Genomic DNA, 57,671 nt, shown 5'->3' with positions numbered 1-57,671 from the left:
TTAACAACTTATAAGGGATCTCCAGAACGAGGTAACCTATGGTCCGTAGCACCAGACTCTAAGTTGATTACGGTTACACAACATCATTCTTTTGTCGAATTACCAGATGATAATTATAAAAAAAGAGTGTTTGACCCCAGAAGCGGAGCATTGTCAATTTCGTACTTAGATTATGCAACTCCAGTACAAGAGCCAATTGTAAAGCGATTTATCAAAAGACATCGATTAGAAAAGAAAAATCCATCATTACCCGTGAGTGAGGCAAAAGAGCCTATTGTATATTATTTAGATCCCGGTGCTCCAGAGCCTGTAAGATCAGCACTGTTGGATGGAGCTAGGTGGTGGAACCAGGCTTATGAAGCTATTGGATTTAAAAATGCTTTTCAGGTAAAAATGCTTCCTGAAGATGCGGATCCCATGGATTTGCGATACAATGTCATACAATGGGTACACCGTTCCACAAGAGGATGGAGTTACGGTGCGAGCGTTGTAGATCCGAGAACCGGAGAAATTTTAAAAGGTCATGTTAGCTTGGGTAGTTTAAGAATCCGTCAGGATTTTCTTATTGCACAAGCATTATCCAACAAACCTTTTGCTAATAGTGACACTAATTATCAACCTATGTTGGAAATGGCATTAGCTAGAATCCGTCAGTTGTCTGCCCACGAAGTGGGACATACGATAGGATTTGCACATAATTTTGCAGCTAGTACCAATAATAGAGCGTCGGTTATGGATTATCCGCATCCATCGATAGGCTTAGAGGATGGAGAGATAAGCTTTATGAATGCTTATGACACCAAAATTGGTGTCTGGGATAAAGTTACAGTAGCATATAGTTATTCAGAATTTGGAGAAGAAGTTGATGAAAATAAGCAGTTGGATACTATTTTAAATAATGCATATGCCTCAGGATTACGTTTTATATCCGATAGTGATGCGCGAGCTCGGGGAGGAGCTCATGGTTTGGCTCACTTATGGGATAATGGAAAAAGTGCTTCTGAAGAATTAAAAAATGTACTCGCAATCCGCGAAACAGCAATTCATAATTTCTCTAAAGATAATATTCGAAAAGGTGAACCATTTTCAGTCTTAGAAGATGTATTTGTTCCGTTATACTTTTTTCACAGATATCAGACTGAAGCAGCAGTAAAATTGATAGCAGGACTCAATTATAACTATGCAACCAAAGGTGATGGACAGACTGTTGTAGAAGCTATTTCAGAGAAAGAGCAAAGAGAAGCGCTGAATGAAGTATTACGAACGTTATCCCCAGAAATTCTAGCAATTCCCGAGGATAAGCTAAAAATGTTTCCTCCAAGAGCTTTTGGGTATGGACGTACGAGAGAATCTTTTAAAAGTAAAACAGGCGTAACATTTGATGCAATCAGTGTTGCTTCAACCGCTAGTGATATGAGTTTATCTCTTTTGCTTCATCCAGAAAGGTTTTCACGTTTGATTCAACAAAAAAGTTTGAATTCTTCACAATTGGGAGCTGCTGAGGTTTTGGAAGCGTTAATCAACATTGTTTTTGAAACGAAAACAAAGAACAACTACCATAATGAAATTCAGCAAACGGTAAAGAGTAATGCGCTAAAGCACCTGATGAATTTGGCTAATAATAGGAATACTTATACACAGGTGCAAGCTCTGGCATATAATTCTTTAAACCAAATAAAATTACTGCTAAATTCTGAGAAACAAAAAGGTATATATAAGGCGTACAATGATTACTACATAAAACAAATTCAGGATTTTATGAAAAAGCCAGAAGATTTTAAGCTGATACCTTCACCAAAAATCCCGGATGGCTCTCCCATTGGAAGTTTTAGATGCGGATTCTAAAAACTTATTTCGGAGCTGGTACTATCAAATAACAACTATTTTAACTACATAATAAATGATTATAGATCTTAGGAGTGATACGGTCACTAAACCTACTTCAGAAATGCTCGATGCTATGATGAACGCTACAGTAGGGGATGATGTATATAAAGAAGATCCAACTGTTAATGCTTTAGAAGAAAAAATCGCAAGTATGTTTGGGAAAGACAGCGCTTTGTTTTTTCCATCTGGGAGTATGGCGAATCAAGCAGCTATTAAATTACATACCCAACCAGGAGAGCAATTAATTGCTGACAAATATGCTCATGTATACAATTATGAAGGAGGAGGTGTTTCTTTTAATAGCGGAGTTTCGTGTAAGTTGACAGAAGGGGATAGAGGTATGATAACTGCAGATCAGGTATTGGCTGCTATCAATCCGCCTGATTTTTATCATAGTCCATTGACGAGTTTGGTATGCATAGAGAATACTACAAATAAAGGTGGAGGAGCGTGCTATGATTTTGAAGAGATTGTAAAAATCAAGCAGATTTGTAAAGACCATGATTTAGGATATCATTTAGATGGCGCCCGCTTATGGAATGCTTTAATTGCAAAAAAAGAAAAACCTGCACAATACGGAAAGGTGTTTGATACCATTTCTGTATGTTTGAGTAAAGGATTAGGATCTCCTATGGGTTCAGTATTAGTTGGTGATCATAACATCATGCAAAATGCCATTAGAGTTCGTAAAGTATTGGGTGGTGGAATGCGACAAATAGGGTATATGGCTGCTGCTGGGTTATATGCCGTAGAGAATAACATTGATCGCTTAGTGGATGACCATAAAAAAGCAAAAGAAATAGGAATGGTTTTACAAAAATTATCCTTTGTATCTAATGTGGAACCGATAGATACAAATATTGTGATTTTTACTATTGATAGAGATGAAGAAGAATTTATTTCTGGAATGGCAAATAAAAACATTCATTTTTATAGTATGGGGCAAGGAAAGCTAAGGTTTGTAACACATTTGGATTACACACAAGAAATGCACGAGTATTTTTTAACACTATTGCAAGGGCTCTAAAAAAAATAAAGCTGCTTAGGTAAGATGAACAGCTTTATTGAAAATTATAAATTTAATACTTAGTAAACTTAAGCTTCTTTTGTATCTGCTTCTGGAGCATTTTCCTTAACAGAATTAATTCCGTTTTCCATTCCAGATTCAGAAGAGTACATCTGACTACTACCTATTACCTGACCGTTAGTTGCTTTCAGATTAAAAAAGAATTTTCCGTCCTTAGCAGTTTTTCTTTCATACCTTCCATCTTCAACAGCATTTTTTTGGACAGATGCAATTCCATTGATAGCTGCAGCTTTACTATTATATACTTCACTGCTTAGAATCACCTGTCCATTTTTTGCTTTTAATGTGAAATGATAATTATCGGATCCCTCCTTATTTTTGAGTTCAAACATATTGTCGATTTTAAATAATTTTAGAATGATTTCGATAAAAATATAGAATAATAAGGAGAAAGAAAAATATTAAAAAAGGCAAAGCTGGATTTTTAAGTCATGTATCAAATAAAAATAAAATACACCAAAATATGCCACTTTTTTGAAATGTTGCTCTTAGTTATTCTTTTTTATCTACATAACTATTTATTCTGATTGTAACTTAAAACCAGTATTTTAATATTATCCTGTATAAAAACAAGGGAACGCCACCTTTTTCAAAAATAAGATGATTACTGATTTTATTTGAATAAGTCTAATCCCGGGATGTTAGGCATTCCTTCCTTAGCCACCGCAGCAAGTTCAGCTTCATTGACAGCTGTTGCTTTTTTAATGGCCTTGTTAAGTGTAAGAACAAGATAATCTTCTAACTGCTCTTTATCATTGAGTAATTCATCAGCAACAGATATACTTTTAATGTCACGATTGGCCGTAATTGTTACAGAAAGAAGATTATCAGAACTACTTTCATCTACCAAAACAGTATCTAATCTTTTTTTAGTTTCTTCTACTTTTTTCTGGGTTTCTTTTAGTTTACCCATCATTCCCATCATATCTCCAAACATTGATCTTTTTTTTAAAATTATTTATTAAGAACAAAATTAGTATTTTACGTGTTAATAAACTAAGAGAATAATGTGAAAAGTCATTGAGTAATGTAATTGCGAACTCTTACTTTTGCAATTGGCTTTAATCATAATAAAGAAAGAATATTGGAGACAAAAGTTCAAAACCCATTTGCCGCAAAAAAAGCAACACCTTTAGAAAAACACGGAGATATTCGTATTGACAATTATTTTTGGCTCAATGATAAAGATAACCCCGCGGTGATCGACTACTTAAAACTAGAGAATGATTATAATGACAGAATGATGGGGCATACTAAAGATTTTCAGAAAAGTCTTTTTGAAGAAATGAAAAGCCGGATCAAAGAAGATGACGCATCTGTACCTTATAAACTCAATGGATATTGGTACATAACTAGATATGAAACTGGCAGGGACTATCCCATATACTCTAGAAAAAAAGAGCATCTTGATGCCCCAGAAGAAATATTATTTGATTGTAATAAAGAAGCAGAAGGGCACGCTTATTTTAAAATGGTTGGATTAAATATAAGTCCTGATAATACGTTAATTGCATATGGAATTGACACTTTAAGTAGAAGAAAATATACGATACGAATCAAAAACCTGATAACAGGTGAAATATATCCTGAAATAATTGAAACTACAACCGGTGGAAGTACTTGGGCTGCTGATAGTAAGACATTATTTTATACAAAGAAAGATGATGATACATTGAGGTCCTTCAAGGTTTTTAGACATCATCTCGGTTCAGATTCTTTAGAAGATATAGAGGTTTATCACGAAAAAGATGATACTTATAATGCATTTGTTTACAAAACAAAGTCAAAAAAATATATCGTAATTGGTGCTAGCAGTACGCTGACTTCTGAATATCATATTCTGCCAGCCGATAACCCAACAGGAGTATTTACTGTTTTTCAACCCAGGATCCGAGGTTTGGAATACGGAATAGCTCATTATGAGGACAGCTTCTATGTGCTTACTAATGCAGATGGAGCAACGAATTTTAAATTAATGAAGGTTTCAGAAAAAAATACACTGAAGGAAAACTGGAAGGATTTAATCCCTCATCGAAAAGATGTATTATTAGAAGACGTTGATATTTTTAAGGAGTATTTGGTAATAAGTGAACGCAGTAACGGATTGAATAAAATAAATATAAAGAAATGGGACGGTACTGTAGACTACTATCTTCCTTTTGACAATGAGACATACACCTCATATGTAAGCACCAATGTTGATTTTGATACCAAAACCTTACGGTATGCATACAATTCTTTGACTACTCCGAACTCTATTGTCGATTTTAATATGGATACGAAAGAAAAAGAAGTAAAGAAAGAACAAGAAGTGTTAGGAGGTAATTTTGACAAAAATAATTACATTTCCGAAAGAGTATGGGCTACTGCAAATGATGGAACAAAAGTTCCTATATCATTAGTCTATAAAAAAGGGATTGTTAAAGATAATTCTAATCCACTTTTGCAATATGCTTATGGATCTTATGGTTCAACTATAGATCCCTATTTTTCTACAGTAAGGTTAAGTTTGCTGGACAGAGGATTTATCTATGCAATAGCGCATATTCGAGGCGGGGAGTACTTAGGTCGTTCTTGGTATGAAGAAGGAAAGCTTTTTAAAAAGAAAAATACATTTACCGACTTTATTGATTGCTCTAAGTTTTTAATCGAAGATGGATATACAAGTACAGATCACCTATATGCAATGGGAGGTTCTGCCGGTGGACTATTGATGGGAGTTATTGTAAATATGGAACCAGCACTATATAACGGAGTGGTGGCCGCAGTGCCATTTGTAGATGTAGTTAGCACCATGTTAGATGATAGCATACCATTAACCACTGGAGAGTATGATGAATGGGGTAACCCCAATGAAAAAGAATATTATGATTATATGAAAACATATTCACCTTATGATAATGTAGTTGCTCAAGAGTATCCTAATATGTTAGTTACGACAGGATTACATGATTCTCAGGTACAATATTGGGAACCAGCTAAATGGGTAGCTAAATTAAGAGAATTAAAAACCGATACAAATCTATTATTACTACACACAAACATGGAGGCTGGTCACGGAGGAGCTTCAGGAAGATTTGAGGCACTAAAAGAGGTAGCAGAAGAGTATGCTTTTTTGTTAGATTTGGAAGGGATCAAGAATTAATTAAAAAAATTAACGTAACTTCGTGGCGTCTTTGTAACAGTTTGCAGACTCCCCTTTTTTTAGTTCTTCAAACTTGTTTAAACACAACCCTTATGAGAGAAGATATTCAGGCTTATAATAATGTATTAGAGCTTATAGGTGATACACCACTTATAAAATTAAACAAAATTATGAAAGGCTTCCCAGGTAATTTCTATGCAAAAATAGAATCTTTTAATCCTGGACACTCTACTAAAGATAGAATAGCACTTTATATTATTGAGGAAGCTGAGAAAAAAGGTTTTTTAAAACCTGGTAGCACCATCATTGAGACCACTAGTGGAAACACAGGATTCAGTTTGGCAATGGTAAGTGTAATTAAAGGATATGATTGTATACTAGCAGTAAGTTCCAAGTCCTCTAAGGATAAGATAGCAATGCTAAAAAATATGGGTGCAAAAGTATATGTGTGTCCAGCACATGTAAGTGCTGATGACCCAAGATCTTACTATCAAGTAGCAAAAAGGCTTCATGAAGAAATAAAAGGATCCGTTTATATAAATCAATATTTTAACGAGTTAAATGTTGACGCACATTACAAATCTACAGGACCCGAAGTTTGGAACCAAACAAATGGTAAAATTACTCATTTTGTAGCCTGTTGTGGTACAGGAGGTACAATCTCAGGAACAGCCAAATATTTAAAAGAAAAAAATAGCGATATTCGGGTATTAGGAATTGATGCATATGGATCAGTGTTGAAAAAATATCACGAAACCAGAGAATTTGATGAGGAAGAAATCTATCCGTATCGAATAGAAGGTTTAGGTAAAAATTTGATCCCTACTGCTACCAACTTTGATCTGATCGATAAATTTGAAAAAGTTAGTGATGAAGAAAGTGCTCATACTGCAAGAGAACTGGTAAAGAGTGAAGGTATGTTTCTTGGGTATACTAGTGGTGCTGCTATTCAGGGAGTTAAACAATTGGCTAAACAGGGTGAATTTGACAAAAACAGTAATGTAGTGGTTATTTTACCCGATCACGGATCTCGTTATATGAGTAAGGTATTTAGTGATGAGTGGATGATGGAACAAGGATTTTTTGATAGTGTACACGAAGAGGATGCTACAAAAGTTCAGTTTATTAAGTAAATTCATAATATAAAAAATATAAGCATCTGGTATTTTACAGGTGCTTTTTTTGTGAAAAATTAGTTTATGGTAGTGATTTAGGATAATATTATGCTATCACATCAATTTTCTGTATTTTCGCACACTTAAAGAAATCAAATTTGCGGTAGATGAGAGATTTATTTGATAAAATATATAAAGACAAGGGACCTCTAGGAAAATGGGCAGACCAAGCAGAAGGATATTTTGTTTTTCCAAAATTAGAAGGGCCAATATCAAATAGAATGAAGTTTCAGGGTAGAGAAGTAGTCACCTGGAGTATTAATGATTATTTGGGGCTAGCTAATATGAACGAGGTGCGCAAGGTAGATGCAGAAGCTGCAGCTGCTTACGGATCTGCATATCCTATGGGAGCCAGAATGATGAGTGGACATACGGATTTGCATGAACAATTACAAAATGAGCTTGCAGAATTTGTACATAAAGAAGCTTCTTATTTATTAAATTTTGGATATCAGGGAATGGTATCTACTATTGATGCTTTGGTAAGTAAAGATGATATTATTGTATATGATGTGGATGCACACGCATGCATTATCGATGGAGTTAGATTGCACCAAGGACAACGATATACGTATCGTCATAACAATATTGAAAGTATTGAGAAAAACCTGATGAGAGCCACAAAAATGGCTCAAAAAACCGGAGGAGGAATTTTGTTAATTTCTGAAGGTGTTTTTGGAATGCGTGGTGAACAAGGGAAATTGAAGGAAATAGTTGCCCTGAAAGAGAAGTATAATTTTAGGCTATTTGTTGACGATGCACATGGTTTTGGAACATTAGGAACTACTGGAGCTGGAACCGGAGAAGAGCAAGGAGTACAGGATCAAATTGATGTGTATTTTGCTACTTTTGCTAAATCAATGGCAAGTACAGGAGCGTTTATAGCAGCTGATAAAGAAATTATAGACTTTCTTAAATATAATTTGCGATCTCAGATGTTTGCTAAATCATTACAAATGCAGTTAGTAGTTGGAGCTCTCAAACGTTTGGATATGTTGCGTACCATGCCAGAATTGAAAGCAAAGCTATGGGAAAATGTGAATGCATTACAAAATGGTTTACGAGCTAGAGGTTTTGATTTGGGAACTACCCAAAGTTGTGTAACACCTGTTTATTTAAAAGGAAGTATACCTGAAGCAATGGCTTTGGTAAAGGATTTAAGAGAAAATCATGGGATATTTTGCTCCATTGTTGTATATCCTGTAATTCCAAAAGGAATGATTTTGCTAAGATTAATCCCTACAGCATCTCATACGATGCAGGACATCGAAGATACATTAAATGCTTTCTCTGCAATTAGGGAAACATTAGAAAATGGAACCTACAAAAGAGTGTCTGCTGCATTGGCAGAGGCAATGGGTGAATAGAGTAGAGCATCAAATTCAAATATAAAACATAAAAATCCGCTGCTAGCGGATTTTTTTTAAATGTTTTTTCTGTAGGTTCTACGTTTTTTGTGTTGTTCGTGCTCATAATCATTCCATAATGCCTGAATAGCTTTATTCTCCTCTAATTCTGGATTCGTTTCTACCGTTTCTATACCATTACGAATAAAGGTTTCATTCATTTCCTTGAAAATAAGTGCAGTAACTCCTTTGTTTTGGTATTCTGGATCTATGCCGATAAGATAAAACGCAGCAGTGTCATTTCTTCTTTGTGCTTTAAGAATGTGTAGGAATTTTAGTGGGTATATTTTACCGTTCATTTTTTTCAAAGCTTTAGAGAATGAAGGCATAACAATCGAAAAAGCAATTAACTTTCCTTTGTTATCAGCAACGCAGGTAATATATTCTGGATTTAAATACGGCAAGTATTTTTTCTTATACATTTCAATTTGATACTGCTGTATGGGTACAAATGTCTGTAGGCTGCTGTAAGTTTTGTTAAGTAAGTCAAACATGTCATCTACATATTTCAAAAGTTCTTTACTTTTTTTAAACTTAAGCAATTGAAGTTGATACCGCTCTTGTATTATTCTGGCAAATTTTATAACCTTCTTTCTGGTTTCTTTCGGAACTTTTATTTTATATTCTACCCAGGTAGCTGCATTTTCAAAACCTAACTGTTCCATATGCTTTCGATAATATGGATAATTATACCAGGTAATCATCGTATTGAGCTCTTCAAATCCCTTTATCAAAATCCCTGCTTTGTCCATATTAGAAAAGCCTACAGGTCCTTCCATATATTCTAAAGAATGTTGTTTTCCAAAGTCCGCGACTGTTTTTAATAAAGCTTTGGTAACATCGATATCATCAATGACATCAAACCATCCAAAACGAACTTTTAGCTTTTTTTGTTCATTGACTTCAATCCAATTAATAATTGCAGCTATTCGCCCTACTATCTTTTCATTCTTAAAAGCCAGGAAATATTTGGCGACCGCATTATTAAAAACAGGATTTTTTTTAGGATTCATTACATCTAACTCTTCTTTAATAATAGAAGGAACGTAATAGGGAGAGTCTTTATATAATTCAAAAGGAAACTTAACAAATGTAGTCAAATCTGCTTTAGAGGTAATTTCTTTAATCGTAATCATACAGCTTCACTAGTTCGTGACAAATATATGACCCTTTTGGCAAATATGTGAACTGAAATGTTTCAATTTACGTATCAATCGATAACTTATGGGTTTTTTGCTGTTAAATAAATTTTGAATAAAAAATACTCCATTGGACAAGCTAATGATCAATGGAGTAAAGGATACATAACTAATAACAATTCTAGTTGTCATTTTACACACACACAACTTTAGTATCCAGGAATTTTATAATAACATTATTTTAATAAAGGCTCGATATATAATAACAGATCAAACTAATGTGTTAAAGCGAAATAAGTCTTGTTTGTATTTTTTACTTAATATTAGCATTGGTTCGGATCCAGTTTTTAGGTCGCATTACAATAACTATATAAGTCTTTAAAATGTATTTTTAAATTTTTTGTTGCTTGATCAGGATCATTATTTTTTATAGCATTCATGATATTTTGGTGTTCCTGAATCAAAGTGGAAAAGTTTGTTTGGTCGCAAACCTCATACGTTACAAAATTTGTGATGATTTCGGGTGTGATCGTCAACATTAGTGAGTTGATAACACTGTTACAACTTGCTTCTACCACTTTAAGATGAAATAATAAATCTTCATCAACAGCATTTTCTCCATTTATTGATTTTTCAATATATGCTTCGTGAGCCTCTTCTATTTGGTGTAATTGTTTCTTGGTTCTTCGAATCGCTGCTAATCGTACCGCTTTGGCCTCTAGGATTAATCTTGTCTCCACTAACGATTTGAAATCAGGTATTTGTAATTGCAAAATATTAGCCATCATAGAATTTAATGCGCCCACACCAATTTTGGAAACGAAAGTTCCACTCTTAGGATATCTTTTAACTAAGCCATAAAATTCCAATTTTTGAATTGCTAGCTTTAGTTGACTTCTACTAGCACCGAATTTTTCGGACAATGTTCTTTCAGAAGGTAATTTATCTCCAGGTTCGAGTTGTCTATTGATTATTAGATCTCTTATTTTAGAAATCACCTTTTCTACTTCATCTTTTGGTGATAATGGGTCGGTTTCTGGGTTAATTCTCATAATTATATATTGGTCAACCAAATTGGTTGACCAAATATAAGAGAATTATTTTAACCTACACATTCTTAATGTTAAAAAATGATAGAAATATTAAAAAATCACTTTTTTTATTAGATATTATCATTATTGACTATAGAATACTATTGTTTAATAGGCTAAAAAAGGATATTAAAAAAGGGTTAAACATTTTGTGTTTAACCCTTTAATCTTATTTTATTATTTTAAAGAAATTACGAAGAACTACCCTTCATTATTGTTATCACCTTCATTGTCTTCTCCTTTTTTCTTTTTCTCTTCTTCTTTTTTACGCTTTTCTTCCTCTTTTTTTCTTTTCTTTTCTTCTTTCAAGCGTTTTTTCTCTTCTTTTTTAAGACGTTTTTCTTCTTCTTTTTTGGCTTTAGCCTGTTCTTTTTGAAGTTTTTCATAAGCAGCATCTATATCCTCATCTTCTTGTTCTTTCTTTTCTTCCTTAACATCTTTCTTCTCTTTGACTTTTTCAGGCTCTAGCGCTTTCTCCATTTCTTCTAATTTCTTGAGCTCCTCATCAATCTGTTTTAACTCGTCATCCACACCTTCATCTTGTTCCATCTTATCTAATTCTGCATCTATGTCCTCAATCATTTTTTGCTTTTCTTTTTCAGCTTTGATTCGAGCTTTTTCTGCTTGCTTAGCTTCTTTGGCTTCTCGTTTTAAACGTCTTCTCTCTTCTTTTCTGAACTTTTTATCGTCCTTTTTATCCTGCTTCTCTTTTTCGATTCGCTCGCGTTCCAGGCGTTGTTCAGTTCTTCGTTTATCTAGATCCTCTTCCATGGCATCTCTGTGACTTCCGTCTTCGAATTCATTAATAAAAGGAGTTTTTTCTAACTTTAAGCTATCATTTTCTATTTCTTCAAACTCTTGGTTGATACGTAAGCTATCACTTTCTTTTTCGTTTAATTCTTCTTCTTTCTTTATACCGCTTTCAAATCCTGGTTTTTCAATAATTTCATCTTTATAATGCCAGTCAAATCTGTAAGAAGCACCAACACTTACTCTGAAAATAGATGGGGTGTCCTTAAAGTTTGTTGCAATATTGGCATCGATTTGGAGATCATTGTTAAATAAATATGCTCCTCCTAGTCTTAAAATATTATCACTGTAAAAGTCACTTTTTTGTCCTTGATATTCTCCAAAGACAGCCCATTTATTATTTAAGGTATGTGTACTGGTAATAATCCACCCATACGCAGGATTCTCTGTTGTTATTTTATCAACAATTAAATTGGTTACAAGTACCCAACTACCTGCATTACTGGTCCACCAATTGTTCTGTGTCATAACCACAATCTTGGGACTAATGGTTTGATCCCCCAAAAATGTAAAAGCATTGTCTGTATTTACATAGTTCATGCCGACGTAAGCCGATACTGCAGGAATAAGGCTTTTCCATTTAAATCGGTACCGCTCTTTCCAGCTTTTTAATTCGTCATAGTTTATAGAATCTTGTTCTTTTGGTTTTTTATACGGATCGTAAATAAGGTATTTAACTCCTATTGTATTGTATTCAAAATCTGTTTTTCTTATTTTTTCTTCATTAGCTCCAACGGTTTGTTTAATTCCTTCACTTCTAAAACTACCGTTAAGGTTAATTTCTAGTTGTTCTATAAGCAGCCCGTATCTAACCGTATAATCAAAATTAAAAGTGTTTGTCTTGGTATCAAACAATTTATGTTTCTCTTTTCCAAAGCCAAAACCTCCTTCTACTTGTAATACGTTATTACCAACAGAGAAAGCACCCTGAGAAGTACCTGGTCTATTGGTGTTAATTTTCTCAGTATATTGTGCAGATGTGGTCATACCAAGTAGGAATAGGCTTACCAGCACTAGCATAAATTTAGGGCTCATATTCAATAGATTTGGTTCAAATATAGCAGATTTTATCATTTTTTTAGGATTGACTTCATGTAATTGTATAGAGAGTTCCCTATTTTTGAAAAAAAATAATATGCAAGAAGCTTCTTTATCAGGGGTATTAAAGGTTATTCTCATTCTGTTATTGGTATATTACGGATTAAAGATACTAACGCGTTTATTTGGTCCTCTATTGCTTAAATATGTAACAAAGAAAGCAGGAGAAAAGTTTCAACAGCAATTTCAACAATACCAACAACCTCAATCTTCGCAAAAAGATGAGGAAACAATAGATAAAAAACCCAAGCAAAAATCTGGCAATAAAGATGTAGGTGAGTACATCGATTTTGAGGAAATTGATTAATTTGCCCCTTCATTCATAAATCGTCTTACACATGATGCTTCATCTAAAAAGATTTTTACCTCATTTACTGGTTATTTTAGGCTTTATACTTGCTTCGCTTACTTTTTTTAATCCTGTCCTTAGCGGAAAGATGATATATCAGAATGATATCAAGCAGTACGAAGGTATGGCTAAGCAACAAAATGATTATCGTAAAGAAACAGGAAATGAGACTTTTTGGAATAATTCGGCATACGGGGGTATGCCCACCTATGCTATAGGAGCCAGGTTCCCTCATGACTATATGGATAAGCTGGATCGTTTGATTCGATTTTTACCAAGACCTGCCGATTATTTGTTTTTATATCTAACGAGCTTTTATATTTTATTATTGGTTATGAGAATTCCTTGGAAAATGGCTATTCTCGGAGCATTAGCCTTTGGTTTTTCAGCCTATCTAATTATTATCATAGGAGTGGGACATAATGCAAAAGCGCATGCAATAGCCTATTTCCCATTGGTGTTATCAGGAATTTTGTTGGTATTTCAGAAACGATATATTTGGGGTTTTATAATGACAACCTTGGCAATGGGGTTAGAGATTCAGGCTAATCATTATCAAATGACTTATTATCTAGGGTTATTGGTGTTCGTGATTGGGATTTCGTATGCTATTGATGCTTTTAAAAGAAAAGAACTACGACACTTTTTTAAGTCTTCAGCTATTTTAATAGTGGCTGCTTTGTTAGGTTTGGCAACCAATGCAACAACTTTGTTAGCTACATCAGAATATGCAGAAACCAGTATACGTGGTAAAAACTTGTTAGCAGAGTCTACAGCAACATCTTCAGAAAAAAACGGGTTAGATTATGAATATATCACTGAATATAGTTACGGTATATTTGAGTCATTGAACCTTTTTGTTCCAAAACTTATGGGACTTGGAAGAGCTTCTGATTTAGGGAAGGATTCTGCTTTTTATCAAAAGTTGATTGAATTAGGTCAACCACCTGAACAAGCTGATTATTATGCCAATGTTACTGGTCTGTATTGGGGAGCGCAACCTTTTGTAGAAGCACCTCCTTATTTAGGTATTACCGTCGTATTTCTTGCATTGTTGGGATTATTATTAGTAAGGGGTAGGGTACGCTGGTGGCTTTTAGGTGGAATTATTTTGTCGCTTACATTAAGTTGGGGTAAGAATTTGGATTTTCTAACTAGATTCTTTGTTGAATATGTTCCTTTATATAATAAGTTCAGAGCAGTATCTAGTATTCAGGTAATTTTAGAATTTGTAGTGCCAATTGCCGCAGTATTTGGATTGTATCAGTTATTCAATGAAAAGACATCATTCCAAGAGCGACAAAAGAAATTTTTGATATCCTTAGGTGTTTTTGGTGGACTATGCCTTGTTTTTTGGTTATTTGGAGGAAGTTTATTTAGCTTCAAATCTCCAAATGACATTCAGGTAGCTATAGAGCAACCAGCAATTTTTGATGCTATAAAAGAAGACAGGATTACTATTATGAAAAGTGATAGTTTACGCTCACTCATTTTTCTCATTCTCATAGGCGGTTTACTTTGGTTTACTTTGCAAAAGAAACTTTCTGAAAACATGATGCTAATAGGTGTTGGTATTCTTATAGTGGTAGATTTAGTTGGTGTGGATCGACGTAGTGTAGATAGTGAATCGTTCATCTCGAAACGTACTTACAAATCATATTTTCGACCTACAGCTGTGGATCAGGAAATTTTGAAGGATGAATCGTATTACAGAGTACTGGATCAAGCCAGAGGTTTTAACAACTCACACACTAATTATTTCTTTAATTCTGTTAACGGTTATTCTGCGGTTCGCCCCAGAAAGATGGAAGACATTTTTTATGGTCATATTGCAAAAGGAAACCTTCAGGTAATGAATATGCTCAATATCAAGTATGTAATCCAGCAGAACGAAAAAAGACAATTAGATGTACAAAAAAATCAATTGGCAAATGGACCTGCTTGGTTTGTTGAAGACCTGAAATTTGTGGATAGTCATAAAGAAGTATTTGATGCCTTAAACACTATAAACACCAAAAAAACTGCCGTTATCAGAGATGATTTTAGAGCAGCATTTGGAAATTATAATCCCGTTAAAGATAATGTATCTACGGTTTCTATATCTAAAACAGATCCGGATCACTTGGCTTATAATGTGTATACAGAAAGTCCAGGGTTTCTTGTTTTTTCTGAAACCTATTATGAAAATGGATGGAATGCTTATATAGATGGAAATCCCGAAACTATCTATCCTGTAAATTATATGTTACGAGGTTTAAAAGTTCCTGCAGGAAAACATACGATTGAGTTTAAGTTCGAACCACAAGTGGTAGAAACTGGAAGTACGATTACGTTGGCAAGCTCTATTATTTTTGTACTATTATTTATGGGAGCCTTATTTTTTGAATATAAAAAACGAAAAACGGAGGTTTTAGAAGAGAATTCTTAAAAGATTTTGAAAGTATTACTCATCACATATTATTGGCCGCCTGCTGGTGGTCCTGGAGTACAGCGATGGCTTAAATTTGTTAAGTACTTAAGAGATTTTGGTGTCGAACCTGTTGTTTATATTCCCGAAAACCCTACATATCCTTTACAAGATGAATCGTTAATTTCTGATATTCCAAAGGGTATTATGATTATTAAGCAACCTATTTTTGAGCCTTATCGGTTCGCCGAATTTCTCTCTACAAAAGAATCTAAAACCATAAGTAAAGGGATTATTGCTAAAAAAGAAAAACAGTCTTTTTTACAAAGACTGTTATTGTATATAAGAGGTAATTTTTTTATACCTGATGCACGGATATTTTGGGTAAAGCCTTCTGTAAGGTTTCTTTCAACATATATTTCTGAAGCCAACATAGATACTGTAATTACTACTGGTCCACCACATAGTATACACCTTATTGGGAACGAGTTGAAAGAAAAATTAGATATTAAATGGGTAGCAGACTTTAGAGATCCCTGGACAACTATAGGATATCAGGATAAATTAAAACTGACCAAAAAATCCATACGTAAGCATAAACATTTAGAAAAAGCGGTACTCACGTCAGCAGACCAGATAACTGTAACAAGTTATACTACAAAAGAAGAATTTCAGGAAATTACGAATAAACCAATTTCAGTAATTACGAATGGATATGATCATGAGGAGGTCTCTAATGTAAAATTAGACATAAAATTTACCATTTCGCATATAGGTTCTCTTTTGTCCGAAAGGAATCCTGAAAAGTTATGGCAGGTATTATATGATCTTACACAAGAAAATAAAGAATTTGGCAAAGCTTTTAGTTTGCAATTAGTAGGAGCAGTAAGTGATAATGTGCTATTATCTATACAGGAAGCAGGTTTATCAACTTTTTTAGATATTAGAGGGTATGTATCACATAAAGAAGCTATAGAGGTTCAGCGTAGTTCTCAGATTTTATTATTGATAGAAATTGATAGTCCGGAAACGAAATGTATTATACCTGGTAAATTATTCGAGTATATGGTTTCTAAAAGGCCTATTTTAGCCATTGGACCTGCCGGTGCAGATATAGCAAGGTTAATTAAAGAAACAAACTCAGGTTACTTTTTACAGTATGAGGATTACGATGAAATGAAAAAAATACTCGTAGATTATTTTGAAAAGTTTCAGGAAGGAAAATTGAATGCGGAGACTATTGGCATAGAAAAATATAGTAGGAGAGCGCTTACTAAAGAAATGGCTAACCTGCTGACCAATCTAAAAAAGTAAAGAGCTAGATCAAAGTAATGGGAATCGTAGTTAATCAATCCGTAAAGAATGTAATCATAACCTGTTTAGGTTTTGGGATTGGCGCGATCAATACACTTTTTTTATTTACTAAATTTTTGGAAGAGGAATACTATGGACTGGTCTCCTATTTACTTTCTGCCTCTAACCTTATTTGGCCTTTAATGGCTTTTGGAGCTCATAACACTTTGGTGAAATTTTATTCTTCTTATACCAACAAAGATCAGCAAAATAGATTTCTAAGTACGATGCTCATTTTGCCAATGTGTATTGCACTATTGGTTGGTGCCATTGGTTCTACTCTCTATATTTATATTCTTGATTTTTTTAGTGAAGAGAATACAATTGTACAACCGTATGTTTGGACTATATATATTTTGGCAATAGCACTGTCTTATTTCGAGATATTTTTTGCGTGGTCTAAAGTAAAACTGAAAAGTGTTTTTGGAAATATTTTAAAAGAGTTATTCATTCGAATATGTACTATGGCTTTATTGTTTCTGGTATATTTTCAGATGATTACAGTGCAACAATTCATTTACGCAATCGTGGTGGTATACATACTGCGGTTACTAATCATGTTGCTATATGCATTTGGGTTACACGAGTTTCGATTTAGTTTTTCTTTACCCAGTAATTATATTCCAGTATTTAAATATTCTTTATTGATTTTACTGGCAGGATCCGTTGCTGCCTTATTAATTGATTTAGATAAAACAATGATCGAACGTTATCTTCCGATTGAATATGTAGCTAAATATGGTATTTGCGCATATATAGCAAGTGTTATTATTATTCCGTCAAGAGCCATGCACCAGATTACCTACCCGTTAACAGCTAAATTGATTAATGAAAAAGGGTTTATACAACTCAGAGAACTTTATAAAAAAAGTTCTTTGAATCTTTTTGCGATCAGTGGATTGCTTTTTGTACTCATCGTATGTAATGTTAATCAACTTTTTGAATTAATTCCAGACGAGTATGAATTGTTTATTTGGGTAGTTGTGCTAATTGGAAGCGCTAAATTATTTGACAATTTGTTGGGGAATAATAATTCTATACTATTCAATTCTGATTACTATCGGTTAATTTTATATATGGGAATAACGATGGCTTTTATTGCTTTTATTTTAAATTTTATTTGTATTCCGATTTTTGGTGTAACCGGAGCTGCAATAGCCACTTTTACTGCTGTTTTTTGCTATAATATCGCCAAGTTATGGATTGTTAAGGTGAAATTTAATATGATGCCATTTTCTAGAAAAACGTTTCTAGTCATATTGCTCATTTCAGGATTTGTATTTGGTTTTTATTTTTGGAATTTTCAATTCCATCCGATAATCAATATAGGACTTAAGAGTGCGATCATTGCAATTTTTTATATAGTTTTATTATACTTTTTTAAAGTATCAAAAGATATTAATTCGATAATCAAGAGTATCATTTGATTCTAGATGCCTGTTTCAAAATCATCAATACTTCGGGTGTTTTTTTCTTTCCAATAGTTCGCTATGCGTTCTTCTCCTTGCTTTTCTGCCCAGGATTTTAATTGCGTTCGTTCTTCTTTAAAATCCATAAATGGTACAGCATATCCACAAGAAGTCTGCACTACATTTATATTCATTTCAATGATTTGTCTGGATCCAGGTGTTTTTGGAAAAAAATCAATATATCGATAATATTCTGAATCTCTCTGGTGATATATGGTCGCTTTTCCATAGAGTCGAAGGATAAGAGGTTTGCTCTCAAAAGCACAAAACATCACGGTCATTCTATTATTTTTAAGGAGATGCGCAGCTGTTTCGTTTCCGCTTCCAGTTAAATTAAGCCAGATTATTTTTTTAGTGTTTAAAACTCTGAAGGTATCCATACCTTTAGGTGATATATTCACACTACCTTCTGAAGCAGCAGTGCCAACAAAGAATATTTTTTGCTTTTTAATAAAGTCAATTAATTCATTATTTAATTCGTCTAACTTTTTCCCCATTTCTGTATCGAATAATTTTTTGGTATAAATTTAATTAATATTTTGAGGAGTTTGTTGCTTATTTACTTTAAGTCTTTGATAAAAAGGTAATTAAAAAAGAAAATCCCCCGAGGTGCCTAAGCATACAACTCTGGGGGATTTTCCAACTAACCAACCAAAAAAATAAATTCTTTATGTTTTTTTAACTTCTACTTCTTGCCGTTCTTGATCCAGAGTTGTTGGATCTCGCTTTTCTGCTAGAAGTATTACTTCTTTGTTTTCGTATTTGTGATCTAGAACTATTTCCTTTACTAGTATATCGACTGTTATTAGAACGTTTTGTTACATTTCCAGAACGATTATTTCCGTTACTTCTGGTTGTTCTTGCTTTATTATTGTTTTTTCTAGAATTACCAGCAACAGCATTTCTACTTCGTTGTGATCTCTGAGTAGACTGAACTCGATTTCTTGTTTTAGTATTTCTAGGTTTAGATACTGCTCTATTTCTATCAGATCTTCTTACTTGATTTCTAGCTTCGGTACTTCTTGTCGAACGACCAGTAACCGCATTTCTGCTTCTTTCAGATGGTTGAGTTGTTTGTACTCGATTTCTGTTTTGAGAACTTCTTGTATTAGATGGTACGCGATTTCTGGTACTTCTAGCATTGTTACCGTTTACTCTTGCTCTGTCTCTATTTACAGAAGTAGCTCTACTACGATTAACAGTACGATAGTTACGATCATTTCTTTGGTACATAGCGGTTCTTCTATCACGCGTTCTATAACGTAAACTACGCGCGCTATTTACTCTGTTACCTCTATGATAGCTTGCTACTCTTTGATGAGGCCTGTAATAATTTCTGCTTCTGTATGGTTTAGCATAATATCCATTAAAATAGTTGTTTCTAAATACGCTGTATGAACATCTGTAAGGGTTATAAAATCTTCTATATGGTCTATTAAATACAATACATCTACTGACAACTGGAACGGTGAAAAAGGCGTGGAATGGTCGATATGTATAGTATCTATTGTAACGATTAATGAATCCAGTACAATTTACGAAGTTACCATAGGCGTTATAGTTTACGTATAATCCACCAACTCTGGACACTCTACCAAAACGATTATAGTTGATATACACATCCCCAGCCTGACTTATTCTACCATAATAATCATAAAAGATAGGAACATTCTCTACCTGTACTACAGCACCATAATCATCATACTGTACGTAGGCATCATAATTATATCCAGAATTAAAACTAATGTTTACTCCAGGGCGATTGATATTTACATTAACTCCGCCTCTGGGTCTATTTACATAAAAATCAAACTGTCCATCCGCATATACAGAGAACTCAACTCCGTTTTCGTTAAAGATGAAAGATTTTCCATAATTATAATATCGAGAAACGGTTTCTGTATTAGTATCAAAAGCATTCGCCGTAAAAGAAGCTAATAATATTCCTGTAAAAAGTAAAACAATATTTTTCATAATCTGTGATTTTAAAAGAAGTGTAAAAATTAGTTTTTATCACTCTCTTTTATAGTATCAAGCAGCGTGCCAAAAACAGTTCGAAGAATATGTTACAATTTTTTTAATGAGCTTAAGCAGGGTTTATTGAACTGTTTTTGATATATAAAAAATTGATATTCAGTATTTTGTATTTTTTTTAGTTTTTATAGGTGTTAGATGTTAACCTAAGGATGGATATGATCACAAAAAAGTAATAATTCATCTTAAAACAAAAAAAATGAAATCTTATTTCTTAAAACTCAAATTTGGACTAACCTTATTTATAGGAATACTCGCTCAAACGACTTTTGGCCAATGTACAGTGGGACAGCCAAATATTTCTGTACAAGCAGAAGCTTTTTCTAATATTACTATTGTCGAGGGAACGGCTACTACATTAACATCACCCGTATCAGGTACGACGTATCAATGGACACTAGACGGAGTAAATATTAGTGGAGCTACTGATGCTACTTTAACTCTTAGTAATTTTGATACCACCCAGGTTGGAGATTATAATGTAATTGTTGATAGTGTTCCACTACTAAATTCAGTTACTTTAGGAATTTTTTCTAATAGTATAAGTGACTATGATCGTGATCGCCAGGCTTTAATTGATTTTTACAATAGTACGAATGGACCTTCCTGGACTGACAACACCAATTGGCTAACAGGGCCACTAGAAACTTGGAATGGTGTTAAGGTAGAAAATTGTAGAGTAACAGAACTTCGTTTATCTGGCAATAATATAACAGGTGCAATACCGGCTTCTTTTCAAAACCTTACAGAGTTAAAGAGATTAAGTATCAGAAATAACAATATTTCTGGTGTTTTAAATATTACAGTAATGTCATCTCTTCTTGATTTATATGCGTCAAATAATGGTTTAAGCGATATCAGGTTCGGGAGTAATAATTTATTACAACGAGTGCATATTCAGGATAATCCATTCACACCAGGAAAAACGATTGATATTTCTTCGATGCGACAATTAACGGATTTTAGAGCTGCCCGTTTAAATTTGTCAGGTTTAACAGCTTCTGGAGATTATAATAGCTTGTTATACTTTATTATTGCAGACAATCAAATATCAGGAACACTCGATATATCCAGTATGCCTAATCTTATTCTTTGTTACGCCTACGATAATCAGTTTACAGATTTTAACCTTGGAATAGGTTCGCAGTTAGAAAGATTTTATTTCTATAATAATCCCGTCACTTCAGGTAAAACCATGGATATCTCCGGAATGAGAAATTTACTTGATTTTAGAGTGCAGGAATTAGGGTTGTCTGGTTTAACTATTTCTGGAGATTATGATAAGATGTTATACTTTATCATTAGGGATAATCAAATAGAGGGAACGTTAGATATTTCTAGAATGCCAAATCTTAGATTAATGTATGCTCATAATAATCAATATACTGATTTTACATTCGGGTCTCATCCAGAATTAAGCAGGTTGTATTTGTATAACAATCCTATTATTCTTGGAAAAACGATGGATATTTCAAGTATGAGAAAATTATTAGATTTTAGAGTACAAGGATTGGGACTAAATCAGCTAACCATGTCTGGGACTTATGACGAGATGTTATATTTTATCATAAAAGATAATCAAATTAGTGGTGCGTTAGATATTTCAATGATGCCAAAAATAGTGCTGTGTAATGCAGAGAATAACTTCTTTGATAGCTTGTTATTACCTTCTAATGTGACAGGTCTAGGGCGCACTTTAAGTCATTTATTTGTTAGGTATAATAATTTACATTTTGATGACTTTTTACCATATAGTGGTATATTAGGAGCTTTTAATTTTAAATACAATCCACAGCGAAATGTTATTCCCCAAGTGGTTGGAAGTACAATTTCTGTAAATGTAGGTGGTGGTATTGATTATATATGGAGCCCATCAGGCACCACAGGCTCTTCTTATACAGTTACTAACAGTGGTACATATTCTTGTGAAGTTAGTAATGCTGCTATTACTAATTTAGTGATCAAAAGTGATCCTGTATTCGTTTCTGCTACCAGAATATCCAATAATAATAGCTCCTTGAATAAAGAAGAGCTTACTATAAACAGAAAAACATATCCTAATCCTATTCAAAGAAATGAATCAATCTATACGGATATTGTTTTGGACGATAATACATCAATTCGGTTTGTTTTATATACAGTAAATGGCAAAAAAATAAAAGAATTTATTTATAAAGGAAAACATGGTCTCAACACTTTTCAATTGAATTCTGAAGGATTATCTGCCGGACATTATATTTTGACTTCAGAGGTTGGAGTAAACAAAGTGTCTAGCATGATTATTATTCAATAAGATAGTTTGAAAATATTAAGAGCGTATTGCTAAAAAACGCCCTTATGAAAGAAGGATACTAGTTTGGAAACAAACTAGTATCTATATTTGGAATCACTTTTATTGCATTTTTATAATATAATTTTTTCAAAACTTCATCATCTAGATCTAATCCGTACATTTTCCAAAAGGCGTGGTATCTTTTATAATATGGAAAGTACTCATCATCCGATTCCAATACCCTAAAATAGGTGTAGTATTCTTCTGGATTCCAGGAATCTTTACCAAACATGATTCGATCTTGATATTTGGTTAGGAATCTTTTAGCATTGCGTGGTTGCCTTCCTAATTCGGCGATCACCGCTCCAATTTCAGAATACATATTTGGTATTTCATCCATAAGTTTAGCAAGTTTAGCCAAATTATTACCATACCACCCTAAATGTGCATTGATGAATTTAGTGTTTGTATGTTTTCTGAAGATATTGTGTTGTTCTTGTATTATCGTCTCCCAAGAGCCTGTTACTTTCGTATCTCTTTTTCTTCTAGAACGTAATTTTAATTCTAGCCATCTTTCGTTCTGATTATCGTGTGCATCCCAGAAAGGTTTTGGATCGGCAGCGTGTATTAAAACAGGTATTCCTAATTCACCGCATTTTTCCCAGATTGCTGCGATACGGGGGTCATCAATTTTGATGCGGTTGCCTTCATTATCTGTATTATCCATTCCCTGGCTTTTATATATTTTCAGACCATTGGCACCTGCGTCAACGTCACTTTCTAATTGGGCAACGGTTTTTGCTGTCCAGTCTGGATCATCAATTCCTTCAAAACTAATATTAGTGAAAACTATAAAACGCTTTGGTGCATTTGTTTTTACATTCATCAATGCTCCTTTTAAGTGTTCATCGGATCCTCTTCCTCTTCCAGAAAGATTTACCATGACCGCCATGTTTAATTTATCCATTTCTGTGATAAGTTCACTTAAATCTTGTGTAGGCATTCTAAATTGATGATTATGTACATCGATAAAAGGAAACTTAGCCTTTTTTACAATAGTTTCTGGGACTACAAGAGTGGAAGGTGGATCATAATCTTCGAACTCCATTTTTTGTGCAACAGCTTGTTTAATAAAAAACATCAAAAGTAGTAGGAGAGGGTATTTGTATCGTTTCATAAAAGATCATCTTTTTCATATTACATTATAAATATAAAATAATCATTGTCTCCAACAGAATGCTTAACATTTTTAGTTAAAAAAATAAAAAAAGAGAAAGCCCGTTACCAATATAAGTAACGGGCTTTCTAACAACTAACCAACTAACCAACTAACTAATTTATACTAATCCTTATCCTGATCACGGTATTTCTTTATTCTTTTTCTGTTTTGGTAACGATCGCTTATATGATCTAATTGATCATGCTGGTTTGACCTTCTGTTAAAGTTATAGTATGAATTGTGTGTCATACTGCATCCTTGCACTCCACAATGACCACATCCTGTATAATGAACAGTACCTTGTACACGGATAATTTTACCTTTCTTTCCGTAGTAAATATGCAACCCACCAATCTGAGCTAATTTTCCTCTTCGATTATATCTCAATAATACGGAACCAATTCTTCTAACTTTATCAAATCTGTTATATCCAATAGTGGTAAGGCCTACGCGATTCAATCTTCCATAACGATCATGCCTTACAGTAAAACGATTATTGTGTCTATAACCTCTAGTATGTCCTGGAGCACTGTAGTTTCTGGAGTTCCAGTTTATATGATTAAGGTTTCTTCGTCTTGGAGTTTTAAAATCAATCTCTCCATTGGGATATACAAAGAACGTTATACCACCTTCAACAAATACAATTGGTTGTGCATAACGATAGCGTTTGCTAACCCTATCAACTTGATCCGAAATTTTTTGATCGGCCGCTTGTGTAGCTGTTCCAACTAGTACCATTGCTGCGATAAAAAGTATCATTTTTTTCATAACTAAAATGTTTTGGGTTTTTACCTACTCATTAGCTTTTCGGTTTCCGCTATTTGATTAGTAAGTAACCAAATGGCGTGCCAAATTTTTTTAAGTCTTGAAAAAAAGTAATCATAAATGGATTTATTTATTTGTTTTTCAGGATTTTATAAATATTCTCAGGGTCAGCTCTTTCTTTGTAATCTTCTTTGATAAAATCATAAATAATAGTTCCATCTTGATCAATTACATAGGTTGCCGAGATAGGTAATTGGTAGTTTTTGTTACCATTACTTTTGATTAAGTCAATACCAAACCCGTTATAAATTTCGATTAGATCTTTAGGAAGTGTAAAAACTAAATTGAATTCCTGAGCTATTTTGTTGTCGATATCAGATAAAACCTCAAAACTAAGATTATTTTTTTCGCAAGTACTAAGAGCGTTACTTGGAGTTTCTGGACTGATAGCAACTAAAGAAACTCCTAATGCTTCAAATCGATCTTGATACTGCTGTAATGACTGTAGTTCTAAATTACAATATGGACACCAACCACCTCGATAAAAAGATAGTATTACTTTGTTGTTTAGTAGTAGTTCCTGCACTGAAACATCGGCTCCAATAGCGTTGGGTAACAGAATATTCGGGATTTTATCGCCGGTTTTTAATGCCTTTGCTACGTGCCGACTATCTTTTAGCGAGATAATCCCGTGATTCATTATTTGATGCGCAGTTTCAGGATATTTAGTAGCGGATTGTGCTGCACGCTCTTTTAATTGTTCAGTAAGTGACATTGTATATTTCTTTATATGAAGGTCTTTAGCCGTATCGGTTCTCCAAACTTTACAAAAGAAATTCTTAGATAATTGTTAAAATGATTTCACCAACAACCATCTGTTTTACGGTCTCTATTGGAGTTTTTCAATCATTTCAGTAGTTCAGGGATCTGCATATACACCGTAGGCATCTACGGGCAAACCTTTTAGGTTATATTTGTCTGATGAGATAAGAATTATCAGGACTGGTATCTCCTTCAAGCCTATATATTTCATCAACTTCAAACTCTTTAGCTAGCATCTGATAATTCAATGCTTGACATTCTATACAATTGCTTTACATATTTAAATCCAGATCGTATCCTTTTTCTTGTAAGGTTGCAGTTGCTTGTGATAGGGTATCGTAATTCTCTTCCATTTTCATCAGTCTTTTCTAAAGTTAGTTATTTGAGGCTTTAAATTACAAACGTTAACAGATCTAAAAGATTTTTTACCTTGATATTACATTATCCAAAGATTATTGCAATTTTTCTTCCAAGTACTGACCCGTAAATGATTTTTTGTTTTCACTTAGTTCTTCGGGAGTTCCATAGGCTACTATTTTTCCGCCGTTTTTTCCGCCTTCAGGACCTAAGTCAATTACATAATCAGCACATTTTATAAGGTCTAGGTTGTGTTCAATAACCAAAATAGAATGTCCTTTGTCAATAAGCTCGTTAAAGGATTTTAACAGCTTTTTGATATCGTGAAAATGCAATCCTGTAGTCGGTTCGTCAAAGATAAATAAAGCCTTATCTTTTGTGTTTCCTTTTACCAGAAAAGAAGCTAATTTAATCCGTTGTGCTTCACCACCAGAAAGAGTAGAAGAACTCTGACCTAATTGAACATAACCCAATCCCACATCCTGAAGTGGTTTTAGTTTACGAATAATTTTACTTTGGTTATGAGTAGCGAAGAAATCGATCGCATTATCAATGGTCATCGTGAGTATATTATCGATGTTCTTGTCTTCAAAAGTTACTTCTAGTACATCTTTTTTAAAACGCTTTCCTCCACAAGTTTCACATTCCAGATGTACATCTGCCATAAACTGCATTTCGATGGTAACTTCTCCTTCACCTTTGCAGGTTTCGCAACGGCCTCCATCTACATTAAAAGAAAAATGTTTAGATTGATAATTGCGGATTTTAGAAAGTTTTTGGCTTGCAAACAGGCTTCTAATATCATCGTAGGCTTTGATATAGGTAACAGGGTTGGATCTCGAAGAGCGACCAATTGGATTTTGATCTATAAATTCTACATGTTTGATGTTGCTATAGTTACCTTTGAGCTCAGTAAACTGACCAGCTTTTTCTCCGTAACCACCTAATTTTTTTAGGATAGAAGGATATATAATTTTCTTTACCAACGTACTTTTTCCACTTCCGGAAACTCCGGTTATCGCCGTAAACACTCCCAATGGAATCTTTACATCTATATTTTTTAAATTGTTTTCACGAGCTCCTATAACTTCGATATAATATTTGGAGGTCTGTCGTTCTTTTGGAACTTCTATTTTGAGATCACCATTAAGATATTTTGCTGTAAGCGAATTAGAATTTAAAATTTGACTAAAAGTACCGCTTGCTACTAAATTTCCTCCATACGTTCCGGCTTCGGGTCCTATATCCAGAATCTCATCTGCAGCTTTCATAATATCTTCATCGTGTTCTACTACGATCACGGTATTCCCTAAATCACGCAAGGATTGTAACACTTTGATCAGTTTTTCTGTGTCTTTAGGATGTAAACCAATGCTGGGTTCATCCAAAATGTACATAGATCCAACCAAACTACTGCCTAAAGAAGTTGCCAAGTTGATTCGTTGCGATTCTCCACCAGATAATGTGTTTGATTTTCTGTTTAGGGTTAAGTATTGTAAGCCTACATTATCTAAAAACGCTAACCTACTATTGATTTCTTTCAGTAATCGTTTACCGATTTGAGCATCATGTTCATTAAGGTTTAAATTTTTAAAGAAATCCGCAAGTTCGTTTAATGGTTTTTCTACCAGATCGTTTAACGTTGCTTCTCCAACCTTTACATAGTTCGTTTCGGGTCGAAGACGTTTTCCTTTGCAGCTAGCGCATTTTGTTTTTCCGCGATAGCGAGAAAGCATCACTCTGTTCTGAATTTTATAAGCTTTGGCTTCTAATTCAATAAAGAAACTATCAATACCTTCAAAATATTCATTTCCTTTCCAGACAAGATCTTTTTGTTCTTTTGATAGTTGGAAATAAGGTTTGTGAATTGGAAAATCAAACTTATAAGCGCTATTGACCAATTGATCCTTATACCAACTCATGGTATCTCCTTTCCAGGGAAAAACGGCACCTTCATATATACTGAGCGAAGTATTTGGTATCACCAGGTCTTCATCAATACCAATCACATCACCGTAGCCTTCGCATTCGGGACATGCGCCATAGGGGTTGTTAAAACTAAATAAGTGTACATTAGGTTCCAGAAATGTTATTCCATCCAATTCAAACTTATTACTGAACTGTCTTAACTGGTTGTCTTTTAACGTTTCTACAAAGCAGGTTCCTTTTCCTTCAAAAAATGCTGAACTCACAGCATCTGCAAGCCTATTATAGAAATCTTCTTGATCTCTTTTTATAATACGGTCTATGACCAGATGTACTTCATCTTTTTTAGAAATATGTGCATCTTCAATTCTAGAGACGGTATCATTAATTTTTACACGTGCATACCCTTGTTGTTGTAATACTTTGAGCTTTTCTTCGGTCGTACGTCCGTTTTCCACGTGGATCGGCGCTAATAACAGTAATTTTTCACCTTCTTTAAATGTTTTTATATAAGCAATAACATCGGTTACGGTATCCTTTTTTACCAGATTGCCTGAAATAGGAGAGTAGGTCTTACCGATTCTGGCAAAGAGTAACTTTAGATAATCATAAATCTCTGTAGTGGTCCCAACGGTAGATCTTGGATTTGTTGAATTTACCTTTTGTTCTATTGCAATAGCTGGAGCAATTCCTTTAATGTAATCGACTTTCGGCTTATTAAGTCGCCCCAGAAACTGTCTAGCATACGAAGAAAGGCTTTCTACATATCTTCGTTGTCCTTCTGCGTATAAAGTATCAAAAGCTAAACTGGATTTACCTGATCCAGATAATCCAGTAATTACTACTAATTTGTTTCTAGGAATTGCTGCATCTAAATTTTTGAGGTTGTGCAGTTTAGCTCCTTTAATTAAAATATAATGCTTTGGATCTAAAGTTGTAATGTCTTGAATCATAGTGGATATGCGGTGTAAGGGCAAATATAATGATTACTTAAGAAGTATTCTACAGGATTAAGATTGAAAGTTAAGTTAAAAAAATTAACACCAAATAGTTTGATTTTCAAGGATTGTTATTATATTAGCCCCTATATAAGAACCTAAATCTTAAAAAGAATAGCCTATAGACGACCTTTACTTTAAAGTTTAACATAGCCCGAGCCCCAAGCTTGTTGGTACTAAAATAAGTAATAGGTATGAAGAATTACACTATATCGGATGCTGTTCTGGTAAGCAATTACATCAAAGGTGACGAGAACGCCTTATCTACATTGATTGAACGTCACAAGCAACGTATTTACAGTTTTATTTATTCTAAGGTTTTTGATCGTGATGTGTCTGAAGATATTTTTCAGGATACGTTTATCAAAGTGATTCGCACACTAAAACTTGGAAAATACAATGAAGAAGGTAAGTTTTTACCTTGGGTAATGCGTATTGCCCATAACTTAGTCATTGACCATTTTAGAAAAGGAAATCGTATGCCAAAATTCGAGGACAACGGAGAGTTTAGCATTTTTTCTATTATTAGTGATGGTGACCTAAATGCTGAAAAAAGGATTATTAAAGATCAAGTTGAGGAAGACCTCCGTAACTTGATTCAGGAATTACCAGAAGATCAAAAAGAAGTTTTGGTGATGCGTATGTATCGTGATATGAGTTTTAAAGAAATATCAGATAAAACCGGTGTGAGTATTAACACCGCATTGGGGCGAATGCGATATGCATTAATCAACTTGAGAAAGGTTATAGAAAAAAACAATATCGTACTAACAAATTAACATTTCTTTATGCAATAAAGTATTATTTGCCTCGTTATTTATAAAAAATAACTCATAATTTAGGTTTAATTAATATGGCAAAATTTTACTTTAAATCTTCTTCTCGTAAAGAAGAGCAACAACAATTAGTACCGAAGAAAACAACAGTAGATTTTCTTCTAAATTATTCAAAGGCTTTAAGTGTTATAGATTATAAAAAAATGAAGTTTGAAGCGCTTCTAAATTAAAACTAAACTTTGTGAAGGACCCGTTATTCTAAATAGCGGGTCTTTTATTTTTTAGGTACTCATTGATTACCGTTTTTCTTCCAATAGTTTTCGTAATAATATCTTTATCTAGATTCCAGCCTCTTGCGGGAGAATATTCTCTACCGTACCAAATAATCTGCAGATGAAGATCGTTCCATAACTCTTTAGGGAATAAACGTTTTGCATCTTTTTCGGTCTGAGTTACGTTCTTACCATTACTAAAACCCCATCGATACATAAGACGATGAATATGGGTGTCTACCGGAAAAGCAGGAACTCCAAAGGCCTGAGACATTACAACACTTGCTGTTTTGTGACCAACCGCTGGTAATTCTTCTAAAGCTTCAAAACTTTGGGGGACTTCTCCATTGTGTTTTTCAATCAATATTTTAGAAAGGCCATAAATTCCTTTAGACTTCATTGGACTTAAACCGACAGGTTTAATGATTTCCCTGATTTCTTCTATGGATAACTGTATCATTGCATATGGGTTATCAGCTCTTGCAAATAAAAGAGGAGTAATTTTATTTACTCTTACATCCGTACTTTGTGCGCTCATTAATACCGCAATAAGCAGTGTATAAGGATCTTTATGATCTAATGGGATTGGTATTGTGGGATACAAATCCTGCAACGTTTTGATTGTAAAACTTACCTTTTCCTGTTTGCTCATATCCATAGAATTATTTTAGGCTAAAATATGAATATTTATAAGGTTTTATGGATCTAATAAAAGCTTAAATTTTTAATAAAGTTATCCTCAAATTCTATTTTTTGTTATATTTTTATCAAAAAACTTTAAACAAATCAATTTTTAAGTTATTCATACTAATTATATCATATGACAACACTAAAAGCAGGAGATAAGGCACCTAATTTTTCAGCGTTAGATCAAGAAGGAAATAATATTACTCTAGAAGATTATAAAGGCAAAAAACTTGTTGTTTTTTTCTATCCTAAAGCTAGTACACCAGGATGTACCGCAGAAGCTTGTAATTTAAAGGATAATTATCAAACTTTTCAATCTCAGGGATATGAGATTCTGGGAGTAAGTGCAGATAGTGCAAAGAGACAACAGAATTTTAAAAATAAATATGAGCTGCCATACCCTTTACTTGCAGATGAGGATAAAAAAGTGATAGAAGCTTTTGGTGTTTGGGGTCCTAAAAAGTTTATGGGTAAAGAATATGACGGAATTCATCGTACAACATTTGTAATAGATGAAAAAGGTATCATTTCTGAAGTGATTACAAAGGTAAAAACCAAAGATCATGCAGCTCAGATACTTTAAAATAAAAGTTCACAAAACAGAAAAGTGTATCTATTAAATTTATGTGCTTTTCTGTTTTTTTATATTCCCAAAGTAGGCAAGTGTTTTACTGAATGATATATCAAAGCAGCAGTAATACATTTTTTTAATGCTTTAGTCGGGATATTCGATGTCATTGGGAAAATGATCGCTCGATTCCCTTCAAATTGAAATGTATGTTGGTATAACACTCGAAATGTTGTTACTAGCTTACTGGTACATTGAAAATACATTGCATATTGATCTGGTTGTTTAGCTTTCCAATCAATTCTAATCGTGCTTCCCTTTTTAGTTAAAAAACTTAGCTCTCCCCATTTTAGAGTTTCTTCTATGCTTGTTATTTCATCCAGATCCTTGGCTGTTTCAATCACTAATTTTCGAAGATACTCTATTTTTTTACGTATATGATCTGGATACTGTTGGTAAACTGATGCTACTTCTGGATGGGTCTTTATATGTAATTCTGACATAGTATTCATAAATGATAAAATTCTTTCCGACAAATTTAACGTTTTCTGATGTTGACCATTTAAAAAAATCTCGAATTAAGTTATAAAAAACTTAGAATAATATGAGATCACAATTCCGGTAATGCATGCTACTATTCCCAAAATTATTTTTTTATCAATTTTGAGTTATTTTATGCTAGTATACAATGGTCGCAGCTAAAAGTGATAATATGTATTAGCATCTAGCTTTACCAATATGCGAAATTGTTACTAGTGGTCGTTTTAAAACTCCATAATGTCTTCATTGATAAAATTATATTTATGGTCAATCAACCTTCTTAAATAATCTTCAAAGCTATCAGCTATTACTCTAAATTCGTCTGGATCGTGTAAAAACCTTATTACTTGTCCTATTTTTCCTTTTTTTGAAGGACTAAAATCTAGATACAATTGAGAGGTTCCTCCATTATTCATACAATCAGAAAAATGGAGCCACTTAACTGCGTCAGATTTATTTGTGATTTTATCGTCAATCTCAACTCCTTCATATTTTCTTTCAATATAATCTGAATAATATTCCTTAGCTTGATTTTGGTTTTCGACTATTTCTTTAGACGATAATAAATAATAGGGATATTCATAAATATCAGAGCCTAAAATAAATAATGTAATTTCATCTTTATCGTATTTTCTCCAATACGTTCCATCTACATAGCCAAGTAAGTCAATGAAAACATTCGAAATCTCTGGATAAATTTGTTTTAGTTTATCAATGTTTTCTTTTTTTGCTCCATGTATGACTTTTTCAAAATGCTCCCAATCCTTCTTTCCATTATTTTCGAAATATGCATTTTTAAGTCCAATTATATATTTTTCAACTATAGTATTCATTTAATTTTGGATATGATCGATTTTTAACCAATTTATAAATATATAAAAGTGATTTTAAATCAATATTTTATCATAATGTTTTTATATACTGACATTCTTCAGTTCGTGTTCAATTAACCATTTTTTCCGTTCGATTCCTCCACCATATCCAGACATTTCCCCATCTTTTCCAATTACTCTGTGACAAGGTACAATAATAGAAATTCGATTAGAACCATTTGCAGAAGCAACGGCTCTTATAGCTTTGGGATTATTGATTTTCTCTGCTTGCTGTTGATACGTTGACGTTTTTCCGTACGCAATTTCTTGTAAACAGTTCCAAACTGAATTTTGAAAATCCGTTCCAGGTGTTTCCAGTTTTATGTCGAAGGTTTTTCTCGTACCGTCAAAGTATTCTTTAAGTTCTTTTTTGGCTTGTTTGATATGTTTATTCTCGCCCAAAATAATATTTGCGTTCAATAATTTTTGTAGATCCTTAAATTCTGTTTCGAGCATTCTTCTATCATCAAATTCTAGTAAACAGATTCCATTATTAGTTGCACACACAAACATTGGTCCTAAAGGTGTTGTAAGTCGGTTTATGAGGATTAGGTTTGTATCTTTACTATTATTGGGTGATTTACCTATAAGTTTTTTAAAAGTGTATCCAAATCCACTTAACGATCCGTAACTCGTATCGAAAGCAGTATGTGTAGTGTTTTTTCCTTTCTTTAATTCTTGAAATGCATTGTTAATCCTATACATTCTTTGATATGCTTGAAAAGTCATACCATAATTTTTTTTGAACCATCTACGTACAATTTCCGGACTAATTTCGTTTTGTCTTAATTGGAAGTCGGTTATTTTTTCTTTAGGTTTCTGTTGTATTAAAGTAATTGCTTTTTCAACTATTTCAGGTGGTTGATTTGAATTTTCTGTCGGTTTACAAATTTTGCAAGGTCTATATCCATTATCTAATGCTTCTTTGAACGTAGTATAAAACTCAACATTTTCTAACTTCGGCTTTCTTGCTCTACAAGTAGCAATACAAAAAACAGAAGTGGTTTTAACTCCAACAAAAAAAATACCAACAAAACTCTGCCTTCTTTCTAATAGCGCTTTATAAAAAGTTTCTATCTTTTTATTTTCCGTAATCAACATACTAAAAAATTGAAGTAAATGAATTGTGCGTCAGCATATCTTTATTGATTTTTTCAAATTGGCCATACATTTTATCGAATACAAAGTTACCCATACTAATCCGTTTAACTCCTAATTTGCTCAATGTATCAAAATCTGGAAGATTAGGCATACACATCACATTAACTGGCAATTCTGTTGAATCGATGATTGTTTTAATATCTTCTTCTTTCTCGATGTAGGGAATGAAAATTCCATTTGCTCCAGCATTTTGATAAATCTGAATTCTATTTTTCGTCTCTTCAATTGTATTTTCTTGAAGCAAAATAAATGTATCAGTTCGAACATTTATAAACACATCAACATTTTCTTTTTCTAAATGTTCGCTTATAGATGTGATGGTTTTCGCAAAATCATTAGCATCTAATAAAATTCTTTTTTCTTTTACAATACTATCTTCGATGTTAATACCAACAACACCTAGTGCTACTAATCGCTTAATATGATTGACTATTTTTTCTGGTTTACGACTATATCCTGATTCTAAATCAACAGACAACGGTAGGTTTGTGTTTTTAGCGATTCGCTTTACGAAATATTCTAATTCAGAAAATTCCATTTCCTCACCATCCTTATACCCCAAAATTGATGCGATTGCAGAACTTGAAGTTCCAATGGCTTGGAAATTTAATTTTTCGTAAGTTTTTACGCTTGGTACATCCCAAACGTTTCCAATTATTAATGGTTTGTCTTGACTGTGTAAATTTTTGAATTTCATCATTTTGTGTTTTGGAGCAAAGTAACGATGATGAAAGTGAGTCAGCAACCGAAAATTGGACACGTATTTTTTTGCACGCTCAAAATGATTTGTGTAAAACACGTCATAATGTGGTTTTATGTTTTGCTATATAGGATGCTTTTCTACTACCAATATTCAAAAATCCGTGAAATTTTCCCATCTCTGAACTCAAAAAGAGTCATCTCAGGTTTTCCATCTTTAATGTTACCATCTTTTTTTTCCACAAATCTTTTCTGCACTACTACTGCATTCAGTCCAATAATTTTATTATCTATTTTAATGTCTGTCACTTTTCCGTCATACCCTCCATTTTTTTGATTCCGAACATAGCCGTTGTACAAATCTTCTCTCGTATATGTGCCGCCATACTTGGGATGAACATATGTAAAGTCATCTGTAAAAAGTTTAAAAGTTTTATCGATATCCTCAACAGTCGAGTTCGCTTGAAATATTTTAAGATTTAAATCATAATATTTAGTAACTACAATATTCAATGAGTCCTTATGAGCTTTTGTGGCGTTCTGTGCGCTGACTTGATGAGTTGTCGAAATAATTAACAAAATAAAAGTCCATAAATTAAAATGTGTCTTCATACTTGAGTAAATTTTAAAGTTCTTATTAATTACTAGGTTATTTTATATTTACAAGAGATTTTTAATACTAAGCACGTGGCAATGATTTCGATACCTACAAAAAAGAGGTTAGAAATAAGATGGTTATCGAGTCTACCAAATGTCGCACGAATCATAGATATTGGAATCGCTATAAAACTTATAATACTACGTGATATTTTTTATAAAAGTAGTATTAAAATTGGTACTTGTATTAATATTGAAAAGGTAAACATACTGCTAGCACTTAATTCTTTACTCATTTGATTGATTCATTCTAACTAGTTTATTCTTAATGTGCTGATGATATCAGTATAAATACATATTTATCAAGGTGAACGCTCATAAAGTGTGTTTTATTACTAGTTTATTAAACGTATTTATTTCTTTTATTGAAGCTGTTTTTCTGCTGTTTTATATAATATGAAATTGTAGAAATGATCTTAAAAACACTTGATTATAAGGTTTATTTACACGGCTGAAAGGCTCAATTTACATTCTAAACGTCCTTAATTTATAAGTGATTAAGAATTCAAACGCACCATTTTTAGACTCACATTCCAGAGCCTTTTGGCTGCTTTATCGTCTTTTGCCCAGGGTTTAGGTTCTTTTTCTTTGCAGTTTCTAAAATATTTTCCTGTTACTCCTTTTAGTGTTTGTGAAGTACTTACATAAATAGAAGTGCTGGCTCCTTTTTGAGGAGTTTGTATAAATGGTTTGAGAATCCAATATATAATCCCGGAAACTCCTTTATTCTGCCTACCTAACCCTGTGCTTACTTCTCCTGGATCGACAGCATTTACGGTAATTTCAGTACCATCAAGCCGCTTTGCCAATTCACGTGTAAAGAGAATATTCGCCAATTTTGAATGACTGTAGACCTTGAGTGTTTTAAACCCTTTAGTAAAGTTCAAGTCTTCAAAATTTATTTCTTTAACAAGGGTATGAGCACCCGAAGCTACATTTACAATTCTTGCTGAATGGCTAAGTTTCTTCAATAATAAATTAGTTAGTAAAAAATGTGCAAGGTGATTGACAGTAAACATTTCTTCATAACCGTCTTCGGTTAGCTTGCGATTAGTATTTATGACTCCTGCATTATTTACTAGTAAATCCAATGGCTTGTCTAATTTTAGAAAGGCTTGTGCGGTTTTTCGAACTTGTTCTAATGATGATAAATTACAGACAAGTAAATGTAATTTGTTGTTTCCTGTTATATTTTTAATTTCTTCTATAATTTGTTCTCCTTTGCTTTGATGACGACAAATTAAATACACTTCCATTCCAAATTTGGCAAGTTCGTGAGTAGTTACCAAACCAATACCATTCGTGGCACCTGTGATCAGCACCGTTTTATTGTTAAGTGCATTCATTTTAATTTGTCGTGCTTGAAACTTCATTACTTTTCAGTACAAGAAATATGATTAGTAATAATCCAAATATAGTGGTGATTAAGAAAAACATATCATCCAAATCGTTTGGTGGGTTTATAGATTGAGCAAGTACGGAAACAATAGCCACAATAAGGTTGGTCCATTTGTTTACTTTAATGGGTAGAAATTGAGAAAGAATGACCATTAATATTGGTAGTTCAAGTAAAACTCCTCCAACAAGCATAAGTTCTTCGGTAATTTCCTTTCCGTTCACTATACCATTTTGCATTTCTTCAAGAAGACCAGGTCTAAACAAGTCATGGATATCTTTACTAATAATATTGAGTACTATAAAAACCCATAAGAAAGATAATTTTGTTCTCATAAAATATAATTTTTAGTGAGCTACAAAACTAGTATTCTAATCACCAAGATAAATTCACCTAGGTTAACTTCAACACTACTTAAAAAAATACAGACAAAATTTACCCTTTTTGAGTAAGTCGTTTTCGGATTCTGCTTAAGGATTGTGGTTTGATTCCTAGGTAACTTGCTATATGGTATTGAGGAATTCTTTCAAATAAATCCGGTTTTAATTTTCGTAATTCTAAATAATGCTCTTCTGGAGACAGGTTTCTGAACTTATCTGCTGAGACTAATTGATTGGTTGTAAAATCATCACTAATTTTTCTATAGAGAGGGATAAATTGGGGGTGGTTTGTTAAGAATTGTTCAGTACGTTCTGTTATGCCAATCGAAAAAGTACAATTTTCAACGCACTCTATAAAGTATTCAGAGGGTTGTTTTTTAATATAACTGACAGGAACAATGGGGTCATTTTCTAAAAAGAAATCAGTATTTTTTTCTTCCCCATCAATAAGGAAAAAACTACGAACACAACCTTTTAAAACAAGATAACTTTTTTTAGCATATTCACCATTTCTTAATAAAACTGTTCCTTTTTTATGTGTTTCAATTATACAACTTTTCTTTATGATCTCAACCTCTTCTTGGTTTAGAGAAGTAAATTGAGAAAGGTAGTTTATTAAAAGTTGACTCATATAGTTTATGTAGTGTCCTGACCTTGTTGGTAATTGGATTTTATTCTTTTAATTTTACTGAACCAGAACATATATCACCTTCTTCAATTCCGTGTAACCAAATTTTCAATTTTTCTGTTCGCTCGTTTGTAAGTTCTTTCAAAAACAACGAAACGCACATTGGATAGACACTTCCGTATTCAACTTGTTTGTTTTCTGCTGGGAATTTCATTTCCAATTCAGCATCTCTGTATGAAATCCAAATTCTTTGTGTTCTTTTTAGTTGGCCAATAAAAGCTGTATCATACTTATATTCAGCTAGTATGTTTTGATATACGTTATTAAGTTCAATGTCAGCTTTTTTATAGTTGTTACTCGCTTCTTTATTTATCTCTGATTGAGTTTGCGAAAAACAAGTTAAATTAAAAGTCAGAAATAATAGGATAAATACTCTGTTCATTTGTTGCGTTTTTTTAGTTTGTATAATAGGTTTAGTTCTTAACTTTTGGTGTTTTTTACTATGTGATGAGCCGTATTACTTCCTCATTTCTTTCTCTATTATAGCTATATCGACCATTTTTGTCTTCTAGAATAAATTCTCCTATAAATGGATTTACTTCTGACTCATATTCTAAAACTTTGAATGTTTTAGCATCAAGTTCTAGTTTATTCTGGTAGTGAAAAATAGTATTGTCATCAAAAATAAATCCATTTTTATTTAATTTAAAATTATTTACATCAATTGGAATAACTTTATCTAAATAAAATAAGTTGCTTTGGTCTTTACCGTAACAAAAATCTAAATGGGTAAAGGTTTTGCTGTTCGCCTGTTCCAGTTTTATGACTTCTTTGTTTTTATAAATAAATACAGCGTTTTTATCTTTCCAATAAACAGTGTCCCATTTCTTTTTCACGTAATTAAAACTACGTCCATCAATTCCTTTTATAATAATCCATGCCCAAATTGAGTTTGGGTTATTCTTCATAAATCCACCAGATTTTATGAATTTTGGTGGTGAATTGGGTGCAAGTATTGCATTATAGACAAAATTTTTATCAGCTTTAATTCCGGCAACATCTCGAAATGAAATTGGATCAGCCTGGGATAGTTCTATAATTTGATTTGTATATGTTTTAAATTCAAATACTTTATTGTTATAGGTATAAAAGTTGTCAAATAAATGATACGGATTTTCCTTAGTAGCTCGTGCAATTTTATTTGGTCTCTCTTTTTCATCAACATATGCCAGATAGTTTTTGTAGTAATTTTTAAAATTTTTATAGAAATAATTTCTTTTGGCTAATGCTCTTTTTGGTTCAGGAAAGGAATTATTTTCTGAAAAAGACCAAAATTTATCAGTCAAATCATTCACAATGTGTATTGATAATTTTTTATTGATTTTTTCTACTTTTTTATTTGTAATTTTATAAGCTTCAATTACCTCTGGAAAAGTTGAAGAAACAATTGCATATTCAGTTGTTTCAGGGTTCTTTACTGAACTTATAATTTGTAAAGCATCTATTAGTGGTGTTATTCGTAATTTTTCAAAGTGATTCAGTAGGTAGGCTAAGAAACATTTTTTAGTCTTCAAATTATAATTTAAGATAAATACATTACCGGGATTAAAGTTGCAATCGTACAGTAGTTCACAGAAATAATAACCAAGTTTTTTATTATAAGAAGCTTTTTCAAATTTATGATTGAGCATTTTTTTTAAGCCCTTTTCATCAATTTCAATTTCAGTAAAAAATCCTGTTGGTTCAGCCATTATAATTGGTTTCGTTGATCTATACTAATGTTGTTGGCGGTTCGTTTTCTTCTTGCTTTTTTTCGATTAAAGTATTCTAAAAGTACATTTCTATAACAGACTTTCCAAATTCTGTTTCAAGGGTCTTAAATAGCTATGTATTTCCCTTTTAAAACAGCTGACATCTATATCCAATAATAAGACTTCCATTGTATAGCACCACTCTTGATTTCTCATAGCATTTAATAGCTAATATCATAATTAAAACGTACTACTTTTCAAGAGAGAGTTCTACAATAAAAATTGTTTAGATCTGTGGGTGTTTTCATATATAAAGCTTTGTATATTCTATATGATTATATTCTTTTACAAAGTGATATCAACATCTTTGTTGTGCATTACATTATATACTGAAGGTTTGGCACAAGCTGTTTTTAAGTCACGTTGCATTCGTTTGTATATTTCATTCATTTGGTCAAAAAACACTGAAGTCGTGTCCAATAAATCAATACGAGAGTTGTGTATTGGGTTGTATTGCTCTTACAGAACCAAAAGCACTTTCATTGTCAGTTTGTATTAGTTTAGAGACGCCATATACTCTAAAAATCGTTGTAAATGATGTGCCTTTAACCTACCAAATTGCATACAACGGCGAGCATATGAAACGTGAAGGGTATAAAATATAGAGTTATTGTGTTTACACTGAGCAAAATTTTGCGATTAGACACAATTTTTAAACTCGCACCTATTCTGTAGGTCACTGTTAATCTTATGTTTTATGATGTATTGTAGTAGCCAGTTGGATGTTGTCAGAAAAATGTTTTTTCATTTTTTAATCTTGTTGGTTAAGTTTCTCTTTTGTTAATGAATATGGAGTGTTTTTTAGTTGACTTCCCCTTTTTTTATTTGGTTTGTCAACCATGTTAAATATAAATTCACCTCCATCTTGGATAGCACCATAGGATATAAAATTATGATCGTAATCTTTATTATTCAATGATATAGATTCAATGAAATAATTTTTATCGTTATTATTTATAGATGAAATTGAAAACTTTTTACCATTCTCAAGGTTCAAAGTCATTTTGTCAAATAAAGGGCTTCCAATAGCATATTGATCAACTCCAGGAGTTACTGGATAAAAACCTAAAGCACTAAATACATACCAGGCAGATGTTTGTCCGTTGTCTTCATCTCCACAATAACCATCTGGAGTTGCATTATATAATTTAGTTAAAACTTCTCTTATTTTCTCCTGAGTTTTATAGGGGGCCCCTGCATAATTATATAAATAAATCATATGCTGGATAGGCTGATTACCGTGTGCATAATTACCCATGTTTACAATTTGCATTTCTCTTATTTCATGAATTGTTCCTCCGTAATAGGAGTCGTCAAAATCGGGTGGCATTTCAAAAACATTATCCAATTGTTTAATGAATTCCTCTTTTCCACCCATTAGATCAATAAGACCTTGAACATCGTGAAAAACAGACCACGTGTAATGCAAACTATTTCCCTCGGTAAAAGCATCACCCCATTTTAAAGGGTTAAATGGTGATTGAAATCTTCCATCTTCATTTTTTCCTCTCATTAAATTTGTTGAGGGATCAAATACATTTTTGTAGTTAAGGGATTGTTTAAAAAACTTATCCGCTATCTTTTTCTTACCAAGTTTATCGGCCATACTCGCGATGGTGAAATCAGCATAAGCATATTCCAAGGTTCTTGCAGTATTTTCATTTATACCGACATTATAAGGCACATATCCTAACGTATTATAATAGTTTAAGCCTTCTCTTCCCACTGAACTGACCGGTCTGCCAACTTCTACTTCTGCATTTTTCAAAATTGCCTCAAATAAAACATCTTTATCCTTTTCTTTTACATTTCCTTTTAAAAATGCATCTACAATAATTGGCGCAGAGTTAGAGCCTATCATACAGTTTCTATGTCCAGGACTGGCCCATTCTGGCAACCAACCCGACTCCTTGTATGTATTAGCCAAGCCTGACATAATATGACTATTCAATTCTGGATACATCATATTAAAAAATGGATAAACTGCCCTAAATGTATCCCAAAAACCATTGTCTGTAAACATATAACCAGGCAATACTTCGCCATTATACGGGCTATAATGAACTATATTATTGTCTTTGTCAAATTCATAAAATTTTCTGGGAAACAATAAAACACGATATAAACATGAGTAGAACGTTTTTATATTGTCTGTGTTATCATCCTCAACCTTAATTTTATTCAATTCCACTTCCCAGGCATCTTTAGCTTTTTCTTTAGTAATTTCAAAAGAATTATCACCAATTTCTCTATCTAAATTCAACTGAGCTTGTTCCGGGCTGATAAAAGAAGATGCTACTTTAACATGAACTGTTTCTCCTTTTTTAGTTTTAAAACCAATGATAGCACCAACGTGTTGCCCTTCACTATTTAGGGTATTTTTCTGTAATTCCCAATTGTCTTTCCAGGTATGTTGTATCTCAAAATCTTTGTCAAATTCGGCAACAAAATAACTATGAAAATTATCTGGTACACCGCCACTGTTATTTCTACAATAGCCTATGATCCTACGTTTTTCAGGAATTATTTTTACCATTGACCCCTTATAAAATGCGTCTAGCATAATATAGGAGGAATCACTCTCTGGAAACGTAAATTTAAACTGGGCAGCTCTTTCTGTTGGTGCAACTTCAGCAGTAACATTATAATCTGCTAAATACACTTTATAATGATATGGCTTTACTGTTTCTGCCTTATGCGAAAACCAAGATTGTCTTTCTTCTTCTTTATATTTTAATTCCCCAGTTATAGCCATAAAGGAAAATGCGGCATAGTCATTAATCCAAGGGCTTGGCTGGTGTGTTTGCTTGATACCTCTAATCTTATTTTCATTATATTTATATGTCCATCCATCACCCATTTTGGATGTCATTGGTGTCCAAAAATTCATTCCCCAAGGCGTGGCTATTGCGGGATAAGTATTTCCGTTTGATAAACTATATTTTGAATCAGTTCCCATTAAGGGATTTACATAATCAGCTAAAGAAATCTGTTGAGGCTCTTTTGATACATGTTTTTTTTCTCTATTACAGGATAAAATAACTAAATAAAACAAACCTAAGATAAAAAAATAAGTTGCTTGGTTTTTTATTGAATGCATAGTTTACTCCGTTTTACGTTAGTTACGATTTCAGTATTTCAGAATTATAATTAACAGTAAAATTAGTCAATTTTGTTATCAATCTCTTTAAACATAGTGTTTTTCCAATCAATGATACCTCACAAAAAGCTAAAAAAAGCTATAAATTTCATAGTTCCTTTAACTTCAAAATGGGACGTTTAAAAAACACGATTCTATACAATACGACATAAAAATCTTCAAAAGAGAGACTTAACATGAATTATTTTATAAAAAGCTCTTGTTTTATGTAGTATTTACTCTTGGTATGTGCTGGAGATTTCTCTCCTTATTTTATGTTATCATTATTAATATTAATAATAATGTCATAATCCCAATGGTAGTTGTAAATATCCCCATTTTTCTTGATTTTGTCCATCCCGCCATAGAAATCATAATGAGTAAAGAGATTATCCCAAATAGAAACGTAACCACACCCGTAATTCTTGGCAGTAATAAATCACTGTAGACTACTCTGATTGGATATCCATCTGTTGTCATCATCAGAATTTTTGTCATGGCAAATACCGTTATTAGAAAAAAACTAGCAGCTAAAGTTGCTGCAGCCATTATTTTATTAGTCAACTTCGTTTTTACTTCTGATACTAAAAAGTTTGCAATTACAGCTATCGAAAATCCTCCAAGTAATGAACTAATTGTTATTGTTTGTTCGGCAAGTTTATTCCAATATTCAAAAGTTATTTCCGTCATTATTTTTATCATTGGTTAAATTTCAAATGCATTTTTTACGGTCAACAGGCTTGTAGAAGATTTGTTTGATATTCTAAGCTATTAATTTAACAATTAATTTTTAAGGTAAAAAAACAGCTACTTAAATATTTCGGCAGCGTTAAAATCCTTTGGTAGGTTATTTTGATCTCTAAATTTTAATATTTTTGGGTCATTGTCACAATAAATAATATCAAATGATACTCTGTCATTTCCATAAATACCTCTATGAATCATGTTTGCAGAAAACACTAATAAATCCGTTCTTTCTAACGTTATTAATTTTCCATTTATAAGAGAATCATTTGGTTTCTTATTATTAAGTGAATTTCTAACTTCATATTCTTCATTAGAATCCCATTTTCGATGTGTTTCTGGAATAAGCTCAATTCCTGGTTCGTTTTTTAGAGGTATTCTGAAATGAACAACATTTTGAGTTTTTATTGCTTCTTTTTGTTCTTTGTCATTCATCCCGGTATACTGAATATCTCTATGCCAATAGTTGTTTTGACTTAAATCATTTGGATCAAAAAATAGTTGAGTATTCAGAAATTTGGGTTGATCAAATTCAATAAGATTTATAATCTTATTTGAAGAAATAAAATCGAATAATATTCTTTTTTCTTGATTGGTCAAACGCTTTGAGGAAGTAAGGCTATGACTATTTAAAGCTCCTTTTAGATAATGTTCTGAATTTTCACTCAACCACGAGCTGTGGAACTTTATCAATATTGGTTCGATCAACAAAAGCTCTTCCTCTTTGAAGTAATTTTTATGATGGCTGAAGCCTTGTTCTATGTAATTTCCTATTTTCATTTTTCAATTGTATACAAACAGTCTGCTTAAACTACCGTAGCGCCACTAAGGCGCTGTGTAAGTTTTGCACCTTGTTGTATGCCAGCTTTATTTGATTAAAATTAATGCATTCTATTCGAATGATAATTGAATCAAGATTACTGAGTGAGCAGGAATTACTAAGTCCAGATCCTTTTCATTTGATTTTTTTATCTCAAAGCTTCTTATAGATACCTTTTCTTTTTCATCAAAGTTATTATAGTCCGTAATTTCTTTACTATTTACCACTTTGCCTGAGACTGATTTAAAGGATTTGCCAATATCACACTTCAATGGAATATCCTTATTAGGATTAGCATTGGTGATAGTGATACTAACTACCCCATTTTTCTCAGAAGCTGAAGCCGTTATTGCGGGAATTGAATCCTCCTTGTAATTATATTTTTCAGTTACTAGTCGAGTGAGGATTAATTGAGCATCTTGATGAACGTTATATAGTTTAAAAACGTGATATGTTGGTGTTTTGACTATGAGTGGCCCTTTGGTCATAATTACGGATTGCAAAACATTTACAATTTGAGCTAAGTTTGCCATACTTATTCGATCAGCGTGGTTATTAAAAATATTAAGATTTATACCAGCAACCATAGCATCTCTTAGCGTGTTTTGTTGTTGTAAAAATCCATCTTTAGTCCCCGGTAATTTATCATACCAAGTACCCCATTCATCAACAATTAATTTAATCTTTCCTTCAGGATCATATGTATCCATTATTGCTAAATGTTGTTCTATATATTTTTCAATAATCATAGTATTTTGTAAAGTATTGAACCACATCTCTTCTCCAAAATCTGTGGATGAACCCTTACTATTCCAATCACCAGTGGGTATCGTATAATAATGCAATGAAAGCCCTTGAGCAAGATGATTTTTTCCTTGGAGGGTAGAAAGAATTTCTTTAGTCCAATTTTCATCACCGCCAGAGGGACCACATATTACCTTCTGAAATCCATCACCTTTTATATAAGAAGAATAGTTTCTGAATATGTTGCTATAATAGTCTGGATTCATGTCACCTCCACAACCCCAATTTTCGTTACCTATTCCCCAAAATTTTACATTCCAAGGATCTTCTCTTCCATTTTTCTTTCGTAAATCGGACATAGGGTTTTTGTTTTTCGAAGTAACATATGCTACCCAGTCCCTTGCTTCCTGAACTGTTCCAGAGCCCACATTTATACTTAGATAAGGTTCCGTACCGATCAATTCGCAAAAGTCTAAAAATTCATGCGTCCCAAAACTGTTATCTTCTGTAACACCACCCCAAAAAACATTTACAATAGAGGGACGATTTTGCTTTGGACCAATTCCATCTTTCCAATGATAAGTGTCTGCAAAGCAACCACCTGGCCATCTCAACACAGGAACTTTTAGTGCTCGAAGAGCTTCGACAACATCAGTTCGATAACCTTTGATATTAGGTATTTCTGATTCTTCGCCGACATATATCCCTTCATAAATACAAGTTCCCAAATGTTCCGAAAAGTGACCATATATTTCCTTCTCGATTTTTATATCTAAAGAATCAATATTTAATGTCAATTTGTTCTGTCCGAAAAGGGATACTGATAAAATTATCGCTATGATTATAAACTTAGTTTTCATATATTTAAAATAATTTCATAAATTATATTGACGCTGTAAACGGCTTGTTAAAATGCACCGCGACGTATCGTAAAAGAAACGTAGGGCAGGAGTAAGCAATACGTTTCGGATTGGTATTAAGGCAAACTTAAATATTTTGCTTTTATCATTTTTCATACATGCCAAATTTTAGATTTGGTGACTTTGAAAGTAAACACAAAGCTTTCGGTTAAACCCAGAAGTACTATGTTTTCATATACCTTGTTATGCGTTCGTTTCTACAGTTCCCCTCCAAAACTTATAATCGGATCACTTGACTTAATAACACCTAGCGTGCTCTCACTTTCAGAAAAATCGCAGGTAACAACAATTCCTCTATCCGTATCCGTAAATATAAATGATGTACCATTACCAATATCAGTAAATATAATATTTGTTATAGAAGTAACATTATCGCTAAAATTTATGGTGTAAACTCTTGATCCAGATTCTACAAGAGTTGCTGTGCCTAAATCATTATCTACATCAGTAGCAATTAACCCACCAGTATATGTTCCTAAAAGATTTGTAGGGAGCTCAACAGCATCAGATGAAGAATTACTGTCACCATCATCGTCACCGGAGCATGAGGTAAAAATCATTCCTACTGTAAAGCAAAGTATGAATATTCTAAACTTAATTTTTAGTGATTGTTTTTTCATAATTTTTATTTAATAGTTTTTCCTTTAATGACACATAATGGTTAGTATGAGAAACGTAGGGAAGGTGGTAAGTGGTACGTTTCAAATTAGTACTAAGCCAAATATAAATATTTTGCTTTTATCATTTTTCGTAAACACCAAACTTTATATTTGGCGACTTTGCAAATAATCACATACCTTTCGATTAAAAGCAAAAGCCCTATATTTACTTAGCAACAATGTAAAAGAAGTATCCTAAGTTAGTATAATAAAACTAATAGCATTTTATTTATTATGAAAACAAAGGATACTACAGACTCAAAGTTATTTATTGGTATTAAGGTGCACAAGCGAAGCTGGAAAATTCATACAGTAATAGACCTTTTTGATGGTTTAGACTTGACCATTTCACCCAATGCTTTTGCCTTACAGAAATATGTTGAGAAACATTTTAAAGATTATTAAGTTGATGATTATAAATCGTGTTGTTTGTGGATTTATCCATCATCGATTATTCGAATGCTTTGGTTGGCTTTACATTTTGATCCAGCGATGCAGGAGTATTATCGATCTCATCAGGGTAAGGATGTGAAGCGGATATTAGTCAAAGTAGCCAGAAAGTTATTAAGTCTTGTCCACGCGATTATAAGAACAGAAACACCCTATGAGATTGGAGTCGTGAGTTCAAAAAGAAAATATCATATTTTTATGACCTAGGACTTGGGAAAGGGCTTTACATAGGATACCTTGTTGTGTGCTGTTCTTTTACCAAGGGCATTCTACACCGTCAGGGTAAAACTCCTCACTAAAGAATTTTCCAGTTGGTCCATTATTATCAATAAGGGCATATTTTGTAACTCTTTTTGCTGCATCTTCAACGGTTCCTGTTCCTCTGTGATGATTGAAATCTGTTTTGGTAAAACCTGGGTCAACCATATTTACTTTAACTAAGGTATCACGCAGTTCGTATGCCAAAATAAGAGAATACATATTTAAAGCTGATTTGGAAGATTGATATACAGCTCCTTTAAAGTGATAAAATTTATTCGATTTATCACTTGCTAAAGTAAGTGAACCTTGACTTGAACTTACATTTACAATACGTGGTTCAGAAGATTTTTTTAATAAATCGATAAATGCCTGCGTTACTCTAATTACCCCATAAACATTGGTGTCATAAACCGATTGGAATACATCTATGCTCGAGCCAAGCGCGGATTGGGGCATTCCCCCGTTTATACCTGCATTGTTAATTAAAACGTCTAAAACCTCTGAGTGCTTTATAATTTCTGCTCGTGCAGAATCGATTGACTCCTGATTGCTTACATCTATTTGGATAACTTGAACATTGTCTAATCCTTCGTTTTTAAGACTTTGAACAGCTTCTAGTCCATTTTCTAGACTTCTACTCCCTAAATAAACATAGAAACCTTCTTTTACTAACTGTCTTGCTACTTCAAAACCAATACTTTTATTAGCTCCTGTAATTAATGCTTTTTTCATTTTTCTTTAATTTTAAATTGATAAATAAATTAACAACACAAAGGTTGCTATAAGAAAAATGAAATCATTTGCCATATGGCAAAAAGCGACTTTAACTAATGTTCTTTCTAATTCGGCTTAATGATGATTGCGTAATTCCAAGGTAGGAAGCTAAATAGGAAAGTGGGATTCTGTTAGCCAATTTTGGAAATTTTTCTAAAAAACTAAGATATCTTGTAGTAGCATCTTGGTCAACGAGTGGGCTTCTTCTTTCCAGTTTTTCAATTAAAGCTTTTTGAACAATTTTATTGACAATAGCATCCCAAATAAGAATAGTTTTGGATAAATCTTCCCAATCTTGTTTAGAAAAAACCAAAAGTTTACAATCTGTTACTGCCTCTACATATTCAGTAGCTTCTATTTTGGCTTGAAAATGCTGATAGTCCACTATTAAATGATTTTCATCAACAAAGTATTTGGTAATTTCTTCTCCCTTATTATTATAATAACATACTCTAAGCACACCTTCCAAAATGAAACCAACTTGCTTTGGGATTTTTCCTGCTTCTGAAAAATAATCACCCTTTAGAAGTTGTAATTCGGTTGCCTTCTTTGAGATTAGGTTTATTTGCTGTTGATTCAAATCGCCAAACTGTAAGGTGTATTCTATCAATTCTTCCATTCGGCCAATATAATTGAAATTGTCTTTTCAGGGTTTGTCATTTGGCAAAAAGAGCTTGTTTTTAATTGCACGTAACGCCAAATATATGAATCGGAGCAAGGCAAGTAAGCCAGAACCAATCGATCTATCTGCGCATTTTTATTTCTTGTTTAATTTATAAAAATCTAGCGCCATTGCAAAAGGAAATAACCTTTTGATCTAGCACTAAACTTTGCTCTGATTTCATATATGATGTTGTAAAGCGTTTTTTTCTTCACATAAATTTACTCAGCTCAGCTTTTTCTTTATTTAAAACTCTTGTATTAAAAGAGGATTCCCCAATATCAATTATAAAGCCTTTGTTTTCTAATTCGGTTAGGTTTTTATGTAAGGTTTCCATTGAATTTATTTTTTCAAAGACGTGTTTCAAGGATTCAGTAGTTTCGATGAATTTGAGCAAATAGAAGTTGCTAATGGTTCCAAAGTTGTTTTTTCTGGTTATTTTAATGTCTAAAAATTGTTTAGTTTGAGTGTTTTCAAATTCGCAAGCATCTCCGTGAAATTTATAATCCCAAGTATTAATCAGAGAGCCTTTCCATAAATTATTACTTCTTAATGTTAGTCTTCTAAAAGGATTCTCTTGATTCAAGTCAAGTTGATATTCCTTTGCCATAAGACTTATTAATTCATTCGCCTTCTTGTCAAATTCAATAATTGATTTTAGTAACAGCTTTTCAGTAGAGTTCAATAATTTTCGTTTTATTCAGTCATAATTTTGATTTGCTCTTCTATAAATTCATTAATTTTTATGTCATAATCCATCCCTAAGCTTCCACGACGAGCATTACCTGATTCAAAATGAACAATATCATTTTCTCCTCTTGGGTATGGAAATCTTCCAGCCCAAGACGTGAAGCTTAACAACTCATTAAAAACTTTAAGATAATCTTCAGATACTTCAATTCCGTAATGCTCTTTGATTCTGAAAAAATCGTGTCCATTTGTGTTTCCTTTCCAGATATTCATAAACTGTTTAAAATTTTCGATTTCACCATTAAGAATGTTATCTTTTACTTCGAATAGGGCTCTTGCTTTAAATATTATTTCAACGCTTACAGCATATAGTAACATTGTTGAATTAAGCAAACCAACTCCTTTAGTTTCGTTCCTTTCACTTGAGGGTTCTTGATTAGATAAGTCAAATAACTTTAGATTTTCATCAGCGGCTAATTTCAAACTACGGGAATGCTCTATATAATTCCAATAATGTAATGAATTTCTAATATCTGAGTAACTCATATAATTCTTAAAAGTTTTTAATGCTTTACAACGGTTTTCTTTACTTTACAGCCGTATTATATAGTGATTTAAATTTACTAAGAGACAAGAGGAGAACTAGAACGGTCTTTGGTACACTAACCCAGTTTATGGGTTTACGAAAAATTAACACGATAGGAATACAGCAGGCAACCAAGGTAATGCACCTCTCAGCAACGGCTTATAACCTGAAAAAATACCTGAAATTTATAAACAAAAAGGTAAAAAGCGGACCAGCTATCTTTACTTTGTCAGAATTTTTAAAAACTTCGTTTTATACCCTTTTTGGCTTCGATATAAAGCCATTGAAAATCTCAATTAAATAGCAAACAGTATAAAAAAAGCCTTCTTTAAAAGGCTTAGAATACGTCGTTTTTTAAAGAATTACAGGCTTGTGCAACGGTTATCATTGTTGTGCGCTGGCTTTTTTTAATTATGATTTTTTCCCTTTAAGTAATGCATAAATAGCCATTGCGTGACCGTGTCCGAGTTCAAATTCTTGTTTTAACCAATCTGTTATTTGAGTTGCCTTTACTCCGTCTTTAATTTTACCATTTTCAGTAAATCCTTTTTTTTCGGTCAGCTCTCTAAAATCAGAGGTTGATTTTCCTGTTTTTTCTTGAATGTTATCAAGATACGCTTGAAATGACATATTATTTTATGGTATTAAGTTTATGATATGATAAATAAGAAGCGATTAAAATTCCTAAAAATATTAAAGGCAAAAATGATGGGAAGCCTATTCCGTCTATTACAAGATGACTAATACTTGCAAAAATAAAGTTAAAGGCAAAACCTGCATAAGCCCATTCTTTAATTCTTTTTGGGCTTTTTGGAATAATCAAAGTCAATGCCCCCAAAACTTTGAAAATAACCAAAGCATTACCAAAATATTCAGGATATCCTAAATGTCTTATTCCTTCCTTTGCAAGTTCGGTCTGTGAAGTAAATATTGGAAGAATTCCTTCCATTATAAAAATTATGATTGTCGTTGTCCAGAAAATTATTTTATATTTTTTCATTTTGTATAAGTTTTAATTGCAAGTTTTTTTGTTATAATTGAGCATCCAAGGATTACCAAATTTGTCAGTAAAACTACCAAACGTAGCACCCCAAAACGTTTCCTCTAACACGTGGTCAATAGTGCCATCAATCGAAAGTTTCTTGAATAAAGTTTCTATTTCATCTTCACTACTACAATCAAGCATTAAATTAAAGGCGTTGCCTATTGTTAAGTCTTGAGGCGACATATCTGAACCCAAAAGTATCAACTCACCATTTGTGAGGGAAGCGTGTAATATTAGGTTTTTCATTTCAGCTGGCATTTTGTCTTCCATTGGGGTTTGCCCAACGGTTTGCAGAACAAGCTCACCGCCTAAGCATTTTTGATAAAATGTTATTGCTTCACGGCAGTTTCCGTTAAAATGGATATAAGAATTAATCTGTTTCATAATTTTATTGTTTTAGTTAATACTGTAAAGTTGCAGGTATTTTTTCAAACCAATACTGTGCAATAATGCCAACATTAAGGGGCGATAATGACAATAAAAAAAATTATCTTTATAGCGATAATATGCTTAATAATGAAAAAAATATCAATATACGTTCCTAAGAATGCGGTTATCGAAGGTATTACACCACCTTATAGGTTGTTTACCACAGCAAACCAGTTTTTGAAAAGTGTCGGAAAAGAACCATTTTTCGATGTGGAATATGTTGGATTGGAAAAGACCATCCCTGCGAACGATGGTGAATACAGTATCAAAATAAACCGATTAATAAGTGATGTGCAGCAAACTGATTTAGTTATTATTCCGCCACTTTATGGTCAGTTACAAGATGCTGTAAGTGCAAATGATATGGCCATTCCGTGGTTGCGTGAGATGTACCAAAATAGTGCAGAATTGGCAAGTCTATGTGTTGGTGCGTTTTTACTTGGCGCCACGGGTTTAATTGATGGTAAGAAATGCTCGACACATTGGGCTTATTGTGATGAATTTAAGGAAACTTTTCCTAATGTTGAAATAGTAGATGGTTCTGTCATAACTGACGAAGGGAATATCTATTCAAGTGGTGGCGCAAATTCACTTTGGAATTTACTACTCTATTTATTAGAAAAATATACCGACAGGGATACCGCGATTTTGGCTTCAAAGTATTTTGCCATTGACATAGACCGAAACAGTCAATCTGATTTTGCCATTTTTGTGGGGCAAAAAAATCATTCAGATATTGAAATAAAGGCTATCCAAGATTATATTGAAGAAAATTATCACGAAAAAATGACGATTAAAGAACTGGCTAAAAAGTGTGGTGCCAGTAGAAGAACCTTTGAAAGACGATTTAAAAAGGCAACAAACAATACGGTAATACAGTATATTCAACGAGTGAAAATTGAAGTTGCCAAACGAAGTTTTGAGAAAAGTCGTAAAAATGTCACAGAAGTTATGTTCGATATCGGGTATACGGATACTAAAGCATTTCGTGATTTGTTTAAAAAGATAACTGGACTAACTCCAATAGAATATAGAAACAAATACAATAAACAGAGTTAATAGTTAGTTTTTCTAGTTATTAATCATTGGTAAAGAGTTTTCATTCTTATTCCTTAAATCAATTCCTCCTTCATATATGGATTTTAAATTGGTAAGGTAAAAAGTCCAGCCGTTTGTGCACCCAAGCCTAACATATTGTTTAGATTTATTATCCAAGGGAATGTTATGATGCTTTAGGGTTACTATTGTATAATCATTATCGGTTTCAAGATTAACGTCCACTAAACATTCTCCTTCAAATGTAAATTGGATATAATCTGTACCATTAACTTTTGTTATTTTACCTTTCATCGGTTCACTATACAAATACCAGTACCAAGTATATAGTGTATTTTCAACAACATTTTCGTCTTTATCATATATACAATGGGTTGCTTTTTTGAATTCAACTTTTTTCAAAAACCATTTTTCTAATTCAGACCCTTTAGTCCAAGCATTATATATCTCCGGTAAAGTAGATTTAATGGCGATTTTCTTAGTGTAGGATGTCCAATCAAAATTTTCCATATTCTTTTTTTAGCTTGTTGCCAACGGCTTTAATAAAAAGTCGTTTTAATGCTTTTTATTTTTTGTTAGCGATTTTTTCATCGTTTCAAGATATTGAGGTAGATTGGCTCTCATTTTATAAATACCTTCCTTATAAAAATCAATAAGATATATTTTACCTTCTTCCATACCTTTCATAATCCCTTCTTTTTGGGCTACAACATCTCCTTTTCTGACAATCAATATATTATAATAGGTGATATCTGAACTATTATCCTTTATTGTTAGCTCATTGAAATCTGAAAGATTGGGATTATTATTTATGTTTTTAAAATCATCTGCACCAAAAAACACTTGAAAGTTCCCATAATTAATAGCGGGATTATTGTTATCCATACTTCTAAAAAAGAATCTATAATCACTATTTAGTGCTGACTTCTTTATTTTTTCGAACTCACTAATTGATAGTATGTTTGTTATTTCAACAAAAGGATAATATGGTTTTTGTTTTTTATGCATTATCGAGCATGATTTTAAACTAAATACTAAAATCGAAAAAAATAATAGAACACTTAAGTTTTTCATTTCATCTAATGTTCGTTAAGATACATAGTTTACACAAGTTAAAGATTAGGTGTTTACACTAGATTAGTTTCTAACCTTGTCGATTGTTGTTCATGTCTTAGGTTTCTTTGATCAAAGAAACCTAAAAATACATTTCTATAATATACTTTCCAAATACCATTCCCTAGCTCTCCAATAGCTATGTGTTTTTATAAATTATTAGCGGTAGTACTTCTTAGTGAATGGTTGTTTAATATAATCAAAGTAACATCTGCTTTATCTCTAAATAAAGTAAGATATTGAAAAGTAATTAACTACTGCCTTTTATATTTTTTATCAATACTGTACTTTCCTGCTCCAGATAGAAAAAGAGAAAGCATGATTCCTAAATAGATGAATGCTACTTCACCTTCTTCAAAATTAGCTTTATGAAAAACAAAAAAAGCAACTATTAAATTGATGCAAATAAAAGTGGAACTTAAACGTGTAAAGATCCCAAAAATAATAAAAATGGATAATATACCATCAGTGAACAAGGCGAAAATCAAGCTAGGTAATTTTCCGATATATAACGGATTAGGGAATATTTCTAGCATTTGGTTAAAACCAAATAGTTTTTCGACTCCATGTTGTATAAATAAAGCAGAACCCGTAAATATTCTTAATAAAAGAAGTGCTAAATCGTGATTTTTTAGAAAATGTAAACTCTTCATAATACTCTGTAGTGCTTTTATCATTTTGTGTGTTGTATTTTTTATTGATTATTTTTTAATGAAAATGACATCTATTTTTTTACTCATTAAGTCATTTAATCAAGCAAATAAAAAACTTATTAACATTGTAAATACAGTAAGTGTAATTGTTTTTACGTTGGGTTGCGTATGAGAACCAAACCAGATAATCATTCCCAAAAAATAAGCAGGAATAACATTTAGGTATTGTAATTTGTTTACATAGTATACACCTGTGTTAATAACAAATACAATTATTGAAAATCCTAGAATTCCTAATGATTTACTTAACTCAGTACCTAAGTATTGTATGGTAATAGCTAATGAAATTCCAAATAATTGTTGCGTAAAAATTAGAGAAATATTTTTATCAAATAGGTAATAACTTACCCAAGCAATAAATAATATCCAAGTTGGAAAATGCTAAGAGGAAATTACAAGTACAGCTATGGCTCCCATTAACCCCATTGTTAACGCATTTGATAATGATTTAATTTCTGAAATAAATATTAATTATAGATTAGAACCTCCTGAAACTTCAATACGTTGAGCATTTACCCATTTAGCATCATCGGTGCATAAAAATGCGACAACACCACCAACGTCATCAGGCAAACCAACACGCCCCAAGGCTGTATCTGCTGCTATTGATTTATTTAGTTCTGCATTATCCCTTACAGTTCCACCCATAATATCAGTTTCTATAGCACCAGGAGCTACAGCATTAACTCGTATTTTTCTTTCACCTAATTCTTTTGCTTGGTATTTAGTTAAAATTTCTAAACCACCTTTCATAGATGCGTAGGTAGCAAAGCCAGGAGTTGTAAAACGTGTTAATCCCGTTGAGATATTGACAATGCCACCACCATCATTCATTATTTGTAAGGCATTCTGCGTAATGAAAAATGGCCCCATAAGGTGGATATGAATCATATCCTTGAATTCATCTATGGTGGCTGACATATAGGGAGCTGGTGCAATGCTCCCAGCATTATTGATTAAATAATCAATAGTTGAGGTATTGTAATTTTCCTGAAGAACGTTGGATAGTTTCTTGAAAAATGGTACGTATTCCCCGTACTCGGCCACATCCAGCTGTAAAGCCACAGCTTTTTGACCTATTTCTGCTACTACCGACACGACTTCTTTTGCGGCAGCTTCATTAGAATGATAGGTGATGATAAGGTCCAATCCTTTTTTTGCCAAGTTTAACGCCATATCTTTCCCCAAACCTCTACTACCTCCGGTTACAAGTGCTATTTTACTCTGATTCATTTGTATTATTTTTTAATTATTAAAGGATACAAAGATCATCAGAATTAAATGGTAGAAATTACCCAATTCAATCAAGTAGTTGTAAAAATCAAACAATATTATTTTTTCTGAATTGGATTGGTGATTGCTGGATCTGTTTCTTGAAAAAGTTAGAAAAATGAGATGTTTCCTCAAAATGAAGACAATTAGCAATTTCTGAAACAGTCCAATTGGTGTGTGATAAAAGTATTTTTGCTTCTTGCGAAATTCTATTTGCAATTATAGAGCTTGTAGGTTTTCCTGTAATTTCTTTAAGAATTTTATTTAGATGATTTACATGTATATTTAGGTGACTTGCATATTGGTTAGCTGTTCTTAATTTGATTTGTTGTCTTGTGTTTTCTATAGGAAATTGTCTTTCTAAAAGGTCTAAAAATAGAGTGCATATTCGTTCGGAGGCATTAGATTGATAATTGACAGAAAGATTAGTAGGGCTCAGTTTTATTGCAGAATGAATGAGTTCAGATACGAGATTTCGTAAAATATCATATTTGAATTCATAATCAGAATTGATCTCGGTAAACATCTTTTCGAAGATTTTTGAGAATTCAGTACAGTTATCATCTGTTAGATTGAATATGTGATTTTTATCTGGTTGAAAAACTGGGTATTTAGATAAATCAGTATATTGGTTGAAGAAACTTTCTGTGAAAACACAAAAATAGCCTGATAATTGTATGTCTACTTGTTCCCAATTATAGGGAATTAGAGGATTTGCAAACAGTAAACCTTGATTGTTTATTTCTATAACCTTATCAGCATAATATACTTTACTTTTTCCAATAATTAAACTTATTTTATAATAATCCTTTCTGCTATATGGCATAGGTTTAGGGTCGATACCCGCAAACTCTTCTATATTAAACACGTTAAAATGTCCAATTTCTGTTTTTAAATTTTTAGGAACCCAATTTAATTTTTCAGAATAAAATTCTTCTAGTTTAAGTGTTTTTTTCATACCACAAAGTTATTGAACTTGCATATTGTGTTTTAAATTACCGCTAACGTATCGTGTAAAATGCGTTTTAATGCATTTTTACACAATGTTAGGTAATGTTCTCTTTGCTATTCCAAAAATCGTATATTAATTTATAATTGTTATTTGGATCTATTTTGTTGAAGTTATCAGAACTTCCAGTTTTTAAATAGTCTGTTAAACAATCCATAAAACATGAAAAATTAGAAAACCAATTTTTATTTGATTTTGCTTTAACAGGTTCTGTAGCAAATGAGATTGAATACAGGACAATTGGTGGATCTTTTTTATCTTGTCTTATATCAAGACAGATATGCCATTCATGATTAACAATTCCAATAGGGATTAAACCTTGTCCCAGTAAGTTGGGATGCGATATTAAATCATTTTCAAACAAATATTGTTTTAAATATTTTAAGTCAGCTCCTTCAGGGTTTCCAATGAGTGAAATTGCGTGAGTATGGTAATCGTCAATCTCCCTCATTTTTGGAATATTACTTAGTTCAAATATTTTAGAGAATGAACCAGGGATTTCAAAAGCATATCCTCCTACTGCCATTAAATCAGACTCATTTACTGAATAATGAGCTTTATATAAATTTTTAAATGCCTCTGGTAATTTGAAGTTAAGTTTTTCTTCTATTTCAATAAAATGGGAATCCGTTATTTGACTTGGTTTTGATACTTCAGGCCAATAATTGTAATCATTGAAAGACCCCCTTTCTATAAAAAAATCTTTTTGCCTAGTGTAATAGGCTTTAAAAAAATCAGCTATAAATTTCATTCTTTAAAATGTTATCTAACTCGTTTGTGTATGATTTCGTTGCGTGTTTAAGCAATAAAGTTAGCAAATAAATCACAGATGGAAAGTCCGCGAGGACTTTCGTAAGTAGGCTAGAACTAGCAATGAATTATAGCATCTATGTAAAAGTAGCTTGTCGAGTATCTTTAGGATGTATAAAAATCAAAAGATATGAAAACACAACAAACTGCTCAAGCTAAGTTATTTATTGGTATCGACATACACAAGCGCAGTTGGAAGATTCATTGTGCTACGGATTTATCCGCAGGTAAGACATTTTCTATGCCGCCTGATCCAGAACAACTTTATGGGTATGTGATTAAACATTATCGTGGTTATGCGGTTACTACGGCTTATGAGTCAGGCTGCTGTGGTTACTATGCTCATCGTTGTTTTGAAGGTTATGGTTGGACATCCTTGGTAGTTAATCCTGCTGATATTTTTAGAAGAGGCAAGGAGCGTTATACTAAGACGGATCGTATCTATGCACAACTGATAGCCAGAGAACTTAAAGACGGTCGATTAGAAGGTATATCGGTTCCGGATAAGCAGCGAGAACAA

The 57,671-nt window shown here is 32.7% G+C and carries 56 protein-coding genes and 2 pseudogenes (1 of these 58 running past the window's edge); 17 read left to right on the top strand and 41 right to left on the bottom strand.

Annotated features, from left to right (window positions below; translation table 11 throughout):
- Both ACWGOQ_RS16780 and ACWGOQ_RS16775 read left to right on the top strand, forming a co-directional pair.
- Positions 1-1,845, top strand: partial view of a zinc-dependent metalloprotease gene (locus ACWGOQ_RS16780; RefSeq protein WP_452059308.1) — the 3' portion only. 567 nt of this gene lie to the left of the window's left edge; the window shows 1,845 of its 2,412 coding nt (coding positions 568-2,412); its start codon lies off the left edge, out of view; the stop codon is at positions 1,843-1,845.
- A gap of 55 nt (positions 1,846-1,900) precedes the next feature.
- Positions 1,901-2,914, top strand: a complete 1,014-nt coding sequence (locus tag ACWGOQ_RS16775; protein ID WP_452059307.1) for a threonine aldolase family protein — start codon at positions 1,901-1,903, stop codon at positions 2,912-2,914.
- 68 nt (positions 2,915-2,982) lie between these two features.
- On the opposite strand, the gene ACWGOQ_RS16770 is transcribed toward ACWGOQ_RS16775, so the two are convergent.
- Positions 2,983-3,306, bottom strand: coding sequence for a YegP family protein (locus tag ACWGOQ_RS16770; RefSeq protein WP_452059306.1), 324 nt, complete (start codon positions 3,304-3,306; stop codon positions 2,983-2,985).
- 281 nt (positions 3,307-3,587) lie between these two features.
- Positions 3,588-3,911: a YbaB/EbfC family nucleoid-associated protein gene (locus ACWGOQ_RS16765; RefSeq protein ID WP_452059305.1), complete on the bottom strand. Its 324-nt coding sequence runs from the start codon at positions 3,909-3,911 to the stop codon at positions 3,588-3,590.
- A 147-nt stretch (positions 3,912-4,058) separates the two neighbouring features.
- On the opposite strand from ACWGOQ_RS16765, the gene ACWGOQ_RS16760 reads away from it, so the two are divergent.
- The 3 genes from ACWGOQ_RS16760 (at position 4,059) to capB (ending at position 8,661) form a co-directional block, all read left to right on the top strand.
- Positions 4,059-6,119: a S9 family peptidase gene (locus ACWGOQ_RS16760; protein ID WP_452059304.1), complete on the top strand. Its 2,061-nt coding sequence runs from the start codon at positions 4,059-4,061 to the stop codon at positions 6,117-6,119.
- A 92-nt stretch (positions 6,120-6,211) separates the two neighbouring features.
- A complete protein-coding gene (gene capA, locus ACWGOQ_RS16755; RefSeq protein WP_452059303.1) occupies positions 6,212-7,252 on the top strand; it encodes a cysteate synthase in 1,041 nt (346 codons plus the stop codon).
- Between the two features lie 149 nt (positions 7,253-7,401).
- The gene (gene capB / locus ACWGOQ_RS16750; protein WP_452059302.1) at positions 7,402-8,661 is read left to right on the top strand and encodes a cysteate-C-fatty acyltransferase; all 1,260 of its coding nucleotides are present in this window, start codon (positions 7,402-7,404) and stop codon (positions 8,659-8,661) included.
- Positions 8,662-8,717: 56 nt separating this feature from the next.
- Here capB and ACWGOQ_RS16745 read toward each other — a convergent pair whose 3' ends face one another.
- From ACWGOQ_RS16745 to ACWGOQ_RS16735, 3 genes are all read right to left on the bottom strand, one after another.
- On the bottom strand, positions 8,718-9,836 hold the full coding sequence (locus tag ACWGOQ_RS16745; protein ID WP_452059301.1) for a GTP cyclohydrolase: 1,119 nt from the start codon (positions 9,834-9,836) through the stop codon (positions 8,718-8,720).
- A gap of 350 nt (positions 9,837-10,186) precedes the next feature.
- Positions 10,187-10,891 carry a FadR/GntR family transcriptional regulator gene (locus ACWGOQ_RS16740; protein ID WP_452059300.1) on the bottom strand — a complete coding sequence of 235 codons (705 nt, stop codon included), beginning with the start codon at positions 10,889-10,891 and terminating at the stop codon, positions 10,187-10,189.
- Positions 10,892-11,131: 240 nt separating this feature from the next.
- The gene (locus tag ACWGOQ_RS16735) at positions 11,132-12,775 is read right to left on the bottom strand and encodes a transporter (RefSeq protein WP_452059299.1); all 1,644 of its coding nucleotides are present in this window, start codon (positions 12,773-12,775) and stop codon (positions 11,132-11,134) included.
- 100 nt (positions 12,776-12,875) lie between these two features.
- On the opposite strand from ACWGOQ_RS16735, the gene ACWGOQ_RS16730 reads away from it, so the two are divergent.
- The 4 genes from ACWGOQ_RS16730 to ACWGOQ_RS16715 are packed head-to-tail and all read left to right on the top strand — an operon-like array spanning position 12,876 to position 18,374.
- The gene (locus ACWGOQ_RS16730) at positions 12,876-13,145 is read left to right on the top strand and encodes a DUF4834 family protein (RefSeq protein ID WP_452059298.1); all 270 of its coding nucleotides are present in this window, start codon (positions 12,876-12,878) and stop codon (positions 13,143-13,145) included.
- 31 nt (positions 13,146-13,176) lie between these two features.
- Positions 13,177-15,615 carry a YfhO family protein gene (locus ACWGOQ_RS16725; protein ID WP_452059297.1) on the top strand — a complete coding sequence of 813 codons (2,439 nt, stop codon included), beginning with the start codon at positions 13,177-13,179 and terminating at the stop codon, positions 15,613-15,615.
- A gap of 3 nt (positions 15,616-15,618) precedes the next feature.
- Positions 15,619-16,908 carry a glycosyltransferase family 4 protein gene (locus ACWGOQ_RS16720; RefSeq protein ID WP_452059471.1) on the top strand — a complete coding sequence of 430 codons (1,290 nt, stop codon included), beginning with the start codon at positions 15,619-15,621 and terminating at the stop codon, positions 16,906-16,908.
- Between the two features lie 17 nt (positions 16,909-16,925).
- On the top strand, positions 16,926-18,374 hold the full coding sequence (locus tag ACWGOQ_RS16715) for a lipopolysaccharide biosynthesis protein (RefSeq protein ID WP_452059296.1): 1,449 nt from the start codon (positions 16,926-16,928) through the stop codon (positions 18,372-18,374).
- Between the two features lie 2 nt (positions 18,375-18,376).
- Here ACWGOQ_RS16715 and ACWGOQ_RS16710 read toward each other — a convergent pair whose 3' ends face one another.
- Together ACWGOQ_RS16710 and ACWGOQ_RS16705 are read right to left on the bottom strand one after the other, a co-directional pair.
- Positions 18,377-18,913 (bottom strand): pyridoxamine 5'-phosphate oxidase family protein, encoded by a 537-nt coding sequence (locus ACWGOQ_RS16710; RefSeq protein ID WP_452059295.1) that lies wholly within the window; start codon positions 18,911-18,913, stop codon positions 18,377-18,379.
- Between the two features lie 181 nt (positions 18,914-19,094).
- Positions 19,095-20,390: a hypothetical protein gene (locus tag ACWGOQ_RS16705; RefSeq protein ID WP_452059294.1), complete on the bottom strand. Its 1,296-nt coding sequence runs from the start codon at positions 20,388-20,390 to the stop codon at positions 19,095-19,097.
- 259 nt (positions 20,391-20,649) lie between these two features.
- Here ACWGOQ_RS16705 and ACWGOQ_RS16700 point away from each other — a divergent pair, with 259 nt between their 5' ends.
- Positions 20,650-22,743, top strand: coding sequence for a T9SS type A sorting domain-containing protein (locus tag ACWGOQ_RS16700; protein WP_452059293.1), 2,094 nt, complete (start codon positions 20,650-20,652; stop codon positions 22,741-22,743).
- Positions 22,744-22,801: 58 nt separating this feature from the next.
- Here ACWGOQ_RS16700 and ACWGOQ_RS16695 read toward each other — a convergent pair whose 3' ends face one another.
- The 4 genes from ACWGOQ_RS16695 to uvrA all read right to left on the bottom strand — a co-directional run bounded on the left by ACWGOQ_RS16695 (position 22,802) and on the right by uvrA (position 28,764).
- Complete coding sequence (locus ACWGOQ_RS16695) at positions 22,802-23,899, bottom strand: amidohydrolase family protein (RefSeq protein ID WP_452059292.1); 1,098 nt, start codon at positions 23,897-23,899, stop codon at positions 22,802-22,804.
- Between the two features lie 165 nt (positions 23,900-24,064).
- Entirely contained in the window at positions 24,065-24,709 is a 645-nt protein-coding gene (locus tag ACWGOQ_RS16690; RefSeq protein ID WP_452059291.1) for a hypothetical protein, read from the bottom strand.
- Positions 24,710-24,836: 127 nt separating this feature from the next.
- Positions 24,837-25,481 (bottom strand): peroxiredoxin-like family protein, encoded by a 645-nt coding sequence (locus ACWGOQ_RS16685; RefSeq protein ID WP_452059290.1) that lies wholly within the window; start codon positions 25,479-25,481, stop codon positions 24,837-24,839.
- A 499-nt stretch (positions 25,482-25,980) separates the two neighbouring features.
- Entirely contained in the window at positions 25,981-28,764 is a 2,784-nt protein-coding gene (gene uvrA / locus ACWGOQ_RS16680) for an excinuclease ABC subunit UvrA (RefSeq protein ID WP_452059289.1), read from the bottom strand.
- Between the two features lie 239 nt (positions 28,765-29,003).
- On the opposite strand from uvrA, the gene ACWGOQ_RS16675 reads away from it, so the two are divergent.
- Positions 29,004-29,588 (top strand): RNA polymerase sigma factor, encoded by a 585-nt coding sequence (locus ACWGOQ_RS16675; RefSeq protein ID WP_452059288.1) that lies wholly within the window; start codon positions 29,004-29,006, stop codon positions 29,586-29,588.
- Between the two features lie 255 nt (positions 29,589-29,843).
- On the opposite strand, the gene ACWGOQ_RS16670 is transcribed toward ACWGOQ_RS16675, so the two are convergent.
- Positions 29,844-30,509, bottom strand: a complete 666-nt coding sequence (locus ACWGOQ_RS16670) for an endonuclease III domain-containing protein (protein ID WP_452059287.1) — start codon at positions 30,507-30,509, stop codon at positions 29,844-29,846.
- Between the two features lie 168 nt (positions 30,510-30,677).
- Between ACWGOQ_RS16670 and bcp the strand changes: the two genes are divergently transcribed.
- Entirely contained in the window at positions 30,678-31,127 is a 450-nt protein-coding gene (gene bcp / locus ACWGOQ_RS16665) for a thioredoxin-dependent thiol peroxidase (RefSeq protein ID WP_452059286.1), read from the top strand.
- 59 nt (positions 31,128-31,186) lie between these two features.
- Here bcp and ACWGOQ_RS16660 read toward each other — a convergent pair whose 3' ends face one another.
- From ACWGOQ_RS16660 to ACWGOQ_RS16590, 15 genes are all read right to left on the bottom strand, one after another.
- A complete protein-coding gene (locus ACWGOQ_RS16660; RefSeq protein WP_452059285.1) occupies positions 31,187-31,624 on the bottom strand; it encodes a DUF1801 domain-containing protein in 438 nt (145 codons plus the stop codon).
- 252 nt (positions 31,625-31,876) lie between these two features.
- Positions 31,877-32,485: an SMI1/KNR4 family protein gene (locus ACWGOQ_RS16655; protein WP_452059284.1), complete on the bottom strand. Its 609-nt coding sequence runs from the start codon at positions 32,483-32,485 to the stop codon at positions 31,877-31,879.
- Between the two features lie 81 nt (positions 32,486-32,566).
- Positions 32,567-33,625 (bottom strand): bifunctional transcriptional activator/DNA repair enzyme AdaA, encoded by a 1,059-nt coding sequence (locus ACWGOQ_RS16650; RefSeq protein ID WP_452059283.1) that lies wholly within the window; start codon positions 33,623-33,625, stop codon positions 32,567-32,569.
- 1 nt (position 33,626) lies between these two features.
- Positions 33,627-34,382 carry an isocitrate lyase/PEP mutase family protein gene (locus ACWGOQ_RS16645; protein WP_452059282.1) on the bottom strand — a complete coding sequence of 252 codons (756 nt, stop codon included), beginning with the start codon at positions 34,380-34,382 and terminating at the stop codon, positions 33,627-33,629.
- Positions 34,383-34,528: 146 nt separating this feature from the next.
- Positions 34,529-34,996 carry a nuclear transport factor 2 family protein gene (locus ACWGOQ_RS16640; protein WP_452059281.1) on the bottom strand — a complete coding sequence of 156 codons (468 nt, stop codon included), beginning with the start codon at positions 34,994-34,996 and terminating at the stop codon, positions 34,529-34,531.
- Positions 34,997-35,538: 542 nt separating this feature from the next.
- Positions 35,539-36,414, bottom strand: coding sequence for an SDR family oxidoreductase (locus ACWGOQ_RS16635; RefSeq protein WP_452059280.1), 876 nt, complete (start codon positions 36,412-36,414; stop codon positions 35,539-35,541).
- Positions 36,389-36,772, bottom strand: a complete 384-nt coding sequence (locus ACWGOQ_RS16630; protein ID WP_452059279.1) for a DUF6326 family protein — start codon at positions 36,770-36,772, stop codon at positions 36,389-36,391. Before ACWGOQ_RS16630 ends, ACWGOQ_RS16635 begins: the two co-directional genes overlap by 26 nt.
- Before the next feature lie 100 nt (positions 36,773-36,872).
- On the bottom strand, positions 36,873-37,448 hold the full coding sequence (locus ACWGOQ_RS16625; protein WP_452059278.1) for a Crp/Fnr family transcriptional regulator: 576 nt from the start codon (positions 37,446-37,448) through the stop codon (positions 36,873-36,875).
- A 40-nt stretch (positions 37,449-37,488) separates the two neighbouring features.
- A complete protein-coding gene (locus tag ACWGOQ_RS16620; RefSeq protein ID WP_452059277.1) occupies positions 37,489-37,887 on the bottom strand; it encodes a lysozyme inhibitor LprI family protein in 399 nt (132 codons plus the stop codon).
- A 58-nt stretch (positions 37,888-37,945) separates the two neighbouring features.
- On the bottom strand, positions 37,946-39,196 hold the full coding sequence (locus tag ACWGOQ_RS16615) for a hypothetical protein (RefSeq protein WP_452059276.1): 1,251 nt from the start codon (positions 39,194-39,196) through the stop codon (positions 37,946-37,948).
- An 811-nt stretch (positions 39,197-40,007) separates the two neighbouring features.
- A complete protein-coding gene (locus ACWGOQ_RS16610) occupies positions 40,008-42,356 on the bottom strand; it encodes a GH92 family glycosyl hydrolase (protein ID WP_452059275.1) in 2,349 nt (782 codons plus the stop codon).
- A gap of 312 nt (positions 42,357-42,668) precedes the next feature.
- The gene (locus ACWGOQ_RS16605; RefSeq protein ID WP_452059274.1) at positions 42,669-43,097 is read right to left on the bottom strand and encodes a hypothetical protein; all 429 of its coding nucleotides are present in this window, start codon (positions 43,095-43,097) and stop codon (positions 42,669-42,671) included.
- Between the two features lie 105 nt (positions 43,098-43,202).
- Positions 43,203-43,919: a phytanoyl-CoA dioxygenase gene (locus ACWGOQ_RS16600; protein ID WP_452059273.1), complete on the bottom strand. Its 717-nt coding sequence runs from the start codon at positions 43,917-43,919 to the stop codon at positions 43,203-43,205.
- A 111-nt stretch (positions 43,920-44,030) separates the two neighbouring features.
- Positions 44,031-45,563, bottom strand: coding sequence for an alpha-N-arabinofuranosidase (locus tag ACWGOQ_RS16595; protein WP_452059272.1), 1,533 nt, complete (start codon positions 45,561-45,563; stop codon positions 44,031-44,033).
- A 257-nt stretch (positions 45,564-45,820) separates the two neighbouring features.
- Entirely contained in the window at positions 45,821-46,243 is a 423-nt protein-coding gene (locus ACWGOQ_RS16590; RefSeq protein ID WP_452059271.1) for a hypothetical protein, read from the bottom strand.
- A gap of 273 nt (positions 46,244-46,516) precedes the next feature.
- Between ACWGOQ_RS16590 and ACWGOQ_RS16585 the strand changes: the two genes are divergently transcribed.
- Complete coding sequence (locus ACWGOQ_RS16585; protein WP_452059270.1) at positions 46,517-46,687, top strand: hypothetical protein; 171 nt, start codon at positions 46,517-46,519, stop codon at positions 46,685-46,687.
- Between the two features lie 24 nt (positions 46,688-46,711).
- On the top strand, positions 46,712-46,939 hold the full coding sequence (locus ACWGOQ_RS16580; RefSeq protein WP_452059269.1) for a hypothetical protein: 228 nt from the start codon (positions 46,712-46,714) through the stop codon (positions 46,937-46,939).
- Between the two features lie 48 nt (positions 46,940-46,987).
- Here ACWGOQ_RS16580 and ACWGOQ_RS16575 read toward each other — a convergent pair whose 3' ends face one another.
- The 4 genes from ACWGOQ_RS16575 to ACWGOQ_RS16560 form a co-directional block, all read right to left on the bottom strand.
- Positions 46,988-47,725 carry an SDR family oxidoreductase gene (locus tag ACWGOQ_RS16575; RefSeq protein WP_452059268.1) on the bottom strand — a complete coding sequence of 246 codons (738 nt, stop codon included), beginning with the start codon at positions 47,723-47,725 and terminating at the stop codon, positions 46,988-46,990.
- Between the two features lie 91 nt (positions 47,726-47,816).
- Complete coding sequence (locus tag ACWGOQ_RS16570) at positions 47,817-48,386, bottom strand: Crp/Fnr family transcriptional regulator (RefSeq protein WP_452059267.1); 570 nt, start codon at positions 48,384-48,386, stop codon at positions 47,817-47,819.
- 253 nt (positions 48,387-48,639) lie between these two features.
- Positions 48,640-49,113 (bottom strand): DUF6896 domain-containing protein, encoded by a 474-nt coding sequence (locus ACWGOQ_RS16565; RefSeq protein WP_452059266.1) that lies wholly within the window; start codon positions 49,111-49,113, stop codon positions 48,640-48,642.
- A gap of 11 nt (positions 49,114-49,124) precedes the next feature.
- The gene (locus ACWGOQ_RS16560; protein ID WP_452059265.1) at positions 49,125-49,664 is read right to left on the bottom strand and encodes a hypothetical protein; all 540 of its coding nucleotides are present in this window, start codon (positions 49,662-49,664) and stop codon (positions 49,125-49,127) included.
- A gap of 104 nt (positions 49,665-49,768) precedes the next feature.
- Between ACWGOQ_RS16560 and ACWGOQ_RS16555 the strand changes: the two are divergent.
- Positions 49,769-50,008 (top strand): annotated as a pseudogene (locus ACWGOQ_RS16555) (hypothetical protein); the annotation flags it as partial.
- Between the two features lie 107 nt (positions 50,009-50,115).
- On the opposite strand, the gene ACWGOQ_RS16550 reads toward ACWGOQ_RS16555, so the two are convergent.
- The 3 genes from ACWGOQ_RS16550 to ACWGOQ_RS16540 are packed head-to-tail and all read right to left on the bottom strand — an operon-like array spanning position 50,116 to position 51,133.
- Positions 50,116-50,334, bottom strand: a complete 219-nt coding sequence (locus ACWGOQ_RS16550; RefSeq protein ID WP_452059264.1) for a DUF4287 domain-containing protein — start codon at positions 50,332-50,334, stop codon at positions 50,116-50,118.
- A 1-nt stretch (position 50,335) separates the two neighbouring features.
- Positions 50,336-50,704, bottom strand: a complete 369-nt coding sequence (locus ACWGOQ_RS16545) for a DoxX family protein (protein ID WP_452059263.1) — start codon at positions 50,702-50,704, stop codon at positions 50,336-50,338.
- Between the two features lie 12 nt (positions 50,705-50,716).
- The gene (locus ACWGOQ_RS16540; protein ID WP_452059262.1) at positions 50,717-51,133 is read right to left on the bottom strand and encodes a VOC family protein; all 417 of its coding nucleotides are present in this window, start codon (positions 51,131-51,133) and stop codon (positions 50,717-50,719) included.
- Positions 51,134-51,265: 132 nt separating this feature from the next.
- Here ACWGOQ_RS16540 and ACWGOQ_RS16535 point away from each other — a divergent pair, with 132 nt between their 5' ends.
- Positions 51,266-52,237 carry a GlxA family transcriptional regulator gene (locus ACWGOQ_RS16535; protein WP_452059261.1) on the top strand — a complete coding sequence of 324 codons (972 nt, stop codon included), beginning with the start codon at positions 51,266-51,268 and terminating at the stop codon, positions 52,235-52,237.
- Between the two features lie 12 nt (positions 52,238-52,249).
- Here ACWGOQ_RS16535 and ACWGOQ_RS16530 read toward each other — a convergent pair whose 3' ends face one another.
- The 7 genes from ACWGOQ_RS16530 to ACWGOQ_RS16500 form a co-directional block, all read right to left on the bottom strand.
- Positions 52,250-52,744: an SRPBCC family protein gene (locus ACWGOQ_RS16530; RefSeq protein WP_452059260.1), complete on the bottom strand. Its 495-nt coding sequence runs from the start codon at positions 52,742-52,744 to the stop codon at positions 52,250-52,252.
- A 45-nt stretch (positions 52,745-52,789) separates the two neighbouring features.
- On the bottom strand, positions 52,790-53,242 hold the full coding sequence (locus ACWGOQ_RS16525) for a hypothetical protein (protein ID WP_452059259.1): 453 nt from the start codon (positions 53,240-53,242) through the stop codon (positions 52,790-52,792).
- Between the two features lie 359 nt (positions 53,243-53,601).
- Positions 53,602-54,024: a DoxX family protein gene (locus ACWGOQ_RS16520; protein WP_452059258.1), complete on the bottom strand. Its 423-nt coding sequence runs from the start codon at positions 54,022-54,024 to the stop codon at positions 53,602-53,604.
- A 75-nt stretch (positions 54,025-54,099) separates the two neighbouring features.
- Complete coding sequence (locus tag ACWGOQ_RS16515; RefSeq protein WP_452059470.1) at positions 54,100-54,426, bottom strand: DUF1097 domain-containing protein; 327 nt, start codon at positions 54,424-54,426, stop codon at positions 54,100-54,102.
- A gap of 105 nt (positions 54,427-54,531) precedes the next feature.
- Complete coding sequence (locus ACWGOQ_RS16510; RefSeq protein WP_452059257.1) at positions 54,532-55,293, bottom strand: SDR family NAD(P)-dependent oxidoreductase; 762 nt, start codon at positions 55,291-55,293, stop codon at positions 54,532-54,534.
- Positions 55,294-55,381: 88 nt separating this feature from the next.
- The gene (locus ACWGOQ_RS16505; RefSeq protein WP_452059256.1) at positions 55,382-56,290 is read right to left on the bottom strand and encodes a helix-turn-helix domain-containing protein; all 909 of its coding nucleotides are present in this window, start codon (positions 56,288-56,290) and stop codon (positions 55,382-55,384) included.
- 88 nt (positions 56,291-56,378) lie between these two features.
- Positions 56,379-57,092, bottom strand: coding sequence for an SMI1/KNR4 family protein (locus ACWGOQ_RS16500; protein ID WP_452059255.1), 714 nt, complete (start codon positions 57,090-57,092; stop codon positions 56,379-56,381).
- 300 nt (positions 57,093-57,392) lie between these two features.
- Between ACWGOQ_RS16500 and ACWGOQ_RS16495 the strand changes: the two are divergent.
- Positions 57,393-57,671: pseudogene (locus ACWGOQ_RS16495) on the top strand (IS110 family transposase); the annotation flags it as partial.

Source organism: Aquimarina ulvae (assembly GCF_053613295.3).
This window is presented reverse-complemented; position numbering and strand designations above follow the sequence as displayed.

Excerpts from the sequence above, each read along its gene's own strand:
- ACWGOQ_RS16775 (WP_452059307.1), top strand. The coding sequence starts at position 1,901 with ATGATTATAGATCTTAGGAGTGATACGGTCACTAAACCTACTTCAGAA.
- ACWGOQ_RS16770 (WP_452059306.1), bottom strand. The coding sequence starts at position 3,306 with ATGTTTGAACTCAAAAATAAGGAGGGATCCGATAATTATCATTTCACA.
- ACWGOQ_RS16765 (WP_452059305.1), bottom strand. The coding sequence starts at position 3,911 with ATGTTTGGAGATATGATGGGAATGATGGGTAAACTAAAAGAAACCCAG.
- capA (WP_452059303.1), top strand. The coding sequence starts at position 6,212 with ATGAGAGAAGATATTCAGGCTTATAATAATGTATTAGAGCTTATAGGT.
- capB (WP_452059302.1), top strand. The coding sequence starts at position 7,402 with ATGAGAGATTTATTTGATAAAATATATAAAGACAAGGGACCTCTAGGA.
- ACWGOQ_RS16745 (WP_452059301.1), bottom strand. The coding sequence starts at position 9,836 with ATGATTACGATTAAAGAAATTACCTCTAAAGCAGATTTGACTACATTT.
- ACWGOQ_RS16740 (WP_452059300.1), bottom strand. The coding sequence starts at position 10,891 with ATGAGAATTAACCCAGAAACCGACCCATTATCACCAAAAGATGAAGTA.
- ACWGOQ_RS16735 (WP_452059299.1), bottom strand. The coding sequence starts at position 12,775 with ATGAGCCCTAAATTTATGCTAGTGCTGGTAAGCCTATTCCTACTTGGT.
- ACWGOQ_RS16730 (WP_452059298.1), top strand. The coding sequence starts at position 12,876 with ATGCAAGAAGCTTCTTTATCAGGGGTATTAAAGGTTATTCTCATTCTG.
- ACWGOQ_RS16725 (WP_452059297.1), top strand. The coding sequence starts at position 13,177 with ATGATGCTTCATCTAAAAAGATTTTTACCTCATTTACTGGTTATTTTA.
- ACWGOQ_RS16715 (WP_452059296.1), top strand. The coding sequence starts at position 16,926 with ATGGGAATCGTAGTTAATCAATCCGTAAAGAATGTAATCATAACCTGT.
- ACWGOQ_RS16710 (WP_452059295.1), bottom strand. The coding sequence starts at position 18,913 with ATGGGGAAAAAGTTAGACGAATTAAATAATGAATTAATTGACTTTATT.
- ACWGOQ_RS16705 (WP_452059294.1), bottom strand. The coding sequence starts at position 20,390 with ATGAAAAATATTGTTTTACTTTTTACAGGAATATTATTAGCTTCTTTT.
- ACWGOQ_RS16700 (WP_452059293.1), top strand. The coding sequence starts at position 20,650 with ATGAAATCTTATTTCTTAAAACTCAAATTTGGACTAACCTTATTTATA.
- ACWGOQ_RS16695 (WP_452059292.1), bottom strand. The coding sequence starts at position 23,899 with ATGAAACGATACAAATACCCTCTCCTACTACTTTTGATGTTTTTTATT.
- ACWGOQ_RS16690 (WP_452059291.1), bottom strand. The coding sequence starts at position 24,709 with ATGAAAAAAATGATACTTTTTATCGCAGCAATGGTACTAGTTGGAACA.
- ACWGOQ_RS16685 (WP_452059290.1), bottom strand. The coding sequence starts at position 25,481 with ATGTCACTTACTGAACAATTAAAAGAGCGTGCAGCACAATCCGCTACT.
- uvrA (WP_452059289.1), bottom strand. The coding sequence starts at position 28,764 with ATGATTCAAGACATTACAACTTTAGATCCAAAGCATTATATTTTAATT.
- ACWGOQ_RS16675 (WP_452059288.1), top strand. The coding sequence starts at position 29,004 with ATGAAGAATTACACTATATCGGATGCTGTTCTGGTAAGCAATTACATC.
- ACWGOQ_RS16670 (WP_452059287.1), bottom strand. The coding sequence starts at position 30,509 with ATGAGCAAACAGGAAAAGGTAAGTTTTACAATCAAAACGTTGCAGGAT.
- bcp (WP_452059286.1), top strand. The coding sequence starts at position 30,678 with ATGACAACACTAAAAGCAGGAGATAAGGCACCTAATTTTTCAGCGTTA.
- ACWGOQ_RS16660 (WP_452059285.1), bottom strand. The coding sequence starts at position 31,624 with ATGAATACTATGTCAGAATTACATATAAAGACCCATCCAGAAGTAGCA.
- ACWGOQ_RS16655 (WP_452059284.1), bottom strand. The coding sequence starts at position 32,485 with ATGAATACTATAGTTGAAAAATATATAATTGGACTTAAAAATGCATAT.
- ACWGOQ_RS16650 (WP_452059283.1), bottom strand. The coding sequence starts at position 33,625 with ATGTTGATTACGGAAAATAAAAAGATAGAAACTTTTTATAAAGCGCTA.
- ACWGOQ_RS16645 (WP_452059282.1), bottom strand. The coding sequence starts at position 34,382 with ATGAAATTCAAAAATTTACACAGTCAAGACAAACCATTAATAATTGGA.
- ACWGOQ_RS16640 (WP_452059281.1), bottom strand. The coding sequence starts at position 34,996 with ATGAAGACACATTTTAATTTATGGACTTTTATTTTGTTAATTATTTCG.
- ACWGOQ_RS16635 (WP_452059280.1), bottom strand. The coding sequence starts at position 36,414 with ATGAAGTTTCAAGCACGACAAATTAAAATGAATGCACTTAACAATAAA.
- ACWGOQ_RS16630 (WP_452059279.1), bottom strand. The coding sequence starts at position 36,772 with ATGAGAACAAAATTATCTTTCTTATGGGTTTTTATAGTACTCAATATT.
- ACWGOQ_RS16625 (WP_452059278.1), bottom strand. The coding sequence starts at position 37,448 with ATGAGTCAACTTTTAATAAACTACCTTTCTCAATTTACTTCTCTAAAC.
- ACWGOQ_RS16620 (WP_452059277.1), bottom strand. The coding sequence starts at position 37,887 with ATGAACAGAGTATTTATCCTATTATTTCTGACTTTTAATTTAACTTGT.
- ACWGOQ_RS16615 (WP_452059276.1), bottom strand. The coding sequence starts at position 39,196 with ATGGCTGAACCAACAGGATTTTTTACTGAAATTGAAATTGATGAAAAG.
- ACWGOQ_RS16610 (WP_452059275.1), bottom strand. The coding sequence starts at position 42,356 with ATGCATTCAATAAAAAACCAAGCAACTTATTTTTTTATCTTAGGTTTG.
- ACWGOQ_RS16605 (WP_452059274.1), bottom strand. The coding sequence starts at position 43,097 with ATGATAAAAATAATGACGGAAATAACTTTTGAATATTGGAATAAACTT.
- ACWGOQ_RS16600 (WP_452059273.1), bottom strand. The coding sequence starts at position 43,919 with ATGAAAATAGGAAATTACATAGAACAAGGCTTCAGCCATCATAAAAAT.
- ACWGOQ_RS16595 (WP_452059272.1), bottom strand. The coding sequence starts at position 45,563 with ATGAAAACTAAGTTTATAATCATAGCGATAATTTTATCAGTATCCCTT.
- ACWGOQ_RS16590 (WP_452059271.1), bottom strand. The coding sequence starts at position 46,243 with ATGAAAAAACAATCACTAAAAATTAAGTTTAGAATATTCATACTTTGC.
- ACWGOQ_RS16585 (WP_452059270.1), top strand. The coding sequence starts at position 46,517 with ATGAAAACAAAGGATACTACAGACTCAAAGTTATTTATTGGTATTAAG.
- ACWGOQ_RS16575 (WP_452059268.1), bottom strand. The coding sequence starts at position 47,725 with ATGAAAAAAGCATTAATTACAGGAGCTAATAAAAGTATTGGTTTTGAA.
- ACWGOQ_RS16570 (WP_452059267.1), bottom strand. The coding sequence starts at position 48,386 with ATGGAAGAATTGATAGAATACACCTTACAGTTTGGCGATTTGAATCAA.
- ACWGOQ_RS16560 (WP_452059265.1), bottom strand. The coding sequence starts at position 49,664 with ATGAGTTACTCAGATATTAGAAATTCATTACATTATTGGAATTATATA.
- ACWGOQ_RS16550 (WP_452059264.1), bottom strand. The coding sequence starts at position 50,334 with ATGTCATTTCAAGCGTATCTTGATAACATTCAAGAAAAAACAGGAAAA.
- ACWGOQ_RS16545 (WP_452059263.1), bottom strand. The coding sequence starts at position 50,704 with ATGAAAAAATATAAAATAATTTTCTGGACAACGACAATCATAATTTTT.
- ACWGOQ_RS16540 (WP_452059262.1), bottom strand. The coding sequence starts at position 51,133 with ATGAAACAGATTAATTCTTATATCCATTTTAACGGAAACTGCCGTGAA.
- ACWGOQ_RS16535 (WP_452059261.1), top strand. The coding sequence starts at position 51,266 with ATGAAAAAAATATCAATATACGTTCCTAAGAATGCGGTTATCGAAGGT.
- ACWGOQ_RS16530 (WP_452059260.1), bottom strand. The coding sequence starts at position 52,744 with ATGGAAAATTTTGATTGGACATCCTACACTAAGAAAATCGCCATTAAA.
- ACWGOQ_RS16525 (WP_452059259.1), bottom strand. The coding sequence starts at position 53,242 with ATGCATAAAAAACAAAAACCATATTATCCTTTTGTTGAAATAACAAAC.
- ACWGOQ_RS16520 (WP_452059258.1), bottom strand. The coding sequence starts at position 54,024 with ATGATAAAAGCACTACAGAGTATTATGAAGAGTTTACATTTTCTAAAA.
- ACWGOQ_RS16510 (WP_452059257.1), bottom strand. The coding sequence starts at position 55,293 with ATGAATCAGAGTAAAATAGCACTTGTAACCGGAGGTAGTAGAGGTTTG.
- ACWGOQ_RS16505 (WP_452059256.1), bottom strand. The coding sequence starts at position 56,290 with ATGAAAAAAACACTTAAACTAGAAGAATTTTATTCTGAAAAATTAAAT.
- ACWGOQ_RS16500 (WP_452059255.1), bottom strand. The coding sequence starts at position 57,092 with ATGAAATTTATAGCTGATTTTTTTAAAGCCTATTACACTAGGCAAAAA.